General features: G+C 67.4%; 56 protein-coding genes. 29 read left to right on the top strand and 27 right to left on the bottom strand.

The window, feature by feature from the left end:
• The 6 genes from VN461_04510 to VN461_04535 all read right to left on the bottom strand — a co-directional run.
• The coding region (locus VN461_04510) for an efflux RND transporter permease subunit (GenBank protein HXB54021.1) at positions 1 to 3,115 on the bottom strand (3,115 nt) is incomplete at its 3' end.
• On the bottom strand, positions 3,112 to 4,146 hold the full coding sequence (locus VN461_04515; protein HXB54022.1) for an efflux RND transporter periplasmic adaptor subunit: 1,035 nt from the start codon (positions 4,144 to 4,146) through the stop codon (positions 3,112 to 3,114). The genes VN461_04510 and VN461_04515, both read right to left, overlap by 4 nt.
• A gap of 92 nt (positions 4,147 to 4,238) precedes the next feature.
• Entirely contained in the window at positions 4,239 to 4,712 is a 474-nt protein-coding gene (locus tag VN461_04520) for a MarR family transcriptional regulator (protein ID HXB54023.1), read from the bottom strand.
• Between the two features lie 78 nt (positions 4,713 to 4,790).
• Positions 4,791 to 5,309 carry an outer membrane beta-barrel protein gene (locus tag VN461_04525; GenBank protein HXB54024.1) on the bottom strand — a complete coding sequence of 173 codons (519 nt, stop codon included), beginning with the start codon at positions 5,307 to 5,309 and terminating at the stop codon, positions 4,791 to 4,793.
• Between the two features lie 25 nt (positions 5,310 to 5,334).
• A complete protein-coding gene (locus VN461_04530; GenBank protein ID HXB54025.1) occupies positions 5,335 to 6,558 on the bottom strand; it encodes a DUF1501 domain-containing protein in 1,224 nt (407 codons plus the stop codon).
• 4 nt (positions 6,559 to 6,562) lie between these two features.
• Positions 6,563 to 7,975 carry a DUF1800 domain-containing protein gene (locus VN461_04535; GenBank protein HXB54026.1) on the bottom strand — a complete coding sequence of 471 codons (1,413 nt, stop codon included), beginning with the start codon at positions 7,973 to 7,975 and terminating at the stop codon, positions 6,563 to 6,565.
• Positions 7,976 to 8,195: 220 nt separating this feature from the next.
• Between VN461_04535 and rpmE the strand changes: the two genes are divergently transcribed.
• The 8 genes from rpmE (at position 8,196) to VN461_04575 (ending at position 15,500) form a co-directional block, all read left to right on the top strand.
• On the top strand, positions 8,196 to 8,417 hold the full coding sequence (rpmE, locus tag VN461_04540) for a 50S ribosomal protein L31 (GenBank protein HXB54027.1): 222 nt from the start codon (positions 8,196 to 8,198) through the stop codon (positions 8,415 to 8,417).
• Positions 8,418 to 8,509: 92 nt separating this feature from the next.
• Entirely contained in the window at positions 8,510 to 9,604 is a 1,095-nt protein-coding gene (prfA, locus tag VN461_04545; protein ID HXB54028.1) for a peptide chain release factor 1, read from the top strand.
• 7 nt (positions 9,605 to 9,611) lie between these two features.
• Positions 9,612 to 10,463 (top strand): peptide chain release factor N(5)-glutamine methyltransferase, encoded by an 852-nt coding sequence (gene prmC, locus VN461_04550; GenBank protein ID HXB54029.1) that lies wholly within the window; start codon positions 9,612 to 9,614, stop codon positions 10,461 to 10,463.
• Between the two features lie 44 nt (positions 10,464 to 10,507).
• A complete protein-coding gene (gene murA / locus VN461_04555; protein HXB54030.1) occupies positions 10,508 to 11,761 on the top strand; it encodes a UDP-N-acetylglucosamine 1-carboxyvinyltransferase in 1,254 nt (417 codons plus the stop codon).
• The gene (mutY, locus tag VN461_04560) at positions 11,745 to 12,821 is read left to right on the top strand and encodes an A/G-specific adenine glycosylase (protein HXB54031.1); all 1,077 of its coding nucleotides are present in this window, start codon (positions 11,745 to 11,747) and stop codon (positions 12,819 to 12,821) included. The genes murA and mutY overlap by 17 nt, the downstream gene beginning before the upstream one ends.
• Before the next feature lie 3 nt (positions 12,822 to 12,824).
• Entirely contained in the window at positions 12,825 to 13,247 is a 423-nt protein-coding gene (locus tag VN461_04565) for a DUF1499 domain-containing protein (protein HXB54032.1), read from the top strand.
• A 29-nt stretch (positions 13,248 to 13,276) separates the two neighbouring features.
• Positions 13,277 to 13,618 carry a histidine triad nucleotide-binding protein gene (locus tag VN461_04570; GenBank protein ID HXB54033.1) on the top strand — a complete coding sequence of 114 codons (342 nt, stop codon included), beginning with the start codon at positions 13,277 to 13,279 and terminating at the stop codon, positions 13,616 to 13,618.
• A gap of 31 nt (positions 13,619 to 13,649) precedes the next feature.
• Positions 13,650 to 15,500, top strand: coding sequence for a serine/threonine-protein kinase (locus VN461_04575; protein HXB54034.1), 1,851 nt, complete (start codon positions 13,650 to 13,652; stop codon positions 15,498 to 15,500).
• 3 nt (positions 15,501 to 15,503) lie between these two features.
• On the opposite strand, the gene VN461_04580 is transcribed toward VN461_04575, so the two are convergent.
• Positions 15,504 to 16,043, bottom strand: a complete 540-nt coding sequence (locus tag VN461_04580) for a GAF domain-containing protein (GenBank protein HXB54035.1) — start codon at positions 16,041 to 16,043, stop codon at positions 15,504 to 15,506.
• 95 nt (positions 16,044 to 16,138) lie between these two features.
• Between VN461_04580 and VN461_04585 the strand changes: the two genes are divergently transcribed.
• Together VN461_04585 and VN461_04590 are read left to right on the top strand one after the other, a co-directional pair.
• The gene (locus tag VN461_04585; GenBank protein HXB54036.1) at positions 16,139 to 18,826 is read left to right on the top strand and encodes a glycosyl hydrolase; all 2,688 of its coding nucleotides are present in this window, start codon (positions 16,139 to 16,141) and stop codon (positions 18,824 to 18,826) included.
• Between the two features lie 127 nt (positions 18,827 to 18,953).
• The gene (locus tag VN461_04590) at positions 18,954 to 19,835 is read left to right on the top strand and encodes a matrixin family metalloprotease (protein HXB54037.1); all 882 of its coding nucleotides are present in this window, start codon (positions 18,954 to 18,956) and stop codon (positions 19,833 to 19,835) included.
• Positions 19,836 to 19,994: 159 nt separating this feature from the next.
• Here VN461_04590 and VN461_04595 read toward each other — a convergent pair whose 3' ends face one another.
• Genes VN461_04595 through VN461_04610 form a run of 4 tightly spaced genes read right to left on the bottom strand, consistent with a single transcriptional unit; the run spans position 19,995 to position 24,134 of the window.
• Positions 19,995 to 21,203, bottom strand: a complete 1,209-nt coding sequence (locus tag VN461_04595; GenBank protein HXB54038.1) for an amidohydrolase family protein — start codon at positions 21,201 to 21,203, stop codon at positions 19,995 to 19,997.
• A 9-nt stretch (positions 21,204 to 21,212) separates the two neighbouring features.
• On the bottom strand, positions 21,213 to 22,604 hold the full coding sequence (locus VN461_04600) for a cobalamin-dependent protein (protein HXB54039.1): 1,392 nt from the start codon (positions 22,602 to 22,604) through the stop codon (positions 21,213 to 21,215).
• On the bottom strand, positions 22,601 to 23,134 hold the full coding sequence (locus VN461_04605; GenBank protein ID HXB54040.1) for a hypothetical protein: 534 nt from the start codon (positions 23,132 to 23,134) through the stop codon (positions 22,601 to 22,603). Before VN461_04605 ends, VN461_04600 begins: the two co-directional genes overlap by 4 nt.
• Entirely contained in the window at positions 23,127 to 24,134 is a 1,008-nt protein-coding gene (locus VN461_04610; GenBank protein HXB54041.1) for a class I SAM-dependent methyltransferase, read from the bottom strand. The genes VN461_04605 and VN461_04610 overlap by 8 nt, the downstream gene beginning before the upstream one ends.
• On the opposite strand from VN461_04610, the gene VN461_04615 reads away from it, so the two are divergent.
• The gene (locus VN461_04615; protein ID HXB54042.1) at positions 24,120 to 25,001 is read left to right on the top strand and encodes a hypothetical protein; all 882 of its coding nucleotides are present in this window, start codon (positions 24,120 to 24,122) and stop codon (positions 24,999 to 25,001) included. The two genes, VN461_04610 and VN461_04615, sit on opposite strands and share 15 nt — an antisense overlap.
• 22 nt (positions 25,002 to 25,023) lie before the next feature.
• Here VN461_04615 and VN461_04620 read toward each other — a convergent pair whose 3' ends face one another.
• Positions 25,024 to 25,233 carry a hypothetical protein gene (locus VN461_04620; GenBank protein HXB54043.1) on the bottom strand — a complete coding sequence of 70 codons (210 nt, stop codon included), beginning with the start codon at positions 25,231 to 25,233 and terminating at the stop codon, positions 25,024 to 25,026.
• Positions 25,234 to 25,383: 150 nt separating this feature from the next.
• On the opposite strand from VN461_04620, the gene ileS reads away from it, so the two are divergent.
• Genes ileS through VN461_04650 form a run of 6 tightly spaced genes read left to right on the top strand, consistent with a single transcriptional unit; the run spans position 25,384 to position 31,677 of the window.
• Positions 25,384 to 28,263 (top strand): isoleucine--tRNA ligase, encoded by a 2,880-nt coding sequence (ileS, locus tag VN461_04625; protein HXB54044.1) that lies wholly within the window; start codon positions 25,384 to 25,386, stop codon positions 28,261 to 28,263.
• Positions 28,260 to 28,790 (top strand): signal peptidase II, encoded by a 531-nt coding sequence (gene lspA / locus VN461_04630; protein ID HXB54045.1) that lies wholly within the window; start codon positions 28,260 to 28,262, stop codon positions 28,788 to 28,790. Before ileS ends, lspA begins: the two co-directional genes overlap by 4 nt.
• A complete protein-coding gene (lgt, locus tag VN461_04635; protein ID HXB54046.1) occupies positions 28,791 to 29,612 on the top strand; it encodes a prolipoprotein diacylglyceryl transferase in 822 nt (273 codons plus the stop codon).
• A gap of 45 nt (positions 29,613 to 29,657) precedes the next feature.
• Positions 29,658 to 30,599: an RluA family pseudouridine synthase gene (locus tag VN461_04640; protein ID HXB54047.1), complete on the top strand. Its 942-nt coding sequence runs from the start codon at positions 29,658 to 29,660 to the stop codon at positions 30,597 to 30,599.
• Positions 30,596 to 31,177, top strand: coding sequence for an NUDIX hydrolase (locus VN461_04645; protein HXB54048.1), 582 nt, complete (start codon positions 30,596 to 30,598; stop codon positions 31,175 to 31,177). The genes VN461_04640 and VN461_04645 overlap by 4 nt, the downstream gene beginning before the upstream one ends.
• Positions 31,174 to 31,677: a PilZ domain-containing protein gene (locus VN461_04650; protein HXB54049.1), complete on the top strand. Its 504-nt coding sequence runs from the start codon at positions 31,174 to 31,176 to the stop codon at positions 31,675 to 31,677. Before VN461_04645 ends, VN461_04650 begins: the two co-directional genes overlap by 4 nt.
• Positions 31,678 to 31,690: 13 nt before the next feature.
• On the opposite strand, the gene VN461_04655 is transcribed toward VN461_04650, so the two are convergent.
• From VN461_04655 to VN461_04665, 3 genes are all read right to left on the bottom strand, one after another.
• Entirely contained in the window at positions 31,691 to 32,080 is a 390-nt protein-coding gene (locus tag VN461_04655; protein ID HXB54050.1) for a hypothetical protein, read from the bottom strand.
• A 119-nt stretch (positions 32,081 to 32,199) separates the two neighbouring features.
• Positions 32,200 to 32,424, bottom strand: coding sequence for a hypothetical protein (locus VN461_04660; protein HXB54051.1), 225 nt, complete (start codon positions 32,422 to 32,424; stop codon positions 32,200 to 32,202).
• Positions 32,425 to 32,434: 10 nt separating this feature from the next.
• A complete protein-coding gene (locus VN461_04665; protein HXB54052.1) occupies positions 32,435 to 33,757 on the bottom strand; it encodes an inositol-3-phosphate synthase in 1,323 nt (440 codons plus the stop codon).
• Between the two features lie 313 nt (positions 33,758 to 34,070).
• Here VN461_04665 and VN461_04670 point away from each other — a divergent pair, with 313 nt between their 5' ends.
• The 5 genes from VN461_04670 to VN461_04690 are packed head-to-tail and all read left to right on the top strand — an operon-like array spanning position 34,071 to position 37,381.
• Positions 34,071 to 34,493 carry a hypothetical protein gene (locus tag VN461_04670; protein HXB54053.1) on the top strand — a complete coding sequence of 141 codons (423 nt, stop codon included), beginning with the start codon at positions 34,071 to 34,073 and terminating at the stop codon, positions 34,491 to 34,493.
• 1 nt (position 34,494) lies between these two features.
• On the top strand, positions 34,495 to 35,025 hold the full coding sequence (locus tag VN461_04675; protein HXB54054.1) for a TlpA disulfide reductase family protein: 531 nt from the start codon (positions 34,495 to 34,497) through the stop codon (positions 35,023 to 35,025).
• A gap of 10 nt (positions 35,026 to 35,035) precedes the next feature.
• Entirely contained in the window at positions 35,036 to 35,257 is a 222-nt protein-coding gene (locus tag VN461_04680; protein ID HXB54055.1) for a DUF4266 domain-containing protein, read from the top strand.
• Complete coding sequence (locus VN461_04685; GenBank protein HXB54056.1) at positions 35,244 to 36,338, top strand: DUF3570 domain-containing protein; 1,095 nt, start codon at positions 35,244 to 35,246, stop codon at positions 36,336 to 36,338. The genes VN461_04680 and VN461_04685 overlap by 14 nt, the downstream gene beginning before the upstream one ends.
• Positions 36,335 to 37,381, top strand: coding sequence for an FAD:protein FMN transferase (locus VN461_04690; protein HXB54057.1), 1,047 nt, complete (start codon positions 36,335 to 36,337; stop codon positions 37,379 to 37,381). Before VN461_04685 ends, VN461_04690 begins: the two co-directional genes overlap by 4 nt.
• A 141-nt stretch (positions 37,382 to 37,522) precedes the next feature.
• On the opposite strand, the gene VN461_04695 is transcribed toward VN461_04690, so the two are convergent.
• The 4 genes from VN461_04695 to metH all read right to left on the bottom strand — a co-directional run bounded on the left by VN461_04695 (position 37,523) and on the right by metH (position 42,469).
• The gene (locus VN461_04695; GenBank protein ID HXB54058.1) at positions 37,523 to 37,747 is read right to left on the bottom strand and encodes a hypothetical protein; all 225 of its coding nucleotides are present in this window, start codon (positions 37,745 to 37,747) and stop codon (positions 37,523 to 37,525) included.
• A gap of 231 nt (positions 37,748 to 37,978) precedes the next feature.
• A complete protein-coding gene (locus VN461_04700; protein HXB54059.1) occupies positions 37,979 to 38,257 on the bottom strand; it encodes a Smr/MutS family protein in 279 nt (92 codons plus the stop codon).
• Positions 38,254 to 38,679, bottom strand: a complete 426-nt coding sequence (locus tag VN461_04705) for a hypothetical protein (protein ID HXB54060.1) — start codon at positions 38,677 to 38,679, stop codon at positions 38,254 to 38,256. The genes VN461_04700 and VN461_04705 overlap by 4 nt, the downstream gene beginning before the upstream one ends.
• 25 nt (positions 38,680 to 38,704) lie before the next feature.
• Positions 38,705 to 42,469, bottom strand: a complete 3,765-nt coding sequence (gene metH, locus VN461_04710; GenBank protein ID HXB54061.1) for a methionine synthase — start codon at positions 42,467 to 42,469, stop codon at positions 38,705 to 38,707.
• Between the two features lie 59 nt (positions 42,470 to 42,528).
• Between metH and VN461_04715 the strand changes: the two genes are divergently transcribed.
• Positions 42,529 to 43,167 (top strand): hypothetical protein, encoded by a 639-nt coding sequence (locus VN461_04715; GenBank protein ID HXB54062.1) that lies wholly within the window; start codon positions 42,529 to 42,531, stop codon positions 43,165 to 43,167.
• Here the strand turns inward: VN461_04715 and VN461_04720 are convergent, their stop codons facing one another.
• Together VN461_04720 and VN461_04725 are read right to left on the bottom strand one after the other, a co-directional pair.
• Complete coding sequence (locus VN461_04720; protein HXB54063.1) at positions 43,168 to 43,863, bottom strand: VIT1/CCC1 transporter family protein; 696 nt, start codon at positions 43,861 to 43,863, stop codon at positions 43,168 to 43,170. It abuts the gene before it with no gap.
• 160 nt (positions 43,864 to 44,023) lie between these two features.
• Complete coding sequence (locus VN461_04725) at positions 44,024 to 44,473, bottom strand: hypothetical protein (protein HXB54064.1); 450 nt, start codon at positions 44,471 to 44,473, stop codon at positions 44,024 to 44,026.
• A gap of 536 nt (positions 44,474 to 45,009) precedes the next feature.
• Between VN461_04725 and VN461_04730 the strand changes: the two genes are divergently transcribed.
• A complete protein-coding gene (locus tag VN461_04730; protein HXB54065.1) occupies positions 45,010 to 45,897 on the top strand; it encodes a PP2C family protein-serine/threonine phosphatase in 888 nt (295 codons plus the stop codon).
• A 128-nt stretch (positions 45,898 to 46,025) separates the two neighbouring features.
• Here the strand turns inward: VN461_04730 and VN461_04735 are convergent, their stop codons facing one another.
• Both VN461_04735 and VN461_04740 read right to left on the bottom strand, forming a co-directional pair.
• On the bottom strand, positions 46,026 to 47,270 hold the full coding sequence (locus VN461_04735) for a prolyl oligopeptidase family serine peptidase (protein HXB54066.1): 1,245 nt from the start codon (positions 47,268 to 47,270) through the stop codon (positions 46,026 to 46,028).
• A gap of 207 nt (positions 47,271 to 47,477) precedes the next feature.
• Positions 47,478 to 47,849 carry a hypothetical protein gene (locus VN461_04740; GenBank protein HXB54067.1) on the bottom strand — a complete coding sequence of 124 codons (372 nt, stop codon included), beginning with the start codon at positions 47,847 to 47,849 and terminating at the stop codon, positions 47,478 to 47,480.
• A gap of 487 nt (positions 47,850 to 48,336) precedes the next feature.
• Between VN461_04740 and VN461_04745 the strand changes: the two genes are divergently transcribed.
• Entirely contained in the window at positions 48,337 to 48,528 is a 192-nt protein-coding gene (locus VN461_04745; protein HXB54068.1) for a hypothetical protein, read from the top strand.
• Positions 48,529 to 48,688: 160 nt separating this feature from the next.
• Complete coding sequence (locus tag VN461_04750; GenBank protein HXB54069.1) at positions 48,689 to 49,873, top strand: alpha-galactosidase; 1,185 nt, start codon at positions 48,689 to 48,691, stop codon at positions 49,871 to 49,873.
• An 84-nt stretch (positions 49,874 to 49,957) separates the two neighbouring features.
• Here the strand turns inward: VN461_04750 and VN461_04755 are convergent, their stop codons facing one another.
• Both VN461_04755 and VN461_04760 read right to left on the bottom strand, forming a co-directional pair.
• Positions 49,958 to 50,428, bottom strand: a complete 471-nt coding sequence (locus VN461_04755; protein ID HXB54070.1) for a hypothetical protein — start codon at positions 50,426 to 50,428, stop codon at positions 49,958 to 49,960.
• Between the two features lie 325 nt (positions 50,429 to 50,753).
• Positions 50,754 to 51,113, bottom strand: coding sequence for a hypothetical protein (locus VN461_04760; GenBank protein HXB54071.1), 360 nt, complete (start codon positions 51,111 to 51,113; stop codon positions 50,754 to 50,756).
• A 282-nt stretch (positions 51,114 to 51,395) separates the two neighbouring features.
• On the opposite strand from VN461_04760, the gene VN461_04765 reads away from it, so the two are divergent.
• Positions 51,396 to 52,220: an N-acyl homoserine lactonase family protein gene (locus VN461_04765; protein HXB54072.1), complete on the top strand. Its 825-nt coding sequence runs from the start codon at positions 51,396 to 51,398 to the stop codon at positions 52,218 to 52,220.
• A gap of 101 nt (positions 52,221 to 52,321) precedes the next feature.
• On the opposite strand, the gene VN461_04770 is transcribed toward VN461_04765, so the two are convergent.
• Positions 52,322 to 52,810, bottom strand: coding sequence for a RidA family protein (locus VN461_04770; GenBank protein ID HXB54073.1), 489 nt, complete (start codon positions 52,808 to 52,810; stop codon positions 52,322 to 52,324).
• A 206-nt stretch (positions 52,811 to 53,016) separates the two neighbouring features.
• Here VN461_04770 and VN461_04775 point away from each other — a divergent pair, with 206 nt between their 5' ends.
• Both VN461_04775 and VN461_04780 read left to right on the top strand, forming a co-directional pair.
• On the top strand, positions 53,017 to 53,952 hold the full coding sequence (locus tag VN461_04775; protein HXB54074.1) for a hypothetical protein: 936 nt from the start codon (positions 53,017 to 53,019) through the stop codon (positions 53,950 to 53,952).
• Positions 53,953 to 54,024: 72 nt separating this feature from the next.
• A complete protein-coding gene (locus tag VN461_04780; protein HXB54075.1) occupies positions 54,025 to 54,951 on the top strand; it encodes an AraC family transcriptional regulator in 927 nt (308 codons plus the stop codon).
• A 118-nt stretch (positions 54,952 to 55,069) separates the two neighbouring features.
• Here the strand turns inward: VN461_04780 and VN461_04785 are convergent, their stop codons facing one another.
• Complete coding sequence (locus VN461_04785) at positions 55,070 to 56,290, bottom strand: glycoside hydrolase family 30 beta sandwich domain-containing protein (protein HXB54076.1); 1,221 nt, start codon at positions 56,288 to 56,290, stop codon at positions 55,070 to 55,072.
• Positions 56,291 to 56,457 lie beyond the last annotated feature (167 nt).

Consider the following 56,457-nt stretch of genomic DNA (forward strand, 5'->3'; position numbering starts at 1 on the left):
TCTCTCTGGACACAGGAACAAGCTGCCGGTCGCCTGCTTCGGACCCACGGAACCGGCCGACCCAGGATGAGATCCGTCCGAAATACAGATAGATGACCGGCGTCGTGAAGAGCGTCAGCACCTGGCTGACCAGCAGTCCCCCGATGATGCAGATGCCCAGCGGTCTTCGCAATTCGGAACCGATGCCGGTGCCGAAGGCCAGCGGGACGGCGCCGAGCAGCGCGGCCATCGTGGTCATCATGATCGGACGGAAGCGGACCAGACAGGCTTCATGGATCGCTTCAGCCGGCGTTTTGCCGTGCTCGCGCTGCGCTTCCACCGCGAAGTCGACCATCATGATGCCGTTTTTCTTGACCAGGCCCACGAGCATGATGATGCCGACGAAGGCATAGAGGCTGAGCTCCACCTTGAAGAGATACAGCGTCAGCAGCGCACCAAAGCCGGCAGACGGCAGACCCGAGAGAATCGTCAGCGGGTGGGTGAAGCTCTCGTAGAGGATCCCGAGCACGATGTAGATGACGAGGATGGCTAGGACGAGGAGCCAGCCCAGGCCCCGGGTGGAGGCCTCGAAGGCCTGGGCCATCCCCTGGAAGCTCGTGCTGACGGTCGGGGGCAGGGTGGCCTTGGCCGCCCGGTCCACGCCCGCCACCGCCGGGCCCAGGGCCGCGCCCGGCTTCAGGTTGAAGGACAGGGTCACGGACGGAAGCTGGCCGAGGTGGTTCACGGTCAGCGGGCCCAGGCTGCGGGTCAGGCGGGCCACCGCCTCCAGGGGGACGAGGGCGCCGCCGGTGGAGCGGATGTAGAGCAGGGAGAGGTCGGTGGCAGCGCGCTGGTACTCGGGCTCCAGCTCCATGATCACGCGGTACTCGTTGTTGGGGGCGTAGATGGTGGAGATCCAGCGGTTTCCGAAGGCGGTGTAGAGCGCGTCCTCCACCTGCTGCGCGGTCACCCCCAGGGCCACCGCCCGGTCGCGGTCGATCTCCACGTTGACCTGAGGGTTCGTGATCTGGAGGTCGCTGGTCACGTCTTGAAGCCCCGGGACCTCGCGCAGCTTCGCCTCCAGCTCCGGAGCACGCCGGTAGAGCTCTTCGGTGTCGGGGCTCTGGAGGGTGAGCTGGTAGAGGCTCTTGCTGAGCTGTCCCCCGATCCTTATGGGCGGGGGGTTCTGGGGGAAGGCCCGGATCCCGGGGATGCTGTTGAGTTTCGGGCGGAGCTCCTGGATGACCTGGTCCGCGGAGAGCTTGCGCTCGGACAGGGGCTTCAGGCGGATGAAGATGCGCCCAGAGTTGCCGGTGGCGTTGGGCCCGCTGGCCCCTATGCTGGACATGAAGTTCGCCACGTTCGGGTCCTGCAACACGACCGCGGCCAGGGCCTGTTGGTGCCGGGCCATGGCTTCGAAGGAAATCCCCTGCGCGGCCTCCGTGAAGGCGAAGATCTGCCCGGTGTCGTCGCTGGGGAGGAAACCCTTGGGCATGACCGCGAAGAGGTAGACGGTCAAGACGAGGAGGCCGCCGGAGATGACCATGGTCGCGGGGCGATGGTGCAGGACCCGGTCGAGGCTCCATTTGTAGGCGGCCAAGGTCCTCTGGAAGACCCGCTCCGAGGCGGCGTCGAACCGGCTGCGGGTCCCGCCCCCGTGGGGCTTCAGGAAGCGGCTGCAGAGCATGGGGGTGAGGGTCAAGGACACGAACCCGGAGACGAGGATGGCCACGGATATGGTGACCGCGAACTCGTGCAGGAGGCGACCCACGAGGCCGCCCATGAAGAGCACGGGCAGGAAGACCGCGACCAGGGAGAGGGTCATGGAGAGGATGGTGAAGCCGATCTCCCGGGAGCCGGCCAGGGCGCCCGCCAGCGGCCCCTCCCCCATCTCTAGATGGCGGACGATGTTCTCCAGCATGACGATGGCGTCGTCCACCACGAAGCCCACGGACAGAGTCAGGGCCATAAGGGAGAGGTTGTCCAGGCTGTAGTCCAGGAGGTACATGACCGCGAACGTCCCCACGATCGACATGGGCAGGGCCAGGCTGGGGATGACGGTGGCGGAGAGGTTGCGCAGGAAGAGGAAGATGACCATGACCACCAGGCCCACGGTCAGGAGCAGCGTGAACTTCACGTCGTCCACGGAGTCCCGGATCGACTCCGAGCGATCGAACAGGATGTTGAGTTTCACGGACGCCGGCATCTGCGCCCGAAACGTGGGGATGAGGGCTTTGATCGAGTCCACCACCTCCACGGTGTTGGTGCCGGGCTGGCGCTGGATGGCGAGCACGATGGACCGAGTGCCGGTGTACCAGGAGGCGATCTTGTCGTTCTCGACGCTGTCGATCACCCGCCCCACCTCTTGCAGGCGCACGGGCGCGCCGTTGCGATAGGCCAGGATGAGCGGCCGGTAGGCGCTAGCGTCGGTGAGCTGCCCGTTGGCCTCCACCGTCAGGGCCTCGTGCTTGCCGTAGAGGACCCCCGTGGGCAGGTTCACGTTGCCGTTCTGCACCGCCGCCGAGGCCTCATCGATCCCGATCCCGCGGCTGGCCAGGGCGTCGGGATTGAGCTGGATGCGCACCGCGTACTTCTGGGATCCGAAGACCTGGACCTGGGCCACCCCGCTCACCATCGAGATCCGCTGGGCAATGAGCGTCTCCGCGTACTCGTCGACCTGGGACAGGGGCAGGGTGGGGGAAGCCAGGGCCAGGTAGAGGATGGGCTGGTCGGCGGGGTTCACTTTCGTGTAGGCGGGGGGCGTGGGCATGCCGGGGGGAAGCTGGGTGGCCGACTTGGCAATGGCGGCCTGGACGTCCTGGGCGGCGGCGTCGATGTTCCGGGAGAGGTTGAACTGCAGCGTGATCTGCGTGACCCCGAGGGCGTTCACCGAGCTCATGTTGTCGAGGCCGGCGATGGTGGAGAACTGCCGCTCCAGGGGGGTGGCCACGGCGGAGGCCATGGTCTCCGGATTCGCGCCCGGAAGGTTGGCGATCACGAGCAGGGTCGGGAAGTCCACGTTGGGCAGGTCGCTCATGGGCAGGAGGCGGTAGCCGGCGATGCCGAAGATGAGGATGGCGAGCATGACCAGGGTGGTGGCGATGGGCCGTCGAATGAAGAGCTCGGCGATGTTCATGACTTTGCCTCTCCCCCTTCCGGCCCGGGCGCGGGCTTCAGCTCGACCTTGGCTCCCGGCACCAGCCGCAGCTGGCCGTCCGTGACCACCTGCTCCCCCCCCTGCAGCCCCTTGGTCACCACCGTCTCCTCCTCCCCACTGCCCGCCTCCACCACCACCGTTCGGGCCTCGACCGTCAAGTCGGGCTTGATGAGGAAGACGAACGTCCCCGCCTGTCCGGTCTGCACGGCGGGGGAGGGGATCACGACCGCGCCTGCTCTCGTGCCCAGGGTCAGACGCGCGTTCACGAACTGCCCCGGCCAGAGGCGCTTTTCCGCGTTGGCGAACGTGGCCTTGAGCCTGATCGTTCCCGTGCCCCGGTCCACCGCGTTGTCGAGGAAGGAGAGCTCGCCCCGCAGGGGACGCGACTCCTCCCCCGTGACGAGCGCGTCCACGCCCAGCCGGTGGGAGACGAGGGCGGCCCGCACCTCGGGAAGCCGTTGCTCGGGAATGGTGAAGGACACGAAAATGGGATCGGTGCGGTTGATGATCACCAGCGGCCCGCCATCGATGCCCTTCACGAAATTCCCCTGATGCAGGAGCAGGCTTCCCGTGCGCCCTTCGATCGGGGAACGGATGGTGCAGAACTCGAGGTCCAAGCGGGCCCTCTCCAGGGCGGCCCGGTCCGCCCGGACGGTGGCCTCCAGGGCGTCCGCGGAGGAACGAAGCTGGTCGTAGCTCTCTTTGGACAGGATCTGCTGCGTGAACAGGGACTCCCCGCGCTGGGCTTCGGCCTGGCCGTTCCGCAGGCTGGCCTCATCCTTGGCCAGGGTCCCTTCCGCCTGCTGGAGGACGGCCTCGTACGGTCGGGGGTCGATCGTGAAGAGGAGATCGCCCGCGGCCACGTAGCTGCCCTCCGCGAAGTGCACGATGGTGATCACCCCCCCCACTTGGGGTTTCACCGCCACCGTGGTCAGGGGCTCCACCACCCCGATGGCCCTGAGCTGCACCTGCACGTCCTTGTGCAGGGCCGCCGCCGCCACCACCGGCACCCCCGCCGAGCGGGGAGGCTCCCTCTTCGTGCCGCAGGCCAGGGGCCCCAAGGCGAGGGTGCAAGCAACGAGCGCGAAGCGACCCCGCGCGCTCAGCGGCCTCTCCCCGCGGAGACGGCCCGGAGCCGGGCTCCCCCCCTTTCGAAGCGGTCCATGTTCTGGAGGATCTTGCGCAGGCCGTTGCGAAGCGCGGCCTGCTCCGCGAGGCTGATGCCTCCGACGATCGCGGCCCGCACCTCCAGGGCCAGGGGATGGACGCGCTCGGCCAGGGCGCGGCCGGCGGCGGTGAGGCGCAAACGGCGGCGGCGCCGGTCCCGGGGATCCCCTTCCTCTCGCACCAACCTCTTCCCGATGAGCGTGGTCACGATGCGGGAGGTGGTGGGCTGGTCCGTGCGCAGGCGCTCCGAAAGCTCGCGCAGCGAAAGTCCCTCACGCTCCACGATGGCTACCAGGAGCCAGAACTGCTGCGCGCTCAACCCGTGCGGACGCACGCGGCGCCCCACCGCCTGCTTGATCCGCCGTCGCGTCACCGCCACCAGGAGACCGATCTTTTCTTGTTCTGGCAATACTTGCATTGACAAGGATGTTAGCCAGAAGCCAGGGGGCGGTCAATCCGTCTTCGGGGGGGTGCCCCCCGGGGGGCCTTAGGATTTGCCCAGTCGGTAGACCACACCCGCGGAGAGTCGCGTCCCCGTCACGCTCGTGCCTTGCGCACGGCTCCACTGATAGTCGCCCTGGAGGCGGATGGCCCACTTCCCGCCCACGCCGATGTCCACTCCCCCTCCGAACTGCAGGCCGAATCGGTTGTCGTTCTCGGAAATGGAGACGTCGAAGACCTGAATATTGACGCTCTCGCGGTGGAGGCCGGCCAGGGCATGGACGAAGACCACGACCGGGCCGCCCCGGAGGAAGGCGAGGCCGGGCCCGGCCATGAGGTTGAGCTGGCGGCGGCCCGCACTCCCGTAGTGGCCGCTCGCGTCCGCCACCAGGGACAGCGACCCCGCGACGTCGACGGCCAGCGATGCGTTCCATCCGTTCAGGTTCTGCTGATCGCTGCGCACGAACGAGTAGCCGGCGAAGAGCTCGGCCCGGGGAGCGTCCTGGCCCCGGACGGGAAGCGCCGAGCACAAGAGAGCCGCCACCGCCAGCCAGGGCTTTCGCATGCCGTTCCTTTCTTCTAAGCGGGAGCTAGCCGACGATACCGGGTCCGGGGCCCGGCGTGTACCCGGGGAAGAGCGAGTCCGTGATCCCGAACTGGGCGCGCGCCATCTCCTGGAAGGCGTCGCGGAAGTCGGTGGTCACGGCCAGGTCCCGCTCCTGGTAGAGCTGGCTGCTGCTGAGGCCCGGCCAGCGACCGTAGACTTTCCCCCCCCGCACCCGGCCCCCCATGACCATCATGCAGTGGGCGGAGCCGTGGTCGGTGCCGGCGGAGCCGTTCACGTGGGCGGTGCGGCCGAACTCGGTCGCGACCAGAAGCACCACGTCGTCGAGCAGGCCCCCGAGGTCGGTGGCGAAGGCGGTCAGGGCGGGGCCCAAGCTGCGGTAGTCGCGGGTGTTGCCCTCCAGCTGGTTGGCGTGGGTATCGAAAGAGCCGGTCACGTTGACGAAGATGCAGCGCGTCCCGAGACCGGCTTTGATGATCTGGGCCGCCTGACGGAGGGAGCTTCCCACGACCGCGTTGGGGTAGAGGGCGCCGTTTGCGGGCGGAGCGAGGACGGCCGGGGACTGGGTGAGGATGCTGATGGCGGAAAAGGTGTCGCGTCCCACCTGGCCGATGGCGTCCGCGCGAGAGCCGTACATCGACTGTAGCAGGGTCGATGCCTCGGGCTTCCAGCCCCGGGCTCGCAGGTCGAAGGTGGCCAAGTCCTGGGCCACGAGCACCGGTTGCGGCCCCAGGAAGGAGCGGGTGAGCTGGGTGGAGAAAGAGACGGCCTGGGCAACGTTGTGGCCGGGCACGAGGGCGATCGTGCGGTCCAGCCAGCCGGTGGAGGTGCCCCGGATTCCTGGGGTACCCGTTTCCATGAAGTCCTGGGCATCGAAGTGGGAGCGGCTGAGGTCGTAGTTTCCGACCGCGTGGAGCAAGGCCAGGCGACCGTCGTCGAAGAGGGACTTCAAGGGAGTCAGGTCGGGATGCAGGCCGAAGAAGCCGTCCAGGTTGGCCACCCCTCCCGACTGGTTGGGCCTGGGCAGGGCGATCTGGCCGTGCAGACCGTAGTAATCGGGGTCGCCGTAGGGGACGCAGAGGTTCAGGCCGTCGGCCCCGCCCCGCAGGAAGACCATCACGAGCACCTTGTTGCCGGCGGAGGCGGCCTCGGCCGTGCGCACCAGCAGCGACGAAGGGTGAAAGCCAATCCCCAGAGCGGCCAGCCCGGCGCCCCTCAGGAAGACCCGGCGTGAGATGTCCCAGGGCATGGCTCTACCTCGCCTGCATTTCGGGGCTGGCCAGGCACAGGCCCAGAACCCGCGCGGCCACGCTCACCGTCCCCCCCGGAGCGACCCTCGATGCCGCGTTCAGGGTGTCGGGAGAGAGGCTCCGGCCGAAGAGGTCGGCGGAGATGGAGTTGGCCGCCGACCGAGGATCCTCGGGACTGCCCGCCGTGCTGCGCACCACCGCGCGCGCGTCCACCGCTACCCCGGGCACGGCGCCCGCGGCCAGGTCGAGGGCGAAGTTCATGCGGGCGAGCTGGGAGGAGGGGTTGATCCAGTCCACCCCGCGGTTGGTGTACCCGGTGGGGGGCACGGCGCCGTAGAGGGGCATGCCCATGTTGGTGAGGACGCCTCCCACGCCGCGGCCGTGGCTGACCTGGGCGTCCGCGGCCCGCAGCGCGCTGGCCACGAACTCCAGGGGGGTCTTGGGTTTTCCGGGGCCGAAGGCCTCCCCCCAGAACTCGGCGCTGCTCACGATGGTCTTGACCGTGGCCGCGAGGTCCCCGCTGGTATGCAGGAAGGTGTCGGCGCAGCGGGCCACCAGGGCCACCGGCGGGTCGTCGGCCACCAAGCGTTGCACGAGGCGCGAGGAGACGTGGTGGGCGGTCGCGGGGTGGGTGGAGAGATAGTCGAGCAGCTTTTCCCCGTCGTCGCGGCCGCCGCCCGCGGGCAGGTTGAGGCCGAAGACGCTCTTGGCCGCGGTGTCGTGGGCCTGGCCCCGATAGACAAAGCTCCCGCTGGTTCTAAGACTGTCGATCCCCCAGCCCGTGAAGCAGCGGGCGGAGTTGATCACGTCCTGCTGCGTGTAGCCGGCGTCGACCCCCACCGTGTGCAATTCCAGCAGCTCGCGTCCGTAGTTCTCGTTGAGACCGGTCAGCCTTCCCCCCACCACCCGCGGGGCCGTGCTCAAGTAGTTATCCAGGAAGAAGAGCATGGCGGGGTGCTGGGCCGTGGCCCCCAGGAGATCTCGGAAGCGGCCGAGCACATGGGGCCGGATGGCGTCGCGCTCGTAGGCGGGCGAGCTCTGGCGGGTGAAGTCGTCGGCGATGTAGACGTTGAAGTGGTTGAACCAGAAGTCGACCAGCACCTCCTGGAGCTGGTTCTGGGCGTGGACCATCCGGATCGCCTTGGCGCTCGCGAACTCGTCCAGGATCACGCCCGTGGTGCGCTGGTCGGCGTTGTAGAGGGCCAGGACCTGCGAGATGGGATAGTTGAGGGTGGGAAGGTGGCTGAGCCGCGTATCCAGCTCGGGGTCGGCCGCCGGCGCCAGCTGCTCCTCGACGTAGGCCTGGAGGCCCCGGTCGAGGATCCGTTGCGCCTCCCCCGGGCGTGGTCCGAAAGCCAGCCGGTTCAACAGGAAGATGGCTGCCCGCGGGCCCAGGTCGTCCAGGGATACGCTCATGGCCACCTCTTCCGGTCTTAGACCACCCCTACCGGAGGGAGTTTAACGAACTTAACAAAAAGGATGGGGTGACGGTCCTCACCGCTCCAGCCCACCCCGCCCCTTGGCCTTGTCCAATCCGGAAAGCTCTGGTATCCTTATGGTTTGCGGTCATCCATCGTGACCGCTGATCAAGGGACCTTTCCCGGCCGTCCCGGGGGGGCGCCGGAGGGGAGCACCGATGAAGCCTGGAATCCATCCGGAGTACAAAGTCACGAGTGTCCACTGCGCGTGCGGAGCGACCTGGGTCACCCGGTCCACCAAGAAGGAAGAATTGCGCCTGGAGATCTGCTCGAGCTGCCATCCATTCTTCACCGGCAAGCAGAAGCTGATCGACTCCGCCGGCCGGGTGGAGCGTTTCACCCGCAAGTACAGGAAGAAGGACGCGCCCGCCCCCGCGTAAAAGGGGACTTGGGGCCGAGAGCGGCGGACTCCGCCGCGGAGCGACCCTGGGGAGACGGAGGTTCTTAAACCGTCCTCCCCGGCAGGGCTAACATGGACGCGATCACGTTTCAGAAGCTGAAGGACATAGAGGCTCGTTTCGGGACCGTCGAGGCCCAGATGTCCGACCCCGTCCTGGTCCGCGACCCCGGCGCCTATCAGAAGCTGGCCCGGGAATCGAAGGAGATCGCTCCCGTGGTGGAGCGGTATCGGGCCTACAAGGGGACCCTGGCCGAGCTCACCAAGGTCCAGGAGATGGCGCGGGCGGAGAACGATCCGGAGCTGAGGGAGCTGGCCCTGGAGGAGGTCCGCACCTTGGAGGCCCGGCGGGACCGCTTGGACGCCGAGATCCCGCAGCTGCTCATTCCCAAGGACCCCAACGACGAGAAGAACGTCCTCCTGGAGATCCGGGCCGGCACGGGGGGCGATGAAGCCGCCCTCTTCGCGGCCGAGGTCTTCCGCATGTACTCCCGCTTCGCGGAGCGGCAGCGCTGGAAGATCGACGTGGTCTCCGCGAACCGCACCGGCCAGGGCGGGATCAAGGAAGTCGTGGCCATGATCGAGGGCCAGCGGGTCTACTCCAAGCTACGCTTCGAGAGCGGGGCGCACCGCGTGCAGCGGGTGCCCGTGACGGAGGCCTCCGGCCGCATCCACACCTCGGCCATCACGGTCGCCGTACTCCCCGAGGCGGAGGAGGTGGACGTCCGGATCGACCCCAAGGACCTGCGCGTCGACACCTTTTGCTCCTCTGGCCCCGGGGGCCAGAGCGTGAACACCACCTACTCCGCCGTGCGGGTCACCCACCTCCCCACCGGCACCGTAGTCTCCTGCCAGGACGAGAAGAGCCAGATCAAGAACCGCGAGAAGGCCATGAAGGTTCTGCGGGCGCGGCTCTACGAGGTGGCGCTGGCGGAGCAGCAGAAGGAGATCGCGAGCGAGCGCCGCAGCCAGGTGGGTTCGGGGGACCGCAGCGAGAAGATCCGGACCTACAACTTCCAGCAGTCCCGGGTCACCGACCACCGCATCGGGCTCACCCTCCACCGCCTGCAGGAGATCCTGGACGGCGACCTGGACGAGATCGTGAATTCCCTGATCGCCCACCACCAGGCCGAGAAGCTCAAGGAGCCGGAGCCCAGCCCCACGCGCTGAGGAGCCCGTGAACGTCGCCCAGGCGCTGGAGCGAGCGGCCTCCCACTTGAAGGACGCGGGGATCGAGTCCGCCCGTCCGGATGCGGAGCTGCTGCTGCGCCATGTCCTGGGCTGGGACCGAGCAACCCTCTACGCCGAGGCGGGGGCCCTCGTTCCACCCTCTGAGGAGGGCGCGTTCTTCTCCCTCGTCCAGAAGAGGGCAGAGCGCCGGCCCCTCCAGCACCTGACGGGCCGGCAAGCCTTCTGGGGCCGGGAGTTCCTGGTGGGGCCGGACGTCCTCATCCCGCGCCCGGAGACGGAGATCCTCGTGGAAGCAGCCCTGGGCTGGCTGCGGGGGGTCGGAAATCCCCTCGTCGTCGACGTGGGGACGGGCAGCGGGTGCATCGCCCTATCCCTGGCCGCAGAACGGCCGGACGCGGAGGTCCACGCCACGGACATCTCCGGGCCCGCGCTGGCCGTGGCCCGGGAGAACGCCCGCCGCCTGGGCCTCGCCGAGCGGGTCCGCTTCCACGAGGGCGACCTTCTGCAGCCCGTCCCCCAACTCGAGGGCCGCCTCCACCTGGTGGCGAGCAACCCCCCCTACGTGGATCCCCTCGAGGCCCCCCGCCTCGCTCCCGAGGTGCGGGACCATGAGCCGGCCGTGGCCCTCTTCCCCGGCGCGGACGCTTACGCCCTCTACCGCCGCTTGGCCCCCGCGTCCGCCCGCATGTTGCGGCGGGGGGGCAGCCTGCTCCTCGAGATCGGTCAGGGCATGGAGTCGGAGGTGGTCCGGCTCTTGGCGGAGGCGGGGCTCCGCGTCGCCAGGGTGATCCCCGACCTTGCGGGGATCCCGCGCACGATCGTGGCCGAGCGCGCATAGGCCCCGTTCGCCCCCTCGCCCCTCCTGACTTAGACTGGACGAGCGTGGACAAGATCCGGGTCGTAGGGGGCCGGCCCCTGGAAGGAACGGTCCGCATCTCGGGGGCGAAAAACGCCGCCCTCCCCGATCTCTGCGCCGCCCTCCTCACCGACCACCCGATCCGGTTGCACAACGTTCCCGAGGTACGGGACATCCGCACCATGGGCCTGGTCCTGGGCGCCCTGGGAGCCGAAGTCGAGTTCCGGGTGGGAGGGGTGGTCGAGGTGCGGGCGGCCCGGCTCCAGTCCCTGGAGGCCCCTTACGACCTGGTAAAGACCATGAGGGCCTCGGTGCTCGTGCTCGGCCCCCTGCTCGCCCGCGAGGGGCGGGCCCGGGTCTCCCTGCCCGGCGGCTGCGCCATCGGAGCCCGGCCCATCAACCTCCACCTGCAGGCCCTGGAGAAGATGGGGGCCGCCATCACCGTGGAGCACGGGTACGTGGAGGCGCGCGCGGAGCGTCTGCGGGGGGCCGAGATCTACTTCGACACCGTCACCGTGACGGGGACGGAGAACGTCCTCATGGCGGCCTCGCGGGCCGAGGGCGAGACCATCATTCGCAACGCGGCCTGCGAACCGGAAATAGCGGACCTGGCCGACCTCCTGATCCGTATGGGCGCGCGCATCCAGGGGGCGGGCGGGTCCACGATCCGCGTGGAGGGCGTCGACGCCTTGCGCGGGGCCGAGCATGCCGTCATCCCGGACCGGATCGAGACCGGCACCTTCGTGGCCGCCTGTGCCATCGCGGGGGGTGACATCGAGGTGCGGGCCTGCTATCCCCCCCACCTCAAGGCCGTGCTTGAGAAGCTGCGGGAGACGGGGGTCCGCATCGAGGAGGGACCAGACAATCTGCGGGTGCGGACCCCCCGCCAGCTGCGAGCGGCCAACCTCACCACCCTTCCCCACCCCGGCTTCCCCACCGACATGCAGGCCCAGTGCATGGTCCTCCTCACCCAGGCCAAGGGTGTGAGCACGATCATGGAGTCGATCTTCGAGAACCGGTACATGCACGTGGCGGAGCTGCAGCGCATGGGTGCCAACGTCCGGGTGGAGGGCCGCACCGCGCTCGTGACCGGCCCCACCCCGCTCTCGGGGGCCCAGATCATGGCCACCGACCTGCGGGCTTCGGCCTCCCTGGTCCTGGCCGGACTGGCCGCGAGCGGCGAGACCATCGTGGACCGCGTCTACCACCTTGACCGGGGCTATCACCGCATCGACGAGAAGCTCCGGGGGCTGGGGGCGGACATTGAGAGAATCAGCTAGACCGACGAGGCTGCAGGAGCGGCTCCTCGACTGGTACCGCCGCCACCGCCGCGACCTGCCCTGGAGACGGACCCGCGATCCCTACCTGATCTGGCTCTCCGAGGTCATGCTCCAGCAGACCACGGTCAAGACCGCGACGCCCTATTTCGAGACCTTCCGTCTGCGGTTCCCGAGCCTGGAGGCGCTGGCCGCGGCCGGAGAGGAGGAGGTGCTGGCGGCGTGGTCGGGCCTCGGCTACTACCACCGGGCGCGGAACCTCCAGCGGGGCGCTCGCCACCTTTTGAGCCACGGGCAGGGCCACTTCCCCCGGACGCTGGAAGCGGCCTTGGCCGTGCCCGGGGTGGGGCTCTACACGGCGAGCGCGGTGCTCTCGATTGCCTACGGCGTGCCCCTGCCGGTGGTGGACGGCAACGTCCGCCGGGTTCTGGCCCGCTACTTCGCGCGGCGGGGCCCAGAGGGGCGGAGCGACGCCACCTACTACAACCTGGCGGAGGAGCTGCTCAGGCGCGATTCTCCCGGCGAGTGGAACCAGGCCCTGATGGAGCTGGGCGCCACCGTCTGCACGCCCAAGAAGCCGGCGTGCCCGGTTTGTCCCTTGCGTGTCTCCTGCCGCGCCTGGGCCCAGGGGGTCGCGGAGGAGCTCCCCGAGGGGCGCGCCCGGCGCTCCCCGGTGGCGGTGACGGTGGCGGCGGCGCTCATCGAGCGGGACGGGCGGGTCCTGCTCGTGCGCCGGCCCGAAGGGAGGCTGATGGGAGGGATGTGGGAGGTGCCCCAGACCTCGCTGGAGTCGGGGGGCCGGGCCGACCTCGCCCGTGAGCTCAAGGAGCGGCATGGCCTGGACGTGGTCCCGGGGGCCCTGGCGGTACGGGCCCGCCACGCCATCACCTTCCGCCGCATCCGGGTGGAGGGGTACCGGGCGCGTCTGCGCTGCCCGCCCCCCCGGGACGGAGAGCGTTTCCGCTGGGCCACCGCTCGGGAGGCGGCGGCCCTCCCCGTCTCCTCTCTGACCAAGAAGCTGCTGCGGGGTCTGGGCTCGCCGCAGCTCCCCCTGGAGCTTTGAATCATGCGCCTTCTCAAGCAGATCGCCCTTTTGGCCGCGGTAGGCGGCGCTCTCTGGGTGGCGTTCGCCTTCCCCCGGCTCTGGGACGTGGAGACCGACCGCACGCCGGAGTACCCGGATCTCAAGGCCCAGATTTACATGGCCAGCGAGGAGAAAGTGGCCAAGGGGGTCAAGGACGCGATTGCGCGCCTACCCCGCTGGACCCTGGTCGGGAGCGGCCAGGGCCCAGGGGGCCATTCCCTCCAGGCCGTGCACGAGAGCCGGTTTTTCCATTTCAAGGATGACGTGACGATTCGCGTGAAGCGGGAGGGCGGGAGCACCCGGGTCAGCGTGCGATCGCGATCTCAGATGGGGGTCTGGGACTTCGGTCAGAACGCCCGTAACATACAGGAGCTGCTGGCCGAGCTGAACCGGGAGGTGCTCTAACCCCGCCCCCGGGTGTAGACTGATCCCACATGGCCTGCCTCTTCTGTGGGATAGTGGAAGGGAAGATCCCTTCCCAGAGCGTCTATCAGGACGAGGCCCTCTACGGTTTCCACGACATCAACCCCCAAGCCCCGACCCACGTGCTCCTGATCCCGAAGAGGCACATCACCAGCCTCCTCGAGCTTGGTCCAGGGGACGACACGCTCGTGGGCTCCCTCATCCGGACTGCTCGGGACCTGGCGCGCGAGATGGGTCTCGCGGATCGGGGCTTCCGGCTGGTTTTCAACGCCGGCGCCGACGCCGGGTACAGCGTCTATCACGTTCACCTGCACCTCCTGGGCGGTCGCACGTTCCGCTGGCCGCCGGGGTGAGGGGCATTCGCTTCACTTTATCGAGGTTTCCTTGAGCCAGACCAGAGCGGGGGCGCCGGAGCCGACCGAGATCGCCGGTCGCTACCAGATCGTGCAGAAGCTGGGAGCGGGGGCCTTCGGCACCGTCTACAAAGCCAAGGACAAGATCCTGGGACGGATGCTGGCCATCAAGACCATCAAGACGGAGAGCCTGGTCGCGGCCGGGGCCAGCCTCGAGGAGATGAGCGAGCGCTTCGAGCGCGAGGCCCAGGTTTCTGCCCAGCTGAAGCACCCGAACATCGTGACCATCCACGACCTCGGCGACGCCGAGGGGATGAAATACCTGGCCATGGAGTTCATCGACGGGGTCGGCCTCGACAAGGTCATCGCGGAGGCGGGGCGGCTGCCCGTGGAGAGGGCCGCCAACATCGGGGCCCAGGTCGCGGACGCGCTCGCCTTCGCCCATAGCCACAAGGTGGTCCATCGCGACATCAAGCCCGCCAACATCATGATCGAGCCCGGGGACCGGGTTAAGGTCACGGACTTCGGGATCGCCAAGCTGACCGAGGGCGAGCAACACCTCACGATGACGGGGAGCCTGCTGGGTACGCCCTCCTACATGAGCCCGGAGCAGGCACGCGGCAACCCGCTCGACGGCCGATCCGACCTCTTCTCCCTTGGCTGCGTCCTTTACGAGATGCTGGTCGGACGCAAGGCCTTCCGCGGAGAGTCCATCACCGCCCTCATCTTCAAGATCATCACCGAGGAGCCGCCCCCCATAAGGGAGGTGGACCCCGAGATCCCCGAGGAGTTCGAGCGGATCATCAGCAAGGCCCTGGCCAAGACGTCCGAGAAGCGCTACCAGACCGGCCGCGAGATGGCCGACGACCTCTTGGCCCTCACCCGCCCCGGGACGAGCCCCACCGTCCGCCAGGTGGAGACCCCCACCGTGCCCGCGGGAGCGGCGGGTGCGCCTCCCACCGTACGCGCCAACCCGACTGTCCACTCCGCGGCCACCGTGGTGCCTCCCGCCCCCCCCACTCGGCTCATGGAGGCGCCGACGGCGCGTCCGGCGACGGCCGCCCGACCCTCTCCCCCCCGGCCCTCCCCGCCGCCCCCGCCGGCGGCCCACCCCCCGGCGCGCAAGTCGGGAGGCGGGGCGGCGCTCTTGGTCGGCCTCGGCCTGGCCGGCCTCCTCTTCGTGGGGGTGGCCGCGGGAGCGGGCTGGTACTTCTTCTTGCGCCGACCCGCGGACACTCAAACCGTCGGCGGTCTCGGGAGCACGCCTGAAATCACGGCCCCGCCCCCCACCCAGGCCCCGCCCACGCTCGGGCCCGAGCTGCCCCCGACTACCGCAGCGCCCGTGACCGCCCCGTCGCGGACTACCCCCCCCCGGGACACCCCCGCCACGCTAGCGCAGACCATGCCCCCGCGGCCGCCGGCCACGGAACCCCCCGTCCCCCCCACGCCCCCGAAGTCCATCCTCGACGAGGAGCCCCCGGTCTCAGACGGCCGGGGAACCGGAGAGGACTTGGCCAACAAATACCGGAATCCCCAAGGGGGAACCAGCTATGGCTCGGGCCGAAACCTCCGGCCGCGCGCGCTGAGCCCCCATCCCCTGGCCCAAACCGAGCGGCCCGCCGTCGCCACCATGCGTCACATCATCAACGCGGAGGAGGCCTTCAACAAACTGCACGGCCACTACGCCACGCTCGCGGAAATGTCCAACAAGACCCTGTTCCTGGACGTTCCCCACCAGGGGGGTGCCTTCCAGCGCGCGGGCTACCGGTTCAACCTGAGCGTGACCGGGGACGGCTTCAAGGTGATGGCCATGCCGATGTCGGCCGGCGGTCGTCCCTTCACCGGCGACGACTCCGGCTACATCCGCACGGGCGTGGAATAGCGCTTAGAACTTGAGGGGCCGGGCGTCCACCAGGTAGGGCGCAACCGCTTCGAAGAGATCCTGTGCGCGCTTCACGTCGGCGGGGGTGAAGTCGGGACCCGACTCCCCGGGCGTCTCACCCTTGCGGCTGATCTGGGCGACCCCCACCGCGTTGCCCCGGAAAAGGATCGGCACCGTGATCATCTTCTGGATGGGCACCACGCGGTCGCGCAGCTTCACGCTCTCGAAGAAGGCCACGTGCTTGACCATGGGCACGTTGTTCATGGCCTCCCCTGATTTCTTTCCGAGCACGTTCACCGCGATCGAGTCCCGCTTGGTGATGGGGATGGTCCCGAGGTCGGTGAACTTGCGGGGGGCCACGAAGCGAAGGTGGCGGTTGTCGGAGGTGAGGACGAGGATGGCCACCTCGTCCGCCTTGGAGCCAAAGGTGGCGCTCACCGCCTTCACCACCCGCTCCGACATGTCGAGGAAGAGCTCGCGTGGGTTGTCGACTTTTGCTTTCTGACCGGCCATGGCCCCCAGGATGTCGAGGAGGTCCTTCATAGGGAGCGGATTATAGCATGCGGCCTTTGGGCGCCCGGACCGCGGCGACGTTTGTGCTAGAGTCACCGTTCTCACACTTCCCCCGCGAGGTATCAATGATAACGACGCCACGCTCCATCATTTTCTCGACCGTCTTCTGCGCTGCCACCTCCGCTCTCGCCGCGCAGCCTGCAAAACCCCAGCCCGCACCCACTCCCCCCGCGGGTCTTCTCGTGGCCCCGGCGACGATCAAGGCCCTGAAGGCCCGCAGCATCGGCCCCGCGGTGATGGGAGGGCGGGTCTCCGACATCGGCTTCGATCCCTCGAATCCCTTCACGTTCTACGTGGGTCTGGGAACGGGGGGCCTAATGAAGACCGCCGACAACGGCGGGACCTTCCAAGCGGTCTTCGAGAAAGAGGCGGTGGCCTCCATCGGCGCCGTGGCGGTGGCCCCCTCGGACCCCAAGGTGGTCTGGGTGGGGACGGGCGAGGCCAACGACCGCAACAGCTCGAGTTGGGGCAACGGTGTCTACCGTTCCACGGATGGAGGCTCCACCTGGACCCAGGTGGGACTCAAGGAGAGCAAGACGATCGCCCGCCTGGTGGTCCATCCCCAGGATCCGGCCACCGCCTACGTGGCGGCCATGGGCGACGTGTGGAACCCCGGGCCCGAGCGGGGCCTCTTCAAGACGACCGACGGGGGCCGAACCTGGAAGGCTGTCTTGGCCGCGCCCGCTCCGTTCGCGAACCGGCTCGGTTGCCGGGACGTGGTCCTCGACCCCTCCGATCCGAACACGCTCTACGCCTCGCTCTATGCCCGCCGCCGCACTCCCTGGTCGTTCACGGCCGGGCCCGCGGCGACGGAAGGAAAGGATCTGGGGGGGATTTTCAAGAGCACGGATGGCGGCGCGACCTGGAAGAAGCTGGGCAAGGGCCTGCCCACGCAAACCGGCAACATCGGCCTCGCCATCTTCGCCCGAAACCCAAAGATCGTTTATGCCGTCGTGCAGAGCGACGAGGCCGGACAGGCCGGCATTCGGTCCGTGCGGAGCCCGGCGGGGGGAGTGTTCCGATCCGAGGACGGGGGCGAGAGCTGGACCCGGGTCAACGACCTCGACCCGCGTCCGTTCTACTTCACGCAAGTTCGGGTGGACCCCGGTAACGACCAGCGGGTGTACGTGCTGGGCTTCTCCCTCCACGTCTCGGACGACGGCGGGCGGTCCTTCCGAGAGGACCATTTCGGGAAGGCGCATCCTGACTGCCACGCCCTCGCCATCGATCCCCGCAACTCCCAGCGCATCCTCCTGGGCACCGACGGGGGCGCCTACCAGAGCTTCAGCGCAGGCGAGAAGGGGTGGGCGCACCTGAACACCATGGCCGCGGGCGAGTTCTACCGGATCAGCGTCGACTCCGGGACTCCCTACCGCATCTGCGGCGGGCTCCAGGACAACCTGAACTGGGTGGGCCCGAGCATGACCCGCAGCAAGGAAGGGATCCTCAACCAGGACTGGACCAACCTGGGGGGAGGGGACGGTTTCTACTGCGTCTTCGACCCCGAGGACCGGGACATCATTTATGCCGAGTCGCAGCAGGGCGCCCTCCAGCGCATGAACCTGCGCACAGGCGAAGTGAAGCAGCTGCGCCCGGAGCCGGGGGAGGGACAAGCCGCCTTCCGCTTCCACTGGAACTCCCCCCTCATCGGCAGCCTCCACGAGAAGGGGACGAACTACCTGGGCGGCAACCGGGTCTTCAAGCTCACCGAGAAGGCGGAGCACTGGCAAGCCATCAGCCCGGACCTCTCCCACCACGATCCCGAGAAGACCGTGACCGCGGGCAGCGGGGCGGAGAACTACGCGGTCGTCTACACCCTGGCCGAGTCGCCCCTCAAGGCGGGGCTGCTCTGGGCAGGAACCGACGACGGCAAACTCTGGATCACGGAGGACGGGGGGGCGAACTGGACGGACCTCACGGCCACCCTGCCCGCCCAGGCCCGGGGACAGTGGATGGGCCGCATCGAGGCGGGCACCCACGATCCCAAGGTCGCTTACCTCGCGGTTTCCGCCTATCCAAGCGGCAGCTACGCGCCCCTAGGCTACCGCACCGCCGACGGAGGCAAGACCTGGGCCTCCATTGGCTCGAACCTTCCCGCCGACGGGCCGCTCAAGGTGATCCGCGAGGACCCGAAGACCCCTGGCCTGCTCTACGCGGGGACGGAGTTCGGGCTCTACGTTAGCCTTGACCGCGGCGGCCACTGGACGCCCCTGGGCGGGTTACCCACCGTGGCCGTGGACGACATCCTGGTGCATCCGCGCGATCTGGATCTGGTCGTGGCCACACACGGCCGCAGCCTCTATATTCTCGACGACGTCCGCCCCCTCCAAGAGCTGAGCCAGGAGGTTCTGGCCAAGGAGGCCCACCTCTTCCCTCCCCGCCCCGCCTTGGGCTTCTACCCCCTCCCCGGCTTCGTGGACTGGGGCGGCACAGCCGTCTTCCGTGGCGCCAATCCCCCGGAGGGAGCCCTCATCACCTTCTATTTGAAGGAATACACGGGTGATCCGGTGAAGTTCGCGATCAAGGCCCCGGGTGGACGGCCCGTCGCCAACCTGACCGCCCCCGGTTCCCCCGGTCTCAACCGCATCTCCTGGGACCTGAAGCCCACCAAGGACCTGCTCTTCGAATATGCGGGCGAGGGCCCGCGGTTCGTGGTCCCCGGGGAATACACGGTGACGCTGACCTACGGGAAGACCAAGCAAGAGCAGAGCCTAAAAGTGGAGCTCGCGCCCGGAATAGAGACCCGCTGGTAGCGCTCCCAACAACTCCCGGATGGACATGGTGTGCTTAGTCTCGGCGTACAAGAAGCCAATCGTCAGCGGAACCCTCGTGTCTGACTCCCTTCGGACGAGTGACTTCGCGTGAAGGAGGACAGGCCCCATGAGGATTATTGCTGTCATCACCCTCGTTCTTCTGGGCGCCGGGTGCGGCGGTGGCGGCGGCTCTGGCCCGACCGCCGTGCCCCAAGCCACGGCGACACCGGTTCCGGCGCCCGTGGTTCGCGATGGCTCGAACGAAGCGACGCTGACCGCGGATGTCGCACCGCCACATCCCACCATGGGACAGGCGGTCACCGTTCGGGCGGCCGGTTACTTCTTGCGGGAAACGCTCTTCGATGCCACGCCCCTCTACCTCTGGCCTACGACCGATGAGGCATTCGAACGCCAGCTGGTGTACACCTGGTCAGATACCACCGACCTCCACAGCATGTTTCGCTGGAAGTCGGGGTTCGTTCTCTCCGCGCCCCCCGACGTGCTGGCGGACAGCCAGGAACGCGCCACCCTCTCCGAGGTGGCGGCCGAAGCCATCCGCGTCACTGGCCTACCGGTGACGGTTGGGACCTCGGGTCCGGTGAGCTACACCGTGAATCCGGACGACCCGTTCTTCCAGCAGGTCGACGCGCTTGCCTTCACCAGCTTCAGCCTTCGCGGCTCGGAGATCGTCGCCGCCCGCGTGGTCTTCAGAGCCAGAGAGCATCTGAATGGTGGCTGCGCCCGCATTTACGACTGCTACAACAACACGGCGTTCCATGAACTGGGACACGTCCTCGGCCTGGGCCACGTCAACGACCCGAGTTGCGTGATGGCACCGGCCACCCGCAAGGGGCAGCGGTGGTGGAGCGAGCGCCGTTTCTCTGATCGGGAGACCGTCGTGCTCCACATGATGTACGCGCACCGCCAGCCGGGGAATGCCTTCCCGGATCGAGATCCGAGCCTGGGCCCAGCCGATACTCGCACGCGCACGATCATCGTCGTTGATTGAGGTCGTGCGCTTTCGCGGGCCCGACGGGGCGAGCGCTCCAGCGGCGGCCTCGAGGCGGGGCCCCAACCGACGCTGGTTCGGCTTCCCCGCGGAAGCCACCCGCGGCTGAGGAGCGTCATCTTTCGCCCTGCCGGCCGTACCGTCAGCGTCGAGGACGTCTCACGCCGTCGCTTCGTCGGGTGGCTTGCCCGCGGGGTCGGGCCGGAAGGAGATCCCAAGAAGCCAAGGTGCCGCCAGACCCGGGTGTGCGCTCCGCAGCCTCTGCAGCTTCCGTCCGACGTCCTTGTCGATCCGTCTTCCCTGACCCTCCACGACCATTCCGAGACCCCCGGGCGCGGCCGCATCCATTAGGGACGGCGCTCCGTAGAGGGGCCGCCCCGCGACCAGCACCAGGGCGAGAGCGCTTCGGTCTCCCTCCAGCAGCCCGTCCCAGGCGTCAACCGCCACGAAGTCGGCGGGGGCGCCCGCCTGGAAGCCCCCGACCGGCAGCCGCGCGACCTCGGCCGTCTCTTGCGTGGCCAGGGCGAGGAGCTCGACCTCCTGCAGGCTCTCCCGGCGGGCAGCGGCCAGGTTAGAGAGAGCGTCCCGGGCGCCGGTCAGCGGGCTGTCGCTGCCCAAGCCCACGCGGACACCAGCGGAACGGAAGACGGAGAGCGACGCCGTGGCTCCGTAGAGCCGGCGGTTGGCCTCCGGGCACCACACCAAGCAGGCCTGGGCCGTGGCCATCCGCGCCGCATCCTCGGCGCCGAGGCCGATGCCGTGAATGATGACCGTGTTCGCCCGGAGCACGTTGGCTTCGACGAGGGCGGCGAGCTCCCCGCGGCTTTGCTCGTCCGTGCCTTCGGCCACGTGCACGAACCAGGGGATGCGCCGATCGGTGGTGCGATACGTCTTGCGGAGGCGGAGAGTGAGCCGCGGGGAGTGCGCGAACCCATAGCGGGCGAGCACCCGAACGGGGAAGCCAGGCCGGGCCAGGGAGCGGTGGAAGGGGCCGTGGTGCGCGACCGCCGTGGCCCCGCTCAACAGGTTCCGGACCCCGCCCAGGAAGAGCCGCTCCGCGAGCGGCACGCCCAGAGCCAGAGCGGCGGCGGGTTCACCGACCAGCTCCGCCGCCCACTCGTGGGCGCTGGCATAGGGCGGTCGGCCGAGGGGCGGGAAGGTGGAGAGGTCAAGGTGGTCGTGGCCGTTCACGAGGCCGGGAAGGAGGACGCGCTCCTCCAGGTCCACGTCGCGGTCGCCGCGTCCGAGAGCACCGGGGGCTCCCACTGCCGTCACCCTCCCTTCGGCCAGAGCCAGGTCACGCCGGGAGAGGAGGCCGTGCTCCCAGGTCCGCGCGTTGCGGAGGGTGAGGACAGCCTTCGTGGGCACGGTCCTGCGTCAGTCCTCGGCCGCGGGCCGGCGCGGCCGATCGCGGCCCGTGCGTGCCTCGGCCACCCAGAGCACGGCGCGACGCTCGAGATCGAGGCCGAAGAAACCGAGCCGGACCCGGGCCCGGGCGAGGGCGTGGACCAGCCTCTTCCCCCAACGCCGGCCGGGCGGGCGGTAGGCCTGGTCCAGATAGAAGTTGTACCGAGAGACCCGTTTGCTCAACAGCTTGGGCGGCCCGGGCGCGGAATCAAGATCGATCTGCGACCACTCCTCGAGGGTCGAAGCGGCCGGAGAAGCCTCCGGCCCGGGCTCCGGAGGCCCGGGATAGGGAGCGTAGAGGTAGAGGGGCGTCTCGAAAGAACCGTCGATCTCGCGAATGGCTTTCGCCGTCCGGTACACCTCCCGCAGGCGCTCCCGGGGCTCCCCGGGGTTGCCGGCCAGGAACGAGACCCGCATCCCGAGGCCGGCCCCGCGGAGCCTCTCCGCGAGCTCGAGGACCTCCCCCCGCCCCTTCTCGGCGGTTCCTGGCCGTCCCGCTTCCACCCCTACGCCGACGCGCCGGCAGCCGCTTGCTTTTAGCAGCCCCAGTTGGTCGTCGCTCAGGCGGCGCAGGGAGTCGATGCGACCCGCCCCCGACCAGGAGACCCGTCCCTTCCCCTCCAGGAGACTCTGGGCGATGGCCTCCAGCCGCCGCGCGTCGTGGAAGAAGTCTTCGTCGCGGAAGCACACCTCGGACAGCTTGTGGCCGCGGGCCAGGTCCCGGACCTCCTCCACCACGCGCTCCGCGCAGAGGCCGCTCCACGCGGGTTCTCTTCCCGCACCCGGAAACGCGTCCGTCTGGCTGGTGCAGTAGTCGAGCCGCCTCGAGCCCCGCGCCTGGAAATAGCGCTCCAGGTCCAGGAGCCCAAAATTGGCGCGCGGGAGCCCGTTCACGTCGGCGAAGAAGCCGGGAGGGTTTCGAACCACGTCCCCGTCGCCGCTCCGCCAGACCAGCCCCGATACCTCGTGCAGCGACCCCCTTTCCTCCAGAACGTGCACCGCGGCCGCGAACGCGCCCTCCCCTTGGCCGACCACGCAGGCGTCAACCGCTGCCGAGGACAGACACTGCCCGGGGAGCAACGATGGGTGCCAGCCGCCCCAGATCACGGGGAGACCCGGGCTCGCGGCCCGGGCGGCGTGGCAGATGCGAAGGGCATCCTGAATGGGCGCGCCCGTCCTGACCGTGACCCCCAGGCACACGGCCTCGCGGCACAGGGCCACCACCTGCGCCTCCGGGGCCAACTCCACCCGCCCATCCACGATCGTGACCCGTCGGTCGCGGAAGAGGGATCCCAGGTGGACGAGGCCCAGGGGAAGAGTGGGATGGTCGCCCCCCGGGTGATAGAGGACGATCGGCTTCAACTTCGCGTCCCCTCCAGCACCACGATCTCTCCCCGCCCGCGGAGACCGGGCCAGCGCCGCAAGATCCGCTCCAAGGCGGCTAGGAGACCGAAGGCTTGAGGGTGTTTGGAGATCCAGGCCGCGTCCCGGGGGAGGAGAAGCCCCCAGCCGAACGAGCCTCGCCAACGGAAGGCGGGGCCGAGCCGCTCCCGCACCTGGCGCAGCGACAGGCGGGCGGGGGGAGACGACCGCGGGTTCGCAAGGCCGAGTAAGACGCGGGCGCCCGGGCGGAGGGCCGCGGCCAAGTCACATCCCGCCCGGCCGATATCCGCACCCTCGAGCGCACCCACGGCGCAGTAGGCACCGTCGAAGACGGGGGCCAGACCCCCCAGGTACTCCGGCGCCCACACCTCCACCCCGACCCCCGTCCCGCGCAGCAAAAGCGCGTCCTCGCCCGCGTGCGTCCCCACCTCGAGCACCCGGGCGGGAGGAGCGAAGACTGCCCGCAATCGTTCCTGGAAGGCGTAGCGAAACAGCGGGAGGCTAGCCATCCCGTCTCGCGAGCAGGATCGGGAAACGGGGCGCTCTACGGCCCCCGCGCAGGAGGCTGAGGGCGTCGCCTGCCCACTCCCGGGGCGGGGTCGGCCAGCCGTGGACCTCGAGGGTCCAGCCCGCCCCCGCGAAGAGGCTCACGAGCTCTCCCCGGACCAGGTATCCGGGCTGGCTCTCCCGCGGAACGGCTATGCCGTACCGCCGGCCCTGCAGCTTCATGCGCCGCGCCACCTGGGCCTCCCCATCGCTCCGTCGGCGGTAGACGGGGGAGTCCAGGACCAGGAGCACACCGTTGCGCTGGGTGACGCGTCGCAGCTCCACCAGCGTGCGGGTGAGCTGACCCTGGTAGTGCAGGGAGCCCACCGCCAGTACGAGGTCGAATCGGCCCGGCTCCAGGGGCAGCGCATCCATCTCCGCTTCCGCCCGGGGCAGCCGGCCCATCTCGATCAGGAGGTTCGCACCCAACAAGCCGTCCTCCGCGTCCAGGTTCACGTCCACCGCTGCCACCCGATGACCCAGCTCGACCAGTCGCACGCTTGCCCAACAGCACCCCGCCCCCACCTCGAGCACGCGCCAGGGCCCTCGGCCCAAGGCGGCGGCCAGGAGGGGAAGGGCCTCCCGGAACCTTCGGCCGCACGACCGCCAGATCGTCGCTTGGGGATGGGAGGCCGCCACATCGGGCAGGCCCGGCTCCGCCCGCCAACCCTCATCGCGCCGAACACGCTGGTACAGCTCCAAGAAGGGGAGGATGTCTCGCCGCCGCTCCTCGGGGAGCAGTCGATGCACCCCCCGATGGGTCGCAAACCAGCGGCCCTCGGCCGCGCAAAAGAGGCCGTGGGTCCGGATTTCGAGGGGAGCGGCGCAATAAGAGCAGCACCAGCCCACCCAGGACTCGGCCTCCCGAGGTTCCGACGCCCGAACTTGATCTCGTATCCGCAAGGGGGCGGGGGTGAGTGTATCGGCGGCCCCGAAAAGCGTCAATGCATGGCTCTTCGGCACCAGACCTCCCATGGTATTCTTTACGGTCCGACCATGCAGAGCCGCCTTCTCAGCTTGCTGGGCACGTGGGCCTTGGGCTCGACCCTCCTTTGGTGGCCACGACTGTCCGGGGCTTGGCGCCGGAAACTAGCCGTTCTCTCGAGCGCGGCCGGCCTTCTCTGCCTCATTTTGGCCATGAACACCGAAGGCTTCCGGGAGTCCCCGACGATGGCGGTCTTCCTGGTCGGAGCGCCCTACGTCACGGAGCGGGCCTCGGCCTCCGCGAGCCTGCCTTACTACGTGCTCACCGCTGTCTGCCTGTTGCTGGGGGTGGCCGGCCTGGGGGTGGGGGACGAGCTGGCCCGGGGGCTCAGCCGCCACTGGCTGGCCACCGCCGTGGGGCTGAGCGTGGGGATTGTCGTCCTGCGCTTCCTGCTCGAGAAAACCGCCGCCCCCTGGCCCTTAACCCAAGCGGTAGGGGTCACGGGGCTGGCCCCCGTGGTGGGCGCTTATTTCGCGGTCTGCCTCCGCTCGGAAGCGAAGGGCTTTCGCTCCCTCCTGGGGGGCCTCCTCGTCTACGCCGTCTCGGTGCGCGGGGCCCTCGCCGCGCTCATGGTGGTAGCCACGACGCGTCGACTGGGATCCCACTACGACATCTCCCCCCTGACCATCGTTCGGAACCCTTTCACGCAGCGCCTCTACAGCTTCGAGCCGGGCAGCCTCGCCCAGATCATGAATGTCGTCCTGATCCCCCAGCTCCTGGTCTGGCCCCTCTACACCCTCCTGACAGGCCTCCTGGGGGCATGGCTCATATCCACCGTCTGGGGGAGCCCCCGACTGCCCAGCGTACCCGCCGCCGTTCGGGTGGCGCCAGCCGAGCAGGACTGACCGCCGCTTGTTCTTGAGTATTCTAGTGGACCCGGCAGGTGGTCGTCCCCACCCCGGACCCGCAACGTTTGCCGACCACGTTCCCCGTGGCGGGGTCCTGGAAATTAACGCAGAGAAGGCCCCCCTTGCAGTCGGCGTCTACCGTGCAAGTGTCGCATTGGCCACCGCTCGAGCATCCGCAGAGGGGCAAGGCCAGGAGCACGGCCAGGCACAACCGCCAACGGGATCGCATCACTAATGGCTCCTTGCCGAGAAAAGAGGGCGCGCGCAACCCGATTCTACCCGATGCCGGGCCCCGGCGGCGCCCAAAAACACGGCTAGACCCTTCATTTGACGGGTTTTCGAGGCCCGTGATACCGTACTTATTGAATGTATGGTGGCGGTGAGGACCGCCAAGAACTCCGCGATGACCACCGCCCAGGATCTCAAGTCCACCCTCAACCTGCCCAAGACCGACTTCCCAATGAAGGCCAACCTGCCTCATGCGGAGCCTGAGCGGCTGGCCATCTGGCAAGGGGAGGACCTTTACCGCCGCGTCCGGGCCGCACGTCGGGGCCTGCCCATCTTCGTCCTCCACGACGGCCCGCCCTACGCCAACGGCCACATCCATCTGGGCACGGTGGTCAACAAAGTCCTCAAGGACCTGGTGGTGCGTAGCCAGAGCATGGCCGGGCGCGACGCCCCTTATCTGCCGGGGTGGGACTGCCACGGCCTTCCCATCGAGCTACAGGTCGACAAGGACCTCGGACCGCGCAAGAAGGAGATGAGCCCGGTCGCGTTCCGCCGGCAATGCCGGGCCTACGCCGAGAAGTTCGTGGCCATCCAGCGCCAGGAGTTCGAGCGCCTGGGCATCCTCGGCGAGTGGAACCAGCCCTACCTCACCATGGCCCCCAGCTACCAGGCCACCATCGTGCGGCAGCTCGCCGACTTCGCGGCCAAGGGAGAGGTCTACAAAGCCAAGAAATCCGTTCACTGGTGCATCTCCTGCCGGACGGCCCTGGCGGAAGCGGAAGTGGAGTACGACGAGCACCACGTCAGCCCCTCCATCGACGTGCGCTTTGCCCTTGCGGATAGCGAGCGGGAGAGGCTCTCCGCCCGGCACCCGGGTCTCAAGGACAAGAACGTTTTCGCGGTGATCTGGACGACCACGCCCTGGACGCTGCCCGCCAACCTGGCCCTCGCCTTCCACCCCGAGGCCGATTACGCGTTTTATCCCGTGGTGGGCACGAGCGACGTGCTTCTCCTCGCCAAGGCCGTGAGCCAGGCCGCGCAGGCGCGGTATTGGGGCGGGGAGAAGCGCCTGGGCACGCCCCTCGCAGAGACCAAGGGCGCCGCCCTCGAGCACGTGCGCTTTCGTCATCCCTGGCTCGACCGCGACGCGCCGGGCGTCCTCGCCGACTACGTGGCCCTGGACACGGGGACAGGCGTCGTCCACACCGCCCCCGGACACGGCTGGGACGACTACCTGACCGGCGTCCGCTACGGTCTGGACATCTACTGCCCGGTCGACGAGGCGGGCCGCTTCCTGCACGAAGTCGAGCATTTTGCCGGGCAGAAGGTCTTCGAGGCCAACCCGAAGATCATCGACTTCCTCCGCGGGCGGGGGGCCCTGGTCTGGGCTGGCCAAGAGACCCACTCCTACCCCATCTGCTGGCGCTGCAAGCATCCCATCATCTTCCGGGCCACTGAGCAGTGGTTCATCGCCCTCGATGGGGAGGGGAAGCTCCGCGAGAAGGCCCTGGCCGCGATCGAGGACGTCAAATGGTTTCCCTCCTGGGGCAAGGAACGCATCCGCAACATGATCGCCACCCGCCCCGATTGGTGCATCTCAAGGCAGCGGCTGTGGGGCGTCCCCATCCCCGCCTTCTACTGCAAGAGCTGCGGGGAGGCCGTGCTGCGCAAGGACCTCCTGGAACGCGTGGCCGACCTCTTTGAGAAGGAAAGCGCCGACGCCTGGTACGAGCGGGAGGCCAAGGATCTGCTCCCGCCCGGCTTCCACTGCCCGCGGTGCCAGGGCGAGGCCTTCGACAAAGAGCGGGACATCCTCGACGTGTGGTTCGACTCCGGCTCCTCCCAGGCCGCGGTCCTGGGCCATCGGGCGGACCTGCCCTGGCCGGCCGACGTCTACCTGGAGGGGAGCGACCAGCACCGGGGATGGTTCCATTCCTCGCTGCTCATCGGGGTGGGTACGCGGGGGGCCCCCCCCTACCGGCAGGTCATCACCCATGGCTTCACCGTGGACGCGGAGGGCAAGAAGATCTCCAAGAGCCTCGGCAACGACGTGGACAGCCAGAAGCTCATCGCCTCCCATGGCGCGGAGATCCTGCGGCTGTGGACGATCATGGTCGACTACCGGGAGGACATGCGCTTCTCCGACGACATGCTGAAGCGCGTGTCCGAGGCCTACCGCAAGATCCGCAACACCTGCCGCTACTTGATCTCGAATCTCTATGACTTCGACCCCGCTACAGACGCGGTCCTGGACGCGGAGTTGGACGATCTCGATGGCTACGCTCTGGCTTACCATTGGCAGTTCGTTGATCGAGTGCGCGCCGCCTACGACTCATACAGCTTCCACATCGTCTACCACGAGCTCGTCGGCTACTGTGCAGAGATCTCGTCGATCTACTTCGACATCCTCAAGGATCGCCTTTACTGTGACGCTCCGAATGATCGACGCCGGCGCTCAGCGCAGACCGTACTGCATCGGATCCTGGATGAGTTGACTCGCCTGTTAGCACCAGTGCTGCCGTTCACGGCGGATGAGGTGTGGTCGCATGTCTCTGGCCATGGCGCTGATTCAGTGCATACAACCCTCTTTCCGGCAAAGACTCCTCTAGTTCCAGGAACGCCCACGAAAACAGGCGAAGTCGTCCGAATGCAGGCGAGCGATTTGATACTTCGATGGTCACAGGACCTTTTCCCGTTGCGAGAGGAGGTCTTGAAGAAGCTAGAGGAAGCTCGCGCGGCGCGGACCATCGGCTCGAGCTTGGAAGCTCGCGTACACATCACCGCGCCCGCCAAGCAGTTGGACGCCCTCCGCAAGTACGAGAGTCAGAGCACTGTCTTCCCAGGCAACCTGGCCAATCTCTTCATCGTGAGCAAGGTCGACCTGGAGGCGGAGGGGCCGCTCGCGGCCCGGGTGGGTCCCGCCCCCGGCCGCAAGTGCGAGCGCTGCTGGACCTACTCCGAGAACGTGGGGCGGCTCCCCGTCCACCCCGCGGTCTGCGAGCGCTGCGCGGCGGTGCTGGAAAGACGATGAAGCGCCTCTACTACGTCGGCCTGGTCATCGCGATCGTGGCCCTGGATCAGCTCACGAAGTGGTTGATCGTGAGCTCGATGGAACTGCACGAGTACCGCTCGCTCATCGACGGCTTGCTCAGCTTGAGCCACGTCCACAACCGGGGGGCGGCCTTTGGGATCCTCTCCGACGCCGACCTTCCCCACCAGGCCATGCTGTTCTCCGTCTTGAGCCTGTTCGCCCTGGGCGCCATCGCCGTCTACGCCTTCCGGCTCCCGGTGGCGGCCCGTCTCCCCCAGTTCGCCCTGGCCCTGATCCTGGGCGGGGCGGTGGGGAACCTGCTGGACCGCATGCGTCTCGGCTACGTGGTGGATTTCGTCCACGTGTACGTCAAACAGCACCAATGGCCGGACTTCAATCTCGCCGACTCCGCGATCACGGTGGGGGTGGCGCTCCTCATCCTGGACATCCTGCGCACCCCGCAGCCCAACCCCGGGCGGAAGGCGGGGATGGCGGAGGCCGCGTCGCCGGCCGGGAGGACCGACTAGATGTACCCTCGCCTCTTCACCCTGCCCGCGTTCCATGTGTTCGGCCGGTCCTTCGGGCCCACCCTCCACACCTACGGTGTGCTGCTCGCGGTGGCCTTCCTGGCCGGCTTGTGGGTCGTCAGCCGGCAGGCCAAGAAGGCCGGGCTCGACCCCGGCCGCGTCACCGACCTGGCGGTCTGGGTCCTGATCGCTGGGCTCTTGGGGGCCAAGGTGCTCCTGGTGGCCGTGGAGGGGCGCTTCTACTTCAGGAACCCCCGCGAAATCCTGTCCATCCTCCAGAGCGGCGGGGTATTTTATGGTGGGCTCATGGGCGGGATCGCCGCGGCGTGGTTCTGCGCCCGGCGCTACGCCCTCCCCGGATGGCAGACCGCGGACGTGCTGGCCCCGGGGGTCATCATCGGCCAGGCCATCGGCCGCCTGGGCTGTTTCGCCGCCGGTTGCTGCTGGGGCAAGCCCGCGCAGGTGCCCTGGGCGGTGACCTTTCGGGACTTCTACGCGAGCCACGCCGTAGGCACGCCGCTCGAAACCCCCCTCCATCCCACCCAGATCTACGAGTCGCTGGGTGCCTTCCTTATCTTCCTGGGCCTGCTTTGGCTCGCGCCCCGCAAGCGGTTCCATGGCCAGGTCGTCCTCGCCTATGCGTTTGCCTATTCGGTGCTGCGTTTCGTGATCGAGTTTTTCCGGGGCGACCCGGACCGGGGCTCCGTGTTCGGGGGCGCTCTCTCCACTTCCCAGCTCATCGCCATCCTGCTGGTTGCGGGGGCCGTCATCATCCTGCCGTACCTGGCCAAGACGCAGCGGGTCAACCCGGCCCCCGCCTGAAACGCCACGCGGCACTCGCTCCTGGTCGACGCCTCTGCCGCGGGCTTGCGGCTCGATTCCTGGCTGGCGCGTGAGCTCCCCGGTCTGAGCCGGGCCCGCATCCAGTCCCTGATCGCGGCCGGCCACGTGCGGCTGCAAGGGAAGGACACCCGGGCCTCGGCCCGGCTCCGCCCGGGCCAGGCCGTCTCCGTTGTCGTGCCCAATCCCGTTCCCGCCCATCCCCAGCCCGAGGACATCCCGCTCGACATCGTCCATGAGGACCCACACCTCTTGGTCCTTAACAAGCCGGCCGGCCTCGCTGTTCACCCGGGGGCGGGGAGGCCGGGGGGCACCCTCGTAAACGCGCTCCTCCGGCACGTCCGCGACCTCTCGGGGGTGGGAGGGGTCCTGCGCCCGGGGATCGTGCACCGCTTGGACCGCGGCACCTCCGGCCTGCTCGTGGTGGCCAAAGACGACGAGACCCACCGGGCGCTGGCCCAGCAATTCGCGGGACGGACGGTCGAGAAAGAGTACCTGGCCCTCGTCCTCGGTACGCCCACCCGCCGGGAGGGGACGATCGACGCCCCCGTCGGCCGCGATCCCGTCCACCGCAAGCGGATGTCCGCGCGGTCCCCCCGCGGCCGCGAAGCGCGCTCCTCCTACGTGGTCGAGGAAGCCTTCGACGGCGCTGCTCTCCTGCGGGTGCGGATCCACACCGGGCGCACCCACCAGATCCGGGTCCACCTCGCCTCCCTCGGCCATCCGGTGGCGGGAGACGCCACCTACGGGGGAACGCGCCCGCCCACCTCCCGCCAGGCCGCCTCCCGCGCGGCCCTGGCCTCCCTGGAGCGCCCCGCTCTCCACGCCGCCCGCCTCGCCTTCACGCACCCCGGGGCCGGCCAGCGGGTCGTGTTCGAGAGCCCCTTGCCCCCCGACCTGCAGGGTGTGGTCGACCGCCTCCGGGCGGGAAGCGGCGGCCAACCGCGGACAAAGAGCTTGGTATCATGACCATCATGAGCCGTTCCGCCGACGCTCCCCCCGAGGGGAGGGCGCGCGTGGTGACCCGCCGCCGCGTCTATGAAGGCAAGGTCCTCGCCCTCGACGTCGACCTGGTCGAGGAACCGGGGGGGGTACAGGCCGTGCGCGAGGTCGTCCGCCACCGCGGCTCGGTGGCGGTGCTGCCCGTGCACGAAGACGGGCGGGTGGTCCTCGTGCGGCAGTACCGCTACCCCGTGGACGCGAGGGTCTGGGAGCTGCCCGCGGGCCGGTTGGACCCCGGCGAGACCGCGGAGGAGGGGGCGCGGCGGGAGCTGGAGGAGGAGGTGGGGCTGCAACCCTCCAGCCTCGAGCCGCTGAGTGTCTTCTACACGACCCCCGGCTTCTGCGACGAGACCATGTACCTCTTCCGGGCCACCGCCCTGCGCGCGGTCCCTCCCCGACCGGAGGCGGACGAGCGCATCGAGGCGGGCGTCTTCACCCTGGAGGAGGCCCGGGACATGATCCGCCGCGGCGAAGTCCGGGAAGGCAAGACGCTGATCGCCCTCCTCTTGGAAACTGAGCGGCGGGCCGGGGGAAGGGCGGGATGAAGGAGCGCCGGCGGGCCCGGCGAAGAACCATCCCCTTCGTCCGCAGCGCGGTCCTGGAGGTGGACGGGCGCAGCCACATCGTGGCCCTGCTCGACCTCGGTCCCGACGGAGCCTTTCTGCAGACGCGCACACCACTCGAGCCCACCCAGTCCCTCCGCCTCCGCCTCGTCCTCCCCCGCAGCGGGCAGGAGGTCGTCCTCCCCTGCCAGCTCGTCTGGCGGAGCGACACCTTCGATGCCGTCACCGGCCGGCCCGCGGGCCTGGCCGTGCGATTCCATGGCCTGGATGCGGGCGTGGTCCGCCGCGTCGAAGAGTTCGCCCTGGAGGGCTTCCTGCCCTCACCGAATCCGGCCCCGAACGCCCACTACGAGTACCGGCTGCTCGACCGGCCGGAGGTCGACACCGAGGAGCTGAACCACCTGGGCTTCGATGGCTGGCGCCTGGCCGCCGCCCTGCCCTCACCGGCGGGGGTGCGCCTCGTCCTCCTGCGTCGGCTCTGAGCCGCTCGACCCTTCAAAACGGCCGGGCCGCGGAAAGCCACACGAGCAGGGGGAGGCCGATGCCGAGCAGGGGCACGGCCAGGGTCGCGATCATCTCCTGCACGGCCAGGCCCCGGGCTAGGTCCTTCGAGAGGGGGGGAGCCGGGGTCTGACGGAGGCCGCGCGCAATCCAAACGTGCGCGATCCAGGCGTGGAAGGCTTCGAGCGGCACCACCAAAAAGATCACCAGGCCGAGCTTGACCAGAAGCCAGCGGGCGTGGCCGAGGCCCCAGCCCCGTTGGCGCATGAGCAGGAGACCGGAGACGAGGAGCAGGAGCAGGGAGGCGTGCTCCAAGAGGAGCAGGGGCTGGAGGCGACGGCGGGCGGCGAGGGCGGCCGCGGGCACTCCTGGGCTGCGGGCCATGGCAAGCGCGTAAGCGGCGGCCGCGCCCACCCAGAGAACGAGGGCGGCCAGGTGGACTGCCCGCAGTAGGGTGAGGATGGCCTAGGCCCCGGGAGGGGAGGTCGCGGCCCGGCCCCCGCTCAGAGCTTCTCCTCGGCCAGCAGCACGTAGGTGATGCTGGCCCAGGGTATGAGCAGCTGGCTGTGCACGTGCTCCACGTCGCCGCCGGCATCGGTGATGGTGCGCTGAACCTCGAAGAGAAGGCCCACCACGTCGGACCGGATCACCGAGCAGTTGCGGTAGATGACGTCCTGCGTCGCCACCTCTTTGAGGTGGGTCCCCATCCCCAGACCCTGGATCTCCATGGGTAGGCTCCTAATCGTAGTACTCGAGGCCCAGATGGGTGATGAGCTCTTCCCCCCGCAGATGCCGCAGCGTGTTCTTGAGCTTCATGAGCTGGATGAAAAGGTCATGCTCGGGGTAGAGGCCGGGGGCGTGCATCGGGCTCTTGAAGTAGAAGGAGAGCCATTCCTGGATGCCGCTCATCCCCGCCCGCCCCGCGAGGTCGAAGAAGAGAGCGAGGTCCAGCACGATGGGGGCGGCCAGGATGGAGTCACGGCAGAGGAAGTCCACCTTGATCTGCATGGGGTAGCCCATCCAGCCGAAGATGTCGATGTTGTCCCAGCCTTCCTTGTTGTCCCCCCGCGGCGGGTAGTAGTTGATGCGCACCACGTGGTGGATCTTCCCGTAGAGGTCGGGGTAGAGGTGGGGCTGGAGGATGTGCTCCAGGACCCCCAGCTTCGAGACCTCCTTGGACTTGAAGGACTCCGGGTCGTCGAGCACCTCCCCGTCCCGGTTGCCAAGGATGTTGGTCGAGTACCAGCCATTCATGCCCAGGAGGCGGGCCTTGAAGCCGGGGGCGAGGATCGTCTTCATGAGGGTCTGGCCGGTCTTGAAGTCCTTGCCCCCAATGGGGGTGCCTGTCTTCCGGGCCAGGTCGGTGAGGGCGGGAATGTCGGCGGAGAGGTTGGGGGCCCCGTTGGCGTAGGGGATTCCCGCCTTGATCGCGCAGTAGGCGTAGATCATGGATGGGAGAATGTCGGGGTGATCCTCGGCCAGGCCCCGCTCAAACTTCTCGATCGTGGAGTGGACCTCGCTCGCCTCGCGGTACACCTCGGTGGAGCCGCACCACACCATGACTAGGCGGGCGAGCCCCTTCTCCTTGCGGAAGCCCTCGATGTCGGCGGAGACCTGCTCCGCAAGGTCCCGCTTGTTCTTCCCCTTCTTCACGTTCTCGCCCGTCAGCCTCTTGACGTAGGCGGGGTCGAAGACGGCCGGCCAGGGCTTCACCGTCTCCAGGAAGGGCTTCAGGGCGCTCAGATGCTCGGGGTTGAGCACGCCTGCCTTGCGCGCGGCCTCGTAGGCGTTGTCCCGGTAGATGTCCCAGCCGGCGAAGACCACGTCGTCCAGGGAGGCGAGGGGGACGAACTCAGCGATGCGGGGATTGCGCCCTTCCGTCCGCTTACCCAGCCGCACCGTTCCCATCTGGGTGAGGCTCCCGATGGGTCGGGACATGCCCCTGCGTATCGCCTCCACCCCCGCCACGAAGGTGGTGGCCACCGCCCCCATGCCGGGCAGCAACACCCCCAGCTTGCCGTCCGCCCGCCCGATGGGCCGATTCTTCCCCGTCGTGGTCATCGACGATCCTCCGTGGCGCCGTCCGCGCGCGGTCGCGAAAGGGCAGATGGTACCATGGCTCGGGACACCGGCCGAAGGGGGGCCGGAGCCTCATGATGCGATCCGTCGGCTTCCCCTGAAAGACCCGCGGGTCAACCCCGGGGAGAGAACCCCGCTGACGCCATACAACGGCGTTGTCACCGGTGAAGGACAGGCAATGTCCGTGGCGAGATACGAGTCCCGCGGCTACGGATCCCGCTCTTCCTTTTCTCGGCCAAAAGGGCTCGACTCAAACCGGGCCTCGGTGGCATGCCCATTGCTCGGGCTCACGCCAATGCGCTATCTCGGCCTGAGGGGTGCGGATGTCCGCCGGACCCTCGGGTTGGTATGTTTGATTTGCGCTCCCCTCTTGGCCGCCTGCGTGAACGGGCGGCCCGGAACCGACACCTCCAACCCCGGGGTGCCGGGAGGGCCTACCGCCCCCACGGGCCGGACGGTCGCCTACACCGACCTCCAAACCGCTTTTGCGAATGACTGCCTCTCCTGTCACAACGACTCTCGTGCGGCCGGCAACTATTCGATGGGCACCTACCAAGAGGTCCTCAAGGACGTGAAGCCCTATGATGCGGCGAGCGCCTTGGTCGTGGACACCCAGCCCGGGGGGTCGATGTACCGGTACTGGACCGGGGATCCGCAAACGAAGGCGGCGCTCGTCTTCAACTGGGTGGTTGTCTATGGGGCCCCGGGCAGCCGGTAGGATGCGCCCTTCCTTCTGGGTCGCGGCTCTTGTAACGGTGCTCCTTTCCGGAACGGCCGGGGCCCGCCCGACGCCAACGACAGCACCGACCCTCGAGCTCACCACCCTCGAGGGCAAGACGGTGAGGCTCGCCGATTTCAAGGGTCGCGTCCTTCTCGTGGACATCTGGGCGAGCTGGTGCGGGCCCTGCAAGAGCTCCTTCCCCTCCCTGGATGCGCTGTACCTGGAGCTCCACCCCCTCGGCCTCGACCTGTTGGCCGTGAACGTCGACGAGCGGCGTCGCGACGCCGACGAGTTCCTCTCGCACCATCCCCATCAGATGCCGGTCGTTCTCGACCCCCAGGGCCGCGTGCCCGAGGCCTTCGGCGCCGAGGCCATGCCCAGCTCCTTCCTGATCGATCGGAGCGGCAACATCCGCTTCCGCCACGCGGGGTATTCACCCGCCAGCCTTCCGGTCTACCGTCAGGAGATCGCGAGGCTCCTCGAGGAAGCGGGAGCGGAGAGCGACGGAGTGGTCGTCATCGGTCCATGAGGAGGTCTTGATGTCCCTGCTCTGCCGCACGGTGGTCCTCGCGGGCGTGATGGGACTCTCCGCTCAAGGGTGCGCGACCGTCCAGCCGTGGCAGCGGGGCCGTCTCGCCGATCCCTGCATGACCTTCGATTCCGACGCGGGACGCGTCGCGTACCAGACGCACTGGCAGGAGGCTCGAGAGGGCGCAGCGGGAGGCTTTGGAGTCCAGTCGGGCGGCTGTGGCTGCAAGTAAGCCTCGCTACCGCTCACGCCTGCGGGCGCTCTTAGTCGTGGGCATCGGCGTCTCCGCCCTCGAAGGGGCAGGGTATGTGGACTGGGCGGAAGACGAGCTGAACGTCCAGTTCCACGCCTTCCAGGACACGCGGGACGCCACCATCCTGAGCCCAACGATCGAGCTCACCAAAGACTTCACCGACCGAACGACCCTCCGAGCAAAGTTCGGCCTGGACGCCATCTCCGCGGCCTCGGACTCGTGCGTGCGCTGTCACCGACCGGGCGCCAGGGACACCCGCCTGCTGGCGGGCGCCTCCGTGATCCATAAGCTGAGCGATGACACGAAGCTCACCGTTGGTGCGGAGGTGGGGCACGAGAACTTCTACCAGGCGACCACCGTCATCGCGCAGATCTCCAAGCGCCTGAACAAAGGAAATACGACCGTGGCGGGCGGCTACTCGTTCTCCCTCAACCGACCGCAGCTCCACCCCGCCCAGCGGACGGAGAACCAGTTTGCGAGCGACGCCTTCGCCTCCCTCACTCACACCCTCACGAAAACTACGGTCGCGCAATTCGGCTACGAGATCGCGCAGATCGACGGGTACCAATCGAGTCCGTTCCTTCGCGCGCTCATCAACGGCGAGCGAGCGGTTGGAGTCTCCCCGGACAGCCGAACCCGCCAGACGCTAAGCGCGAGGCTTCGGCAAGCCCTACCTCTCGATAGCTATCTCGAGACCGACTACCGACACTACCTGGATACTTGGTCGATCCACTCCAACAGCCTTCAGGTGGGTCTGTCCCACTATCTGACCCGACAACTCCTGGTAAATGTGTCGTATCGGTGGTACCAGCAGACGGGGGCATTCTTCTTTGCTCCGGAATACTTCGGCAACCCCCACTACTTCACGGGGGACTTTCGGCTCCAGCCATTTGACTCCAGCCTCTACGGTGGACGAGTGGTCTACACGTCCCGGGGCCGTCTCCTTTGGCTCCCGGAAGGCGCCGGCCTGACCGCCGAGTACGAGTTCTACCGGAGCACGACCGGGTTTCAGGCCGCAATCTTCACGGGAGGCGTCCGCATTCCCCTAGGCAACAAGTGAGACCGCTCCCCGGGAAGGGCGTCGCCTGGGTCGCCTTCGTGTTGGTCGGGCAGGCCTCCGCGGGCGGGGAGCCGCCGGCGGCCGATCCGGACGTGACGACCAGGGAATACCGATACCTCATGGGGACGTCGGTGGAGATCATGGCCAATGGAGGCTCGGCCAGCGAGCGCCGGGCCGCCGTCGACGAGGCCTTCGCGGCCGTCGCGGAAGTCGACCGGCTCATGAGCAACTACCGGGACGACAGCGAGCTCGCAGAACTCAACCGCAACGCGGATCGCGTCCCGGTGAAGGTCAGCGCTCCCCTGCTCTCGGTCTTGGAGGCGGCACAGCGCGTCAGCGCCTTGAGCGACGGTGCCTTCGACATCACCGTGGGTCCCTTGGTGCGTCTCTGGGGATTTCACGACAAGAAGGCCCACGTCCCCGCCCCGGAGGAGCTGGCCCGGGTGCGTCCCCTAGTTGGGTACAAGAACCTACTCATCGATGAGAGCCTGCACACGGCGCGCTTCGCCCGCCCCGGCGTCGAACTCGACTTGGGTGGTATCGCCAAAGGCTTCGCAGTAGAGCTCGCCGCCAACGTGCTCCGCAAACACGGCCTCACGGGGTTGATCGACGCCGGGGGCAACCAGTACCTCCTCGGCCACCCGCCGGGCAAAGACTCATGGCGGGTCGGGATCAAGAATCCAGACGCCCCCAACAGGTTGCTCGGCATGCTGGAGGTCGGGGAATGCTCGGTCTCGACTTCCGCCCAGAATGCCAACTACCTCACCGCAGGCAACCGCACATACGGCCACATCCTCGATCCCCGGACCCTCCAACCCTCCGATGGGGCATTGAGCGCCACCATCATCTCCCCCGATGGGACCTTCGCCGATGCTTTGTCCAAAGTAGGCTTCATCCTCGGACCGGGACGGGGCCTGGACATCATCGAGTCCTTCCCCCAGACCGCTGGTCTCATCGCCTACCGGCAGCCCGACGGCCGCATCGGTATTGCAACCTCGCCGCGCCTCCGGGGAAAGTTTCATCCAACCTCCGCGCCTCCTTAACCCCACCGGAGTCGCGGCGTCGCTCACGCCCTCGGTTCTAGGCGCACCAGCGAGCCGCGCATGAGGAGGCTTCGACGATACGGCCCTCCCGTTCAGAAAGACAAGGGGGCCATCTTAAGAGGCGGGGGTTCGGGGGCGAGCTCAGGATCCCGCGGGAAGGCGGCCCGCGTGGGTGAGGAATTCGAGGGCAGCGGTCGTGAGCTCACGGTCGTGCCGCGGTCCCACGAAGCGCCCCTCCCCCAAGTGGTAGTGGAGGATGCCGGACCGCGGCAGGTTCTCGTCCGTATCGAATGAGTAGAACATCAGGATCCGAGTGTCACGAGGAAGGCCGCTGTCGTCGAAGAAGCCAAACGTCAGGTTACGCATGACCACCCATGCTGTTCCCGTCCAAGGTTGATTGATGATTCGGTGTCGCCGTTTCGCGGCGCAATCGCAATGTAGTTGGCGTGTCCTCCCTTGTCAAGATCGCATTTGTCCCGTGCCTGCGCGGGCGCGAAGGGTGTGACCTCCTGAAAGCCCCGTCCGGGGCGGCTTCCAGAACTCCTAAGAAAAGACTTGAGCCATTGCCGCTTGTGATCTCTCGCACGTCAGCGTCGTTCACGTTGGGTAGAGTTCGACGAGGGTCGCGCCCCAGCCGCCCCGTTCGGGGGGAGCGTCCGCGAAGGCCGCCACCTCGGACAAGCGGGCAAGGACGCGCCGCACCTCTGCGCGCTGTACGCCACGGCCGCGGCCATGGATGAGACGCAGTCGGCGGATTCCCTTCTCTCGACAGGCCCGCACGTAGTCCTCGACCAGGGAAGCTACGTCGCGGGGAGCAAACGTATGCAGGTCCAATTCGCCTGTGATGGGGATCTCGACCGCGTCCTCGTCCCTCACGCGTGCCCCGCGGAGACGGCCGCGGCCGCGTAGAAGGCGGGCAGATACTCTGAATCGCCGAGCTCGAGGCGCTTGTAGGCCTTGCCGATGGGGTCCCAGGCCGAGCCCCCGGGCAGGACCACCACCATCGGCCAGGGGGAAAGGTCACGGAGCGGCGAGCGGGCGGTCGCCACCCATCGCCCCCCCAGGCCCTGGATCATGACCTGCCCGAGGTAGCAGCCGAACACGAAGAGGGCTTCCGCCACGTCCTCCCCCGTCAGCCCCTGCTCGCGGAGCCCTTCGATCTGCTCGTCCAGGCGCTCCAAGCTGGCCGGTGAGTAGTCGAGGTCGACTTCGTTCTCCTCCCACGATGCCTCCACCGCGAGCTGCGCGTGGTCGAGCGCGTTCTCGGGGCTGGCCGGGAAGCGGAGCTGGAGCTTCATGGGGGACGGCGGCCTTTGGGCCTCTTCAGACCACGACGCCGTTGGGCGCGCGCGTGGGTGACACCTCCCCCACCACCTCTCCCTCGGGCTCGTAGTTGAGGTGGGGGGCCAGCCAGCGCTCCACCGCCCTCAGGTCCATACCCTTTCTCCGGTGGTAGTCGAGCACTTGGTCGCGCTCGATCTGGCCCACCGCGAAGTAGCGGGCCTGGGGGTGCGAGAAGTAGAAACCGCTCACCGAGGCGGCGGGAAGCATGGCGTAGCTCTCCGTGAGGCGGATGCCGACGTTCTCCTCCGCCCGGAGGAGATCGAAGAGGGGGCGCTTCTCGGTGTGGTCCGGGCAAGCTGGATAGCCAGGAGCGGGGCGGATGCCTCGGTAGCGCTCCCGGATCAGGTCCTCTACGCTGAGCGACTCGTTCTCGCCGTAGCCCCACTCGGCGCGAGCCCGCTTGTGCAGCCACTCGGCCAGGGCCTCCGCCAGGCGGTCGGCCAAGGCCTTGACCATGATCGATCCGTAGTCGTCGTGGTCTTTTTCGAGGGCCTCCACCAAAGGCTCGATCCCGACCCCCGAGGTCACGGCAAAGGCCCCCAGGTAGTCGAGGAGCCCGGTCTCGCGGGGAGCGATGAAGTCGGCCAGGGCCTGGTCGGGTTCGGCCTCCCCTTTGTCCGACTGTTGGCGCAAGGTGTGGAAGGTGGCGAGGATCCCGGAGCGCGCGTCGTCGGTGTAGACCTCGATATCGTCGCCCACGCTGTTGGCGGGAAAGAGGCCGAAGACCGCGCGCGCGGTCAGGGACCCGTCCCTCACCGTCTGACCGAGCCGCCTCTGGGCATCATCGAAAAGCTCCCGGGCCCGCGCCCCCCAGGCCTCGTTCTCGAAGATCCGCGGGTAGGTTCCCTTCAGCTCCCAGGTGTGGAAGAAGGGGGACCAGTCGATGAAGGGCACGATCTCGGCCAGGGGCACGGAATCGAGCACACGCACGCCCCGGAGGGAGGGGCGCGGCGGCTGGTAGGCGTTCCAGTCGATGCGTGTTCGCCGGCGGCGCGCGTCCTCCAGGGAGAGGAGCGGACGCTCCGTCCGGCGGGCGAGGAATTCCCGGCGGAGACGCTCCTGCTCGGCCCGGTTCTCCGCGGCCAGAGTCCCCCTCTGCCCAGGGCTCTTGAGCTTGCCCACCACCCCCACCGCCCGGGAGGCGTCCAGGACATGCACCACCGGCCCGTGGTAAGCGGGCGCGATCTTCACCGCGGTATGGGCTTTGCTCGTGGTGGCTCCCCCGATGAGAAGGGGGACCTCGAAGCCCTGGCGCTCCATCTCCCGCGCCACATGCGCCATCTCCTCGAGGGAGGGCGTGATGAGGCCGGAGAGACCGACCATGTCCGCGCCCACCTCCCGGGCGGTGGCCAGGATCTTCTCGCAAGGCACCATCACCCCGAGGTCGACGATCTCGTAGTTATTGCAGGCCAGGACCACGCCCACGATGTTCTTGCCGATGTCGTGGACGTCGCCCTTGACCGTGGCCATCACGATCCGCGCTTCCGCCGGCCTTGGTTCTCCCTCCTTCTTCTCGGCTTCCAGGAATGGCTGCAGGTAGGCCACCGCCTTCTTCATCACCCGCGCGCTCTTCACCACCTGGGGCAGGAACATCTTGCCGGAGCCGAAGAGGTCCCCCACCACGTTCATGCCGGCCATGAGGGGGCCCTCGATCACGGCCAGGGGCCTCCCGTGCTTCTCCCTCGCCTCCTCGGTGTCGGCCTCGATGAAGTCCACGATCCCCTTCACGAGGGCGTGGGTAAGCCTCTCCTCCACCGTTCCCCGCCGCCAGGCGTCCTCCTGAATCGGACCCTTGTCCTTCTGCTTCACCGACTCCGCGAAGGCCACGAGCCTCTCGGTAGCGTCCTCCCGGCGGTTCAGGAGCACGTCCTCCACGAGTTCCCGCAGGTCCCGGGGGATCTCCGCGTAGACTTCCAGCTGGCCCGCGTTGACGATGGCCATGTCGAGGCCGGCCTTGATCGCGTGGTAAAGGAAGGCCGAGTGCATGGCCTCCCGCACGGCCTTGTTCCCCCGGAAGGAGAACGAGATATTGCTGACTCCCCCGCTCACCTTGCAGCCGGGCAGGAGGGCCTTGATCCTCCGCGTGGCCTCTATGAATGCCACTGCGTAGTCGTTGTGCTCCTCGATGCCGGTGGCGACGGTCAGGATGTTGGGGTCGAAGATTATGTCCGTGGGCGGGAAACCCACCTCCTCGGTGAGGATCCCGTGGGCGCGCGCGCAGATAGCGACCTTGCGCTCCACGGACGTGGCCTGGCCTTCCTCGTCGAAGGCCATCACCACCACCCCCGCCCCGTAGCGGCGGACGAGCCGGGCTTGCCGCTTGAAAGCCTCCTCTCCTTCTTTGAGGCTGATGGAGTTGACTATGCCCTTCCCCTGGAGGCACTTCAGCCCGGCCTCGATCACGCTCCACTTGGAGCTGTCCACCATGATGGGCACGCGCGCGATGTCGGGCTCGGCGGCGATGAGGTTCAGGAACGTCGTCATCGCGGCCGCGGAGTCCAGCATCCCCTCGTCCATGTTTACATCGAGGATCTGGGCCCCCCCCTCCACCTGCTGGCGCGCGACGGCCAGGGCCTCCTCGAAGCGGCCGGCCAGGATCTGCTGGGCGAAGCGGGGCGACCCGGTGACGTTGGTGCGCTCGCCGATGTTCAGGAAGTTGGCATCCGGACGAATGGTGAGCGGCTCCAAGCCGCTGAATCGCGAGTAGGGCGCGGGCCGGGCGGGGTCACGCGGGGGCAGGCCCCGCACCGCTTCCGCGATGGCCCGGATGTGGGCGGGGGTAGTGCCGCAGCAGCCCCCGACGATGTTGATCCAGCCCCTTTCCGCGAACTCGCGCAGAACGGGGGCCATGTCCGCGGGCGTCTCGGGGAAGCCCGTGGGCAAGAGGGGGTTGGGCAGGCCCGCGTTGGGGTAGCAGCTCACAAACACGGGGGCCACGCCGGAGAGCTCCTCCAAGTAGGGCCTCATCTCGCGCGGTCCCAGCGAGCAGTTGATCCCCACGCTCAACAGATCCACGTGGGAGACGGAGTTCCAGAAGGCCTCCACCGTCTGTCCGGATAGGCAGCGGCCGCTCATGTCCGTGATGGTCACGGAGGCCATCACCGGCACCCGTTGTCCCCGCTCATCGAAGGCGCGCTGGATGGCAAAGAGGGCGGCCTTGCCGTTCAGGGTGTCGAAAATGGTCTCCACCATCAGCACGTCCACCCCGCCGTCCAGGAGACCGCGGGCCTGGTCGTAGTAGGCGGCCTCCAGCTCGTCGAAGGTCACTTGGCGGGCGCCCGGGTTGTTCACGTCGCGGGAGAAGGAGGCGGTGCGGTTGGTGGGCCCCAGGGCTCCGACCACGAACACTCCCCGCCCTTGCCGGGCGGCCATGAACGCGCCCGCCGCCCTCCGAGCCACCCGGGCCGCGGCCAGATTGATCTCGTAAGCCGCTTCCTGCAGAGCATAGTCCGCCAGCGAGATAGAGGTGGAGTTGAACGTGTTGGTCTCGATGATGTCCGCCCCCGACTCCAGGTACTCCCGGTGGATGGCCTCCACCACCGCGGGCTGGGTGAGGGAGAGCAGGTCGTTGCAGCCCTTGAGATCGCGGGGGTGGTCCTTGAAACGCCCGCCGCGGAAGTCCGCCTCTTGGAGGTTGCGGGCTTGAATCATCGTACCCATCGCACCGTCCATGATGAGGATGCGCTCCTTTAGCAGGGCGTGCAGCCCGGCCGCGCGATGGGCGGGGATGGGATCGTCAGCCATAAGCTTCTAGTGTACCAGCGGTTGTTGCCGCGAGTGAACCAGGGGAGTAGAGTCACCCCATGAAGCGGCCATGGGGGTGGGCACTGACCCTCGTCCTCCTCTCCTCCCTTGTCGCCGCCGAGGAATGGTATGACGCCTACACCGCGGGCGTCGAAGCCCTGAAGCAGCGGCAGGGGCCAAGAGCGGTGGAGGCGCTGAAGCGCGCCCTCAAGTTGCGGCCCGAGCCCGGGAACAACGTCGTCACCTACGGGACCAACAAGATCGACCGCTACTACCCCTACCTGCGGCTGGCCGAAGCCTACCTCTTGACGGACGACCCCGAGGCCGCCCGGGGAGCCCTCAAGCGCTCCGAGGCCATGGCCAGGGAACCCGGGATAGAACGGGCCAGCATTGCCGTGCTCGTGGAGTCAGCCCCCCACAGGCCGGGGACCCCCGGGCTGCCCCTCCCCCTCGGCCTGGCTGCGATCAAGGTCCCCCTGGATCCCGATGTGGCGGAGGGCGTTCGGCGCGTGGAGAACGGCGAGTTCGAGAGTGGGATAGCGGCCCTGGACGCGGCCGCCCGGCGGCTCGTCGCGGCGGGCGGGACCACCATGTCCCCCCAGCTCGCCCAAGCCTACCTCTATCTGGGAATCGCTTACATGGGGCGGAGCCAGCAAGAGCGTCTGAAGGCCGTCCCCGCGCTCCCTACGCCCCGCTGATCAGGAGACGAGGCGGGCGATAGCGAAGGCGGCAGCCGCCGCCAGCCCCCCGATGAGCATGGTCTGCAGCGCCCCCCGAAGGGGGGCGGCGCCCGTGAAGCGCCCCTTCACGTAACCGAACACGGCAAGGGCGACCAGGGTGACCCCCACCGAGAGGGGCAGAGCGGCCCGGGCCCTGGCGACCAGGAAGTAGGGGGCAAGGGGGACCAAGCCGCCCGCGATATAGGCCCCCGCGATCGTGATCGCGCTCTTGCGCGCGCGCTGCGGGTCGGGCTGCTCCAAGCCCAGCTCGAACCGCATCATGAAGTCGACCCAGGCCTCGGGGCGCTGGCGCAGTGCTTCGACCAAAGGAGCACTCTCGTCCTCGGTGAGGCCGTAGGACCGGAAGATCTCGGCCACCTCCGCCGCTTCGTGCGCGGGCAGTTCCCTCACTTCGCGCTGCTCACGGGCCCGCTCACTCCGGTAGTGCTCGGCGTCGCTCTTGGCCGCGAGGTATCCGCCCAGGCCCATGGCGATCGAGCCCGCCGCCACCTCGGCCAAGCCGGCCGTGATCACGATGGCAGTAGCGTCCACGGCCCCCGAGAGCCCCGCCGCCAGGGCGAAGGGGACGGTGAGGCCGTCGGACATGCCGATGACCACATCCCTCACCACCTCGCCCGAAGTGAAATGGGTCTCGACATGGGGGGTCTGTGGCATGGACGACCTCCTCCGGTCCGTGGCAGCAGGACATGGAACGACGGCGCCCGTAACTTACTACAGAGACGGGCCGCTGAGCCGCGAGCGGAAATTTGCGTTGCGCCGATCCTGTTCGCCGGCGCAGTGTTTCGAGCGCCGGATCCTCAGCCGCGAAGTCGTCTTATGGGGTGCTCGGCCGTCGGGGGCGAACGGATCGGTCCGTTGCCTCGAATACGTCACGCACCTCGGGGCGCAGGAGAACGATGATCGTGAACATCCCCAGAACGGTGCCAAAGGGTATACACAGCATGGCCTCGGCGCCGGCCACGACCAGGCAGAGTGTCCTCCGCTTGCGGTCGGCGAGACTCCTCCCCGCGATGACAAGGCACGTGGCCAGGGACCAGGCCAGGAGCATCCATGTGAGGGCAAGGAGGGTAAAGAAGCCGCCGAAGAGAACGGCGGGTGCTCCATTCTTTGACTTCGCCACCTCCGACGTCAACAGCCAAACACCGAGCGCGAGATGGAGGCTTGGCATAAAACCGGCGAGGGCCTCGAGCCCTGCGATGACATAGTGCCCCAGGGACAGCATCCTTAGCCAGTCCTCATCCTCTCTCGAGAGACGGTTCTCCACGGGTCAATTGTCCCTTCTCGGGAACCAGCATCCTGGGCCTGCCGGTCACGATTCCCGCCCGCGGCCGCCAAGTTTTTGCCGGTTTGTCGCCGCAAGCGTGCTCTTACTTCCGCCTCCTCGCCGTAGCGCCCGTCCCAGGGCCGTCAGCGTGCCACTCTACTACGGACGGACGTCGCTTTAGGCCCCGTAGCCTTGAGCAGCCTGCCCTCGGACGCAAGTTACCAGGTGCAGGGGCGACTCTCCCCGCCCGTGTTAGCCTCTCTGGCCTTGGGGGAACCTCGCACCTCAATGTTCTCCCGCGGAGACACAGATCGCGAGCCTCGGCGGGGACCCCAGCGACCCGCTCCTGGCCTCGGCCGTGGTCGTGGGCGCCCGGGAAGGAGTAAATGGGATTAGGGGAGTCGGGCCCCACGCGTTCCAAAGGGAAAGCGCGGTGGAATCGAGACACCGTGCTTTTTGCGGCGCTGGGATGGGACCCGACGTGGCAGCGCCGGCTCCCGATTCGCACGCGAATAGCCTGGACCGTCGCCGTAACCTTGGCCAGCTGTTCCCTGGGTGGCCTGGCGTTCATCGCCGTCTATTTCGTGTCCAGCCCGCTCCGATGGATCTCGCTCGCGCTCATGTTGTTGGGATTCGTCATGTTCACTGCCGTTCAGGTCATTCTTCGCCGTGAATTCCTGTGTCGCCTCGACAGAGAAGAGGACCAGCGCACGGCACGGGAAATCCAGTCCCGCCTACTCCCCGCCCTGCTCCCGGGCATACCGGGCATCGAGTTGGCTGCTCACTACACGCCCTTTCGTCTCATTGGCGGCGATTATTACGATGCCTTGCCCCTCGGTAACTCCCACCTGTTCATTGCCATGGCCGACGTCTCGGGCAAGGGTACAGGTGCCGCCCTCCTGACCGCGAACCTGCAGGCCACCCTTCATTTCGCGCTTTTTTTGACCCGTGACCACTCACTCGAGGCGGTCGCTCACGCCATGAACGCGCAGCTGGCTCACCATACCGCACCGAACGTTTTTGTGACCATGGTGCTGGCCGTGCTCGATCTCAGCGCGTACCGGCTGCGCTACGTCAACGCCGGGCATGCGCCCCCCCTGGGCCTTGGTCCCGACGGCAACTTGCTACGGCTCGAGGCCACGGGTCTGCCCCTGGGGATCTTCGAGACGTCAACCTACGCGGTGGGCGAGGTAGAGGTTCCACCGGGGACGGCTTTGCTCCTCTACACCGATGGCCTGAGCGAGCGGGCGGACCCTTCCCAGAGACTGTACGGCGAGGAGCGCATCGCAGCGGTTCTGAGACAGACCGCCGGCAAGGGCGCGGAGCAGGTCATCGATGCGATCACGAGTGACGCGGAGAGATTTGCGGGAGGCGAGCAACCCCACGACGACACCGCATTGCTGGTCCTGCGGACGCTGACATAACGAGGTTTACTCGGAGGGGCAGCGCGGGCGCTCCCCCAGAGACCGGTCAGGTAATGCACCGATCCGAGAGGAGTCGCATTAGTGGGCCCTCCCCTCTGCCGCCCGCGCAACCGTGGCGGGCCGGGCCTCTAGGGAATCGGACTCTGCGGGGCGAGCCCGTTCTTACGCGCTAGGTCTAGGAACTCCTGCCGAGACGTTGGGTCGGGCAGGGCGTGCTCGGCTCCGACCAGCTCCAAGCCCCTGACCTTTAGTACCAGCAGGGCGAACGCCACCAGCGCTTCGCTAGGCTGGAAGGCGCAGTGGCCATAGCGTAGAACCGGTATCTCGTCGTGGAGGAACAGCGAGCCCGAAAACAGGGTCTTGAGCCAGTAGAGGGCCTCGTGGCCAAAAGGGATGATGGGGTCCCCGGTGGTGTGGATCGTGACCAGAGGCGAAATCAGCCGCCCAGAGGTCTGGTAGTTGGCCCCGACCTCGTCGAGGGCAACGGGTTGGGCTGCAAAGCGCTGCACCAGCAGGTTTAGCAGGAAGTCGTTATCAGATCCCGAGTAAAAACGCTGGGTGTTATCGAAGGGCTGGCCGCCCAGCTTGGTTACCCCATCATTGGTGGCGAAGACGTTGTACCAGAGGAGGCCCAAGATCGTAGCCTCCCGGGTGGCGGGGACGAGGGGATCGGTGGGAGCACCGGTCACGCGCAAAAGCTGGTCGACGGCGTGGGGGCGCGCGCGAAGGGCCGCGGTGATCCGCGGAACGTAGGTCGTCTGCCAGTTGGCTATGACGTCGGGGGGGATCGTGACAGGGCTGCCGGGGATGAGGCCGGGGAAGAAATAGTCAAACACCACCCGGAAGTCCCCGAAGTAATCGAGCTGCTGGCGAAAATCGCCGATCGGCCCGCAGGCGGCAAGGCCGCCGTCGAACGTCTCCGGGAACTGCTCGACGGCCAAAGTAGTGATCAGGCCGCCTTCGGACGCCCCCGTCAGGTAGACCCGGTCCGGCGAGCCGTGCGCCGCTCGGAAGAGATCCACCAGCTCGCGCACATCCTCGATCCCGTCCTTCACGGCCAGCCCGTTCGTTCGGTAGCTGGTCGTAGCGAAACCGAAACCCAGATTGTTGATTAGGCGGGGCAGGGATACACCGCCGATCACAAGCTGGTCCTCTGGGATGCGCACGGGTTCGTTGAACGCCACGTAGCCATGGGCCCAGATCACAAGATCGCCGTTCCAGCACCCCGGCTCCGGCATGCACATGCGGAACACGGCGCCGCTCGGCTGTGTTCCGTCCGGTTCACAGGTGCTGGTCGTGCAGAGGGCTAGGGCCCGGCTGGGAACCGCCAGGGCGATCAGCGAAAGCAAAATGGTGCCCCTGAGAGCGGACATCGACTACCTCCTTCCTCGAGACGGCGGAGCTGTCCGAGTGACGGGATCCAAGTCAACTAGGTCGAACGATGCCGTCCCAAGCGAGCTCATGTTGCTCCCTCAATTTGCGCTATCGGACACGCGGCTGCCCGCCGAGAGTTCTGACCTCCACCGATTGCTTCCTTGCTCGAAGGTCGGAATACGTTTCATCGCTCAAGTAAGTGTTGGTCATCCGGAGCCATCGTCTCCGGGTATCCGGTCTTCGGACAGCAGCCTTTGCCCCAGGAGGAGGCGGCGCAGAGTCCTGAGGTCGTTGAGCAGCCGACGGCCGGCGGTCATGTGCCCGCGCAGCTTTTCGAGTTTATAGGTGACCAACCGCAGCGCCTCGAGGGGCCGGCCACTGCCTTCGCCGGCCGCACGGCGGGTTTCCTCGTCGATGGCGGAGACCGCTTCCTCGATGGCCTCGACGAGCAACCGGACGTACTCGTGGGCGCTCTCGAGATTGTCGAAAGGCGTGGTTGGCTTGTCACTTACTGCCCGAGTCTCTCGCGTCCGCGCCCGGCGAACGGGCCCGGGATCGGGAACGCTAGAATCTGGCACGGAAGCCCCCGAGAAATTCAGTCCGATCGAGCCTTGCCGGATAGGGGCCGCCGAGGTTCAAAATCCAGTCTGGGCGAGAGGCGGGGAAGAAACCCAGCCCGCCGGAAGGCCTCACCTCAACACCCGCAAGGAGGTCGACCACCCTTGGTGGTCGAGGCGGAAATGCGCCAGGCGTTCCCCCATGTCGCCTCTACTCCCATTCCAGGAAAACCCGCAGATATTGGGCAGACAACGCTACGTCCGCGCGTGCACCGACGTCAAGAGCCTAGTTGGAACGAATTATTGGATTACCGGATTGGACTAACGGTTCTTGACAGGCATGCTACCCTGTCGGCAGTCGGGCCCCTCCCCCCAGTCGAATTCTCTCCAAGTGAGGCCACCGTTGGGTCAGGTTCTGATCTCTGGCCAGATCCCGGACTCGCCCAGGAATCGGGCGATTGCAGACGTTCTCACACGAACGGTGGCGGCTCAGCCCGCAGTCTGGAACGTGAGAATCCATCGGCTGCCGCACACGACGTGGTGGCTGCTGCGCTTCAAGCGTTCCGCCGATGGCCTCAAGCGGGAGCTGCTCCTCGATCCTTACGAAGAGCCGCTGGAGATGATCGCCGCCGGCGTCATGGGCGCCCTCAAGGACGAGAGGGCCCTTCAGGAAGGTCCCGTGAGCGGCTCGACTCGATAGATGCGAGATCCCTTCTTGCAAAGCGGGGAAGACTTGTCCTAGTTCCCTCTTGCCGGCCGGGCGCTCGATGAGGGGCGGGCTGAGCAACGCCGTGCTTCTCAACGCCTCTCGCGTCGATACCTATTCGGGTAAACTCCGCACATTCCGCGGGAGGAAGGTAATGGATAGGTTGCGGCGTCAGATCTTAGCGGCCGTCCTCACGGCGCACGGCGCTCTGATTAGCCAGGCGGCAAGCGGCGAGGGGCTCGCCCCCACGCCGCCCATGGGCTGGAACAGTTGGAACAAGTTCGGTTGCGACGTCAGCGAGAAGCTCGTCAAGGAGACGGCTGACGCCATGGTGACCGCGGGAATGAAGGATGTGGGCTACCAGTACGTGGTCATCGATGACTGCTGGCAGGTGAAGCGCGACGAGAAGGGTCGTATCGTCGCCGACCCCGAGCGTTTCGCGTCCGGAATGAAGGACTTGGCCAACTACGTCCACGGGAAGGGGCTCCGCTTCGGCCTCTACTCGGACGCGGGCACCGGAACCTGCAAGAAACGCCCCGGGAGCAAAGGCTACGAGGAGCTCGACGCACGGACCTACGCCGAGTGGGGCGTAGATTATCTGAAGTACGACTGGTGCAACACGCAGGGGCAGGACACTCGCGACTCCTACGGGCGGATGAGCCGCGCCCTCCGCGGGAGTGGCCGTCCCATCGTCTTCAGCATCTGCGAATGGGGGAGCACAAAGCCTTGGCTCTGGGCGCAGGGGGTGGGCCACCTCTGGCGCAGCACCGGAGACATCCAGGACTGCTGGGACTGCGGGAGGAGCTGGGGGGGGATGGGCGTCGTACACATCATCGACCTGGTAGCCGAACTCCATCCCTACGCGGGCCCCGGCCATTGGAACGACCCCGACATGCTCGAGGTCGGTAACGGAGGCTTGAACCCCTCCGAGTCCCGCGCCCACTTCAGTTTCTGGTGTCTCTTCGCGGCTCCCCTCATTGCGGGCAACGACCTGCGCACCATGTCCAAGGAGACGATCGAGATCCTCACCAACCGCGAGGCCATCGCGGTGGACCAGGATCCGCTCGGGATTCAGGGACGCAAGGTCCGGGACAACGGCCCTCACCAAGTGTTTGTGAAGCCCCTGGCCGATGGCTCGCGGGCCGTGATCCTCTTCAACCGCGGCACCGAGGCCGGGAAGATCGTGATTCCCTGGGAGGACATCGGCCTCTCCCCGGGCGGGAAGGCCGTGGTCCGCGACCTGTGGAGGAAGTCAGACCTCGGTTCATTCGAGGGACGGTTCGAGGCGAAGGTGGAGCCCCACGACGTCGTGATGGTGCGGGTCACACCCGCGTTCTGATCGCCCCTTCTCTTCTGAAGGCCCCGGGGCGAGATGGCCCGCCCCGTCGGTTTCGTCAGCCTCCTGGATGGAGGCTGGTCACATCTAGAAACCCAACTCTCGGTCGAGTCGCAGCGTGACCGCGGCTCTCCGCAAGTGCTCCTTAGCCGCGTCGACGTGGCGGTAAGCGAGATTGCGCCAGCCTACCGCGTAGGGATTGTCTTCTTCGCCTGCGATGTCCGCGCGCCCGCTGTCGAGCAAGGCCATCACCTTGAGAAAGCGCCCCGGGCGATCCAGGCTCGTATCGATCGGCGGGTGATCATCGATGTCTTTGCGGTCCAGCACGGCCGCGCGGTCGATCTCGCGAATGGCGCGCTCGATATCAACCTGGGTCGCCCGCACCTCACGCATGACATTGGGCTCGTCGTGCACCCTCAGGAGCAGCCATGCCGTCCGAAGGTCGCTCCGAGCGCGCAAGTAACGGGGATGGCGGCCCGGTGTGTCGCCTCGTCCCACGAGCGGCAGCAGCAAGGCTAGAGTGGACAGGGCAACGATCGCTTTGCTGTTCAAGCGCATCGCTTATCTCCTTCCGGTCGTCATCAACGACACTTGACCTCCGCCACTGTCGAACGGTTGGAACGCACCCGGATGTGGGACTAAGTATGCCACGAGGGGGGACCGAGGCGCTATCGGCATCAGGCGAGACGATGGGGCTCGACCGCGAGGGTCCTGGAATGCACCCGAGTCGTGTCGGTCCGTAACGTTCTTCGCTAGGTTGGGTGTTTCTTTGTTCGCGTCCGTAACCCTGAGCGGGAGCGGATCACGCTAACTCTCGGTCCCTGCAGGTGAGCCCGGTCGGAGTGCCTCCACTGGATGCCGGCTTTTCCTCCGGTGAGGCGGACTACCCCTCCCCACGTGCCCACGCCTCGGCCTCGGCGGGATCCCGGAAGGCGCGGATCTCAACCGAGGTCGCCGCGGAAAGCGCTTCGCCCATCCGACCCATCCCGTAGGTGGCGTCGCCCACCGCCAATACCGCCCATCTGCGAATCCCCCGCCCCGCGACGAAGTTCACGCGGGCCTTGCCCTCCTCGATTGATGGCGCCCGCTTGAGCCGTCGCTGATCGTGTAGCACTCCCATCCCCGGCCGATAGTCCTTGCTCGCAAGAGCGGCATCAATGGCCGCTTGCCACTCCGCGAAAGTGACCGGCTCGTCGCTCTCAAGAACAACGAGACCGTCGGAAATGCGCCAAGAGACGGGCATGGGGAATCCCTGGCTCCCAGTGTAAGACGCCTGCGTGAGGGGCCGCAAACGCCGGACTCGTTCTGAGGCTCCTTCGGACCCGGTCATGCACCGAGGGAGACCCCGGGCGCCTCCGCCTGGTCCGGGCGACAACCGACCGTGAAGGAGGCGTGCAGAAGCGCCCTGGGTCGTTCCCCTCACGCTCAACGAGAATCCCAAGAAATCGCCTGTCGCCGGTAGCGGCCTTCACAACGACGCTCGTCCCGCCTACAATGCCCGCCAAGACATAGGAGTCATGATGCCATGAGGACGTTGGTCGCTCTCTTCCTCACTCTCCTGGGCGCTCCTCCCCTCTCCCCGCCGGATTATTCTGTGCACGCCATTCGTTACGGCACCGCGTTGAACGTGCCCGTAGCCGCCCTGGTGATGGGAGCACCCAAGGACGAAAAGATTGACATCGCTATGGTCATCTGGCTGATCCGGGGCGGCAACCGGAACATCTTGTTCGACAGCGGCTTTCACCGGGAAGTCTGGTTCAAGTCCTTTCCTACAGCCGAATACCTAAGCCCCGACGAGGCGGTCAAGCTTGCCGGCGTCAAGCCCGAAGAAGTAACCGATATCATCATCAGCCACGCTCACTGGGATCACCTGGGTGGAATCGACCTGTTCCCCAAAGCCACGGTCTGGATTCAGAGGCAGGAGTTTGCCTACTACGCCGGTGACGCCTGGCAGCCCGGCGGACGGCACGGCGGCATCGATCCCGATGACATCAAGGCCCTTGTGCAACTCAACACAGAAGGCCGCTTACGCCTCGTCGACGGAGATGACGTGGAGGTCATTCCTGGCATTCGCGCCTACACCGGCGCCCGCCACACGTATGCTTCGCAATACATCCGCGTGGATGGTAGCCCGCCTTTCGTTCTCGCCTCCGACAATTGCTACCTCTACCGCAATCTCGCCGAGCACAAGGCCAGCGCGACTTTCAGCGAAGTTGACCAACCCGCTAATGTCAAGAATCAGGATCGCATGATCCAACTCGCTGGCTCCGCGGACCGCGTCGTTCCCGGCCACGATGCCAAGCAGTTCGAGAGATTCCCAACCCAGGGCCGCATCGCAAGAATCCGGTAGCGAGGAGCGGGGGTCACCCAGGGCAGGAAGCCGGGCAGTGTGCCCCGGGGCGCTCCGTCAGACAAGGAGCTCGCTACCCCGCTACCCCGCGACTCACTGCTCTAGTACGCCGCGATCATGTCGATTTCCACACGAGCCCCGCGTGGGAGGGCGACGGCCTGGATTGTCGAGCGCGCGGGCGGCTGCTTGCCGAAGAAATGGCCATAGACCGTGTTCATACGCGGGAAGTCAGCCAGATCGACAAGATAGACGGTGGTCTTCACCACATTCTCCGGCCCCATCTTGGCCTCCTTCAAGACGGCTAAGAGGTTCTTTATGACCTGTTCTGTTTGGGTCTCGATATCCCCCGGAAGGAGCTCGTTCGTCTTGGGGTCGATGGGGATCTGGCCGGAAGCGAACATCAACCCGCTGGAGACTACTCCCTGTGAATACGGGCCGATGGGCTTGGGAGCATCGCTGGCGGAGATCAGCGTCTTCTCCCCCATGAGCGGCGTCCGCAGTTGCTGCAGGCGCGCCGTCGATGTTGATTCCTTTCCGAATGCGCTGGCGTAGACGACCAGCGCCAGGGCGGCAGCAAGGATTGGCTTCATTGTTCCTCCTTTGGGTTAGGCCACAGTACGCCTCAGAGCTCGCTACCTCGAGGCTGCGAATCTTTACTTCGTACGCATCTCCGGCCACAAGTGGGTGGGGCCTTGGTCCGCCACCCGCGCCCTGGACTCAGGACAAAGCGCAAGATCCTGATAGCGGGCTAACCACCGTCAGCCTAGCCTGAAGGGAGCACTGACGGGAGGTGGTAATGGATGGACGAGGCCCAGTACTTAGCTTCTTGTCTCTAGTCGTTCTGGTTAGCGCCCCGGCCCGGCCGTGTTGCAGCGACGAAGATCCCGATGCCCTCTTCTGGCGACAGGACTGGCCAGCCGCCGAGCGCGCCTACGCCCTCCGGGTCCGCAGCCATCCCGACGACGCCCAGGCGCATTTCAGGCTCGGGCTCGCGCTCCTACGCCTGGGCAAGGCCAAGGATGCACTCCCCAGCCTGGAACACGCCGAAACGCTCGGCTGGCCCGCGGCACAGGTCGCCTTCCGCCTGGCCTGTGCTCGTACACGACTCGGTCAGAACGAGGAGGCATGGAGGCAGCTCGAGCTCGCCGGCCGAGACGGCTTCTCCCAGGTCTCGCTGCTCGAGTCTGAGCCGGACCTCATTCCCCTCCATGGCCAGGCGCGTTTCGCGGCTATGCTCGAGACCGCCGACCGCAACGCGCACCCGTGCCTCTATCACCCGGGCTATTCCCAATTCGACTTCTGGCTGGGCGAGTGGGATGTTCGACCCGAGGGCGCTTCGGTCAGCTCGCCCGCGGCCAGCAACGTCGTGCGAAAGGTCCTCGAGGGCTGTGTTGTTCTTGAGGACTGGTCGGGGCAGTACCGCGGCCAAAGCTTCAATATCTTCGACGCCTCCGACACAAAATGGCACCAGACCTGGGTGGATGCAACCGGGCAACTACATGAGTACGTCGGCCAGATCGACAAGGACGGCAACATGGTATTCCTTGGCTCCGCCCCCAAGTCCGTCGGCCAGCCCAAGCTTCCAACACGCCTCACGTTCTTCCGGCTGGGGCCCGACCGGGTCCGTCAGTTCTCCGAGAGCTCGAGCGATGCCGGTAAGACGTGGACCACCAACTACGACCTGGTCTACACACGCCGCGGACCCCGCGCCGCGCCGCCGTCCGCGCGCTAGCCGCCGGGTGCCGATTGGCGTGTTAAGCTGCCCGAGAGATAGATGGCGGTAAGCGGGAGCTCTCGTGGCGGCATGAGCCCGTTGGTGCACGCTGGCAACGGGTCAATCGCCTCGCTCAGCAACGTAGCCATCGAGTGGCTCTTCGTCAGCCCATCGCTCGCCATCTCCCGCTATCGATGTCGGGTGCACGACGGGGTCGGTCGGGAGCAGGCCCAGCCCTGGCACGTGATCGTCTTCCCTCATTCCGGCGCGTTCGAACTCGAGCAGTTCGGACAGCGTGTCTTCGTGGATCCCAACCAAGTGCTTTTGCTGAACGCTGGTGCCCCTTACACGACGCGGCATCCCATCGGCGGCTGCGATGAGGGATGCGCGATCGTGCTGCGCCCGGATCTGCTCCGCGAGCTCTCATCCACCCATGAGCCGGCCGTCGCCGCTCGGCCCCAGCGTCCGTTTCTCGCGAACCGGACCCGGGTGTCGGCGCGGGCCGCGCTCTTGCAGCGGTGGCTGTTCCGCGGCCTCGCGGGGGCTCAGCCGTTGGATGCTCTCGTGATCCAAGAGTCCACGCTGGCCCTGGCTGACGAAGTGCTGGGCAGCATCCCGCGCCAGCGGAGGCCGACGGTAGGCGCGGCCGCGCAGCGCCGCCAGCGGGATCTCGTCGAGGCAGCCCGCCAGCTGATCGCCGATTCTTACCGACAGTCGCTCACCCTTGACCGGCTCGCCGCCCAGCTCGAGACCTCGCCGTTTCACTTGTGCCGCTTGTTCCGCGAGCAGACCGGGTTCTCGATCCATCGCTACCTCGTCCGCCTCCGTCTCCAGGAGGCCCTGTCTCGTCTCGACGAGGCGCACGGGAGTCTGACGGGGCTCGCCCTGGACCTCGGCTTCAGCAGCCACAGCCACTTCACTTCCGCCTTCCGCCGCCATTTTGGTGTCCCGCCCAGTGCCGCGCGCGATTGTCTGACCCCCGAGCAATTGCGCCACCTGACCCAGCAGCTTGCCTGAGGCTTCGCCGGGTCCCCGGGACCTCGACGCGTCCCGGCCTCTTACTAACCGTCCGTCCAGGGGGGAAGCTCCTCCCGCGTTCACGGCGGGGCAGGACGCTTGAGAGCCAATCTCATCCTCAGTTCCACTTGAGCGTCGTCACCGAATCCCCCGGCAGGGATACCTCGGTCGCTCGCGGGCCGAGCCGCAACTCGACGCGCTGGCGGGCCGCGCCGGCGTTCGTCAGTACCAGGGCATAGGTTCCGTCGGGGTTTCGCGCGGCGACATGCGCGACGGGCTCGGGGCCCCCTTGTGAGATGACCACGACTGCGCCGCGCGCCATGGCACGGGAGTAGTGGGCAAAGGCCCAATACTGTCCGCTGCGCGTCACCGCTTTCGTCTTTGAATGGACGGTCACGAGCCCGCCGCAATCGAATGGGCCGACTTTAGGCTTGCCGGCCTCGTCCAGGGCGATGTTCCAACCCATGATGCACCGTGCGCCGTTGCGCAGGATGCCCGCGAATGTCCGACCCCACTTGACCCAGTCGGTTGGATAGGCGGGCTCCGTGTAGTCGGGGCCGCCTTCGGTCCAGTACATCTCGGCGTCGGGATGGGCGCTGAGCACTTTTTGCATCCACTCCGGCTGGCCCAGATATCCGTGCCACGCCACCGCGTTGCTGTACCTCCGAACAGTTGGATCGTCCAGCTCCGCGATAGCGCGGCCCCAGAGGTTGTAGTTGTGGTCAATCAGCCAGATCTTGCTCTCGATTCCGGCGCGCTCGAGCGCGGGTCCCAGGCTCTTCGCTACAAACCGCACCTCGATCTCTTGTGGAAAGAGGCACGCCGGCATGCTGCTGTCCTGGTCGGTATCGACTTCGTTCTGGGCCGACACCGCGTTCACGAAGACACCCTCGTCTCGGTAGGCTTGCAGAAACTTAACGAAGTAGTCGGCGTAGGCGTCCAGGTAGCGCCTGCGGATAGTTCCTCCAAGCATCGAGTCGTTGTCCTTCATCCAGTTGGGCGGGCTCCAGGGCGTGGCCAAGAGGAAGAGGTCGGGGTTGATAGCGCGCGCTCGGCGGATGATCGGAAGGACAAACTCCCGGTCGCCGTCGATCGAAAAGCGCTTGAGCTGCGGATCGGGCTCGCCCTCGTCGTAACTGTAGACCTTGCGCGCATAGTCGCTCGATCCGATGCATGTCCTGCAAACGCTCAACCCCATCTGCTTGGGATCGAAGAGCTCCTGAAGGAGCGCATCGCGCGCCGCCTCCGGCATCTCGCCGATCACGTAGCAAGCGGCGTCCGTGAACGCAGCGCCGAAACCGAGGATCGGTTGGGCGGCCTGGGCCGGCTCCAAGATCAAGGCATCGGCCGCCGGCCTTGCAGACGCCTGTCGCCACCGGAGCGGCGGCGCAGCTGCGTATCTGTTGTCGCGCGAAGTCACTCGAACGTCGACGTCACTATTCATCGGCGGTCGATCCTCACCTGGGGCGGCTACGGCCAGATTCGCCCGCGTAGCGGCCAGTCCGG

The organism is Vicinamibacteria bacterium (assembly GCA_035570235.1).
In the GTDB taxonomy this organism is placed as follows: domain Bacteria; phylum Acidobacteriota; class Vicinamibacteria; order Fen-336; family Fen-336; genus DATMML01.

Bases quoted from the DNA above. Each gene is read 5' to 3' on its own strand.
- VN461_04525 (HXB54024.1), bottom strand. From the start codon at position 5,309: ATGCGAAAGCCCTGGCTGGCGGTGGCGGCTCTCTTGTGCTCGGCGCTT.
- VN461_04530 (HXB54025.1), bottom strand. From the start codon at position 6,558: ATGCCCTGGGACATCTCACGCCGGGTCTTCCTGAGGGGCGCCGGGCTG.
- VN461_04535 (HXB54026.1), bottom strand. From the start codon at position 7,975: ATGAGCGTATCCCTGGACGACCTGGGCCCGCGGGCAGCCATCTTCCTG.
- rpmE (HXB54027.1), top strand. From the start codon at position 8,196: ATGAAGCCTGGAATCCATCCGGAGTACAAAGTCACGAGTGTCCACTGC.
- prfA (HXB54028.1), top strand. From the start codon at position 8,510: ATGGACGCGATCACGTTTCAGAAGCTGAAGGACATAGAGGCTCGTTTC.
- VN461_04565 (HXB54032.1), top strand. From the start codon at position 12,825: ATGCGCCTTCTCAAGCAGATCGCCCTTTTGGCCGCGGTAGGCGGCGCT.
- VN461_04570 (HXB54033.1), top strand. From the start codon at position 13,277: ATGGCCTGCCTCTTCTGTGGGATAGTGGAAGGGAAGATCCCTTCCCAG.
- VN461_04580 (HXB54035.1), bottom strand. From the start codon at position 16,043: ATGAAGGACCTCCTCGACATCCTGGGGGCCATGGCCGGTCAGAAAGCA.
- VN461_04585 (HXB54036.1), top strand. From the start codon at position 16,139: ATGATAACGACGCCACGCTCCATCATTTTCTCGACCGTCTTCTGCGCT.
- VN461_04590 (HXB54037.1), top strand. From the start codon at position 18,954: ATGAGGATTATTGCTGTCATCACCCTCGTTCTTCTGGGCGCCGGGTGC.
- VN461_04605 (HXB54040.1), bottom strand. From the start codon at position 23,134: ATGGCTAGCCTCCCGCTGTTTCGCTACGCCTTCCAGGAACGATTGCGG.
- VN461_04615 (HXB54042.1), top strand. From the start codon at position 24,120: ATGGCTCTTCGGCACCAGACCTCCCATGGTATTCTTTACGGTCCGACC.
- VN461_04620 (HXB54043.1), bottom strand. From the start codon at position 25,233: ATGCGATCCCGTTGGCGGTTGTGCCTGGCCGTGCTCCTGGCCTTGCCC.
- lspA (HXB54045.1), top strand. From the start codon at position 28,260: ATGAAGCGCCTCTACTACGTCGGCCTGGTCATCGCGATCGTGGCCCTG.
- lgt (HXB54046.1), top strand. From the start codon at position 28,791: ATGTACCCTCGCCTCTTCACCCTGCCCGCGTTCCATGTGTTCGGCCGG.
- VN461_04645 (HXB54048.1), top strand. From the start codon at position 30,596: ATGACCATCATGAGCCGTTCCGCCGACGCTCCCCCCGAGGGGAGGGCG.
- VN461_04650 (HXB54049.1), top strand. From the start codon at position 31,174: ATGAAGGAGCGCCGGCGGGCCCGGCGAAGAACCATCCCCTTCGTCCGC.
- VN461_04655 (HXB54050.1), bottom strand. From the start codon at position 32,080: ATGGCCCGCAGCCCAGGAGTGCCCGCGGCCGCCCTCGCCGCCCGCCGT.
- VN461_04660 (HXB54051.1), bottom strand. From the start codon at position 32,424: ATGGAGATCCAGGGTCTGGGGATGGGGACCCACCTCAAAGAGGTGGCG.
- VN461_04665 (HXB54052.1), bottom strand. From the start codon at position 33,757: ATGACCACGACGGGGAAGAATCGGCCCATCGGGCGGGCGGACGGCAAG.
- VN461_04670 (HXB54053.1), top strand. From the start codon at position 34,071: ATGCGCTATCTCGGCCTGAGGGGTGCGGATGTCCGCCGGACCCTCGGG.
- VN461_04675 (HXB54054.1), top strand. From the start codon at position 34,495: ATGCGCCCTTCCTTCTGGGTCGCGGCTCTTGTAACGGTGCTCCTTTCC.
- VN461_04680 (HXB54055.1), top strand. From the start codon at position 35,036: ATGTCCCTGCTCTGCCGCACGGTGGTCCTCGCGGGCGTGATGGGACTC.
- VN461_04695 (HXB54058.1), bottom strand. From the start codon at position 37,747: ATGCGTAACCTGACGTTTGGCTTCTTCGACGACAGCGGCCTTCCTCGT.
- VN461_04705 (HXB54060.1), bottom strand. From the start codon at position 38,679: ATGAAGCTCCAGCTCCGCTTCCCGGCCAGCCCCGAGAACGCGCTCGAC.
- metH (HXB54061.1), bottom strand. From the start codon at position 42,469: ATGGCTGACGATCCCATCCCCGCCCATCGCGCGGCCGGGCTGCACGCC.
- VN461_04715 (HXB54062.1), top strand. From the start codon at position 42,529: ATGAAGCGGCCATGGGGGTGGGCACTGACCCTCGTCCTCCTCTCCTCC.
- VN461_04720 (HXB54063.1), bottom strand. From the start codon at position 43,863: ATGCCACAGACCCCCCATGTCGAGACCCATTTCACTTCGGGCGAGGTG.
- VN461_04735 (HXB54066.1), bottom strand. From the start codon at position 47,270: ATGTCCGCTCTCAGGGGCACCATTTTGCTTTCGCTGATCGCCCTGGCG.
- VN461_04750 (HXB54069.1), top strand. From the start codon at position 48,689: ATGGATAGGTTGCGGCGTCAGATCTTAGCGGCCGTCCTCACGGCGCAC.
- VN461_04755 (HXB54070.1), bottom strand. From the start codon at position 50,428: ATGCGCTTGAACAGCAAAGCGATCGTTGCCCTGTCCACTCTAGCCTTG.
- VN461_04760 (HXB54071.1), bottom strand. From the start codon at position 51,113: ATGCCCGTCTCTTGGCGCATTTCCGACGGTCTCGTTGTTCTTGAGAGC.
- VN461_04765 (HXB54072.1), top strand. From the start codon at position 51,396: ATGAGGACGTTGGTCGCTCTCTTCCTCACTCTCCTGGGCGCTCCTCCC.
- VN461_04770 (HXB54073.1), bottom strand. From the start codon at position 52,810: ATGAAGCCAATCCTTGCTGCCGCCCTGGCGCTGGTCGTCTACGCCAGC.
- VN461_04775 (HXB54074.1), top strand. From the start codon at position 53,017: ATGGATGGACGAGGCCCAGTACTTAGCTTCTTGTCTCTAGTCGTTCTG.
- VN461_04780 (HXB54075.1), top strand. From the start codon at position 54,025: ATGAGCCCGTTGGTGCACGCTGGCAACGGGTCAATCGCCTCGCTCAGC.